The organism is Pseudomonas farsensis, assembly GCF_014268805.2.
Classification (GTDB): domain Bacteria; phylum Pseudomonadota; class Gammaproteobacteria; order Pseudomonadales; family Pseudomonadaceae; genus Aquipseudomonas; species Aquipseudomonas farsensis.
This window is the reverse complement of the sequence record NZ_JABWRF020000006.1, coordinates 1-50,911: the sequence shown is the minus strand read 5'-3', so window position 1 is coordinate 50,911 and position 50,911 is coordinate 1. Positions and strand designations below refer to the sequence as shown.

Below are 50,911 nucleotides of genomic sequence, written 5' to 3'. Positions count from 1 at the left end.
GTCCGTATAGCCGCATCCTACAAAAAAGAATACCTGCTCATCAGAATCTTTTATGCCTAGGAGAGGGTCGATAAGATTTTCGTTAAGTGCGCCAGTCGGCCAAGTTCCTAGGCCCAAGGAGGTCGCTGCGATTTGTAGAGTCTGTGCCACGTGCCCAATTTCAAGTAGCGCATTTCTATATGCTCGCGAATGTTCATACTTCCACCATAGCTTATCGAGCCTAGAGGTAAGGAAAAATCCTAACGCAAGATCGTCCGCAAAATGCTGCCCTGATAAAAGATTTCCCAAGGCAGGCAGTTCTGAGGAGGTTAAGTGCAAGCAGTGCTCAGTGGGGTTGTAATAGTAGATGCCTCGCTTGATGCCTTCAATGTTGTGGACGTAGACATACGCCTCCGTCGCATTAAGTCCTCCACCGGAAGGACTGCTGCGGCGGTTGCGAAACATCTCTGCAATGCCCGCTGTGTCAGGTAGCTTTCTTTCAGCATTGAAACTAAGAGAAGACTCTAGGAGTCTCGCGAAGATGTTGCGTTGCACAGGGTGGTCGGAGAAGACTCTAGATGTCGATCGGAGTTTAAGAGTGCTTTCCACTGTGCTTAGCTTTAATGATCTTGGTAAACTTACGGTGTCCTTGATATTCTGGCCTTGGCTGATTGTAGGTATTTCTTTGTTTGAAATATCTTCACAGTGTTCTAGATAGTGCGCTGCCCATTCGGATTTGTCACCCGGTTGAAAGTCGAGTGGGATGTTTTTAGTGCCAAAATGAAAAATGTGCGAAAGTATATCCCAGCCCCACGAGTTATACGGCGTTGAGTCTAAAATTCCGCTGCTTTTAAGTTCGCTGTCTAGTGGGTTGTTTTTGTCAGTTTTGTCTGGGTTGTAGGCCAAAAAGATAAGTCGTTGTGCATGTGCTAAAGTAAGTTCGTACTGTTTGTGACTCCTATAGTTCCAACAGATCAGTTTCTTTTCAAAAATTATAAAAAAGCAGCCATCGTTCATTACTAGTGCCTCCGGAGGGATGCTAGGCGCAGGCCGGCACTACGCCTAGAATTTTCAGCTAGCGCTTACTGCGCCTTACGCACCAGATGGGCCAGATTTGCTAGTTTGGATGACTCCATTTTCACTTCTTTCATTATTGTTCTCCGTTGATATCGCTTGATTGCGACATCTTCAGCTTAGGCAATATGGGAAGATGTACAAGCTTTGATTGTGCGGGAAAAGTCGATCAGTCATGTAGGAAAAGTCCTTGCGCGCAGCAGAAAACAGCTTCTGTCCTACACTCACTCGATTTTGACCCCGTAGGTCAGTTCCTAGCGGCGATGCTCAGGGTAATAGATCGACAATTTGTCGGTGGGGCTATTTTAATGATAGGAAGGCGTTATTTAGAATACAGCGGACTTTGTAAGGCACAGCTAGCAGGGGCTGTGTAATTAAAATACATACAGCCTCCCGTTTACCGTCTAGATACCGGGCAGCGATGCCCTGTTGGGGCGCCCGCACGTTGGTTATGTGCAACCCTGTACCGGCCTCATCGCAGTCTGACCTCTCGCACACGTGATCGCTGCAAACCTTTTCCTCGCAAATCACCCAGAAACACTGCGCTCCACAACATCCCCACCCCCGGCCGTGACCACCTGCACCGACAAGCGCGGTGTGGCAAGGTCCAGCCCGGCTTCGTCAAGCTGGCGCTTGAGCGCCAGGTTGAACGCCCGCGACACTTCCCACTGCTTGATCGGCGCGGTCTTGAAGCGGGCGCGCAGTACTGCCGAGCCTGACTCGAAACTCTCCACACCCTGCAACTCCAGCGGTGACCAGATGTTGCGGCGCATCAGCGGGTCGCTGCGCAGCTTCTGGCCCACCTCGCGCACCAGCGTGATGGCTTGGTCGATGTGCATGTTGTGCGGAATGGCGACGCGGAAGATCGCGTAGCCGAACTCGCGGGAGTAGTTCTTGATGCTCTTGATTTCGCTGAACGGGATGGTATGCACGATACCGTCGATATCACGCAGGCGCACGGTGCGGATGGTCAGGCCCTCGACCGTGCCTAGGTGGCCGCCGACATCGACATAATCGTCGATGGCCAGGCTGTCTTCGATGATGATGAACAGCCCGGTGATCAGGTCGGCAACCAACGATTGCGCGCCAAAACCGATCGCCAGGCCGATTACACCGGCACCGGCCAGCAGTGGCGTGACGTTCATGCCCATGTTGGCCAAGGCCACGATGACCGCAATGAGGAAGATCGCCACGAACAGCACGTTGCGGATCAGCGGCATCATGGTTTGTGCGCGGGCATTGGCCTGCCCGCGGCGTGAGCGCACCAACGCGTGGTGCACGGCGGTGTCGGCAAGAATCCACACCAGCCACGCCACAATCAAGGTGCCGGCCAGGCCCAGCAGGCGCAGGCTGATTTCGTGGCCGTCGCCCTCGGCGAAGCGGATCATCGACAGGCCCCAGACGCGCAGCCCGAGTTCGATGAAGAACAGCCACACCAGCAAGTGCGCCAGCGCGTAACCGAAGTTGCGCAGCCGCTCGGTGTACACCTCCTGGCGCCGGTTGACGCGCTTGGGGTTGGCGGCGTGGCGGCGCACCAGGCCGTTGAGCACCATGCACAGCACCACCAGCACCGTGCACATCAGCGACTGGCGCAGGGCGGTGCTGGTGTCGCCGGCCGAGACGAAGGTGGCGAACAGCGAAATGGCCACCAAAATCAGCGCCGGGATGTACCAGAAGCTGCCAAGGATCTCGATGGTGTCGCTCAGCGTGCGCCGGGTCAGGCGCCGGGACAGCGGCTGGTTACGGATCAGGTGGGCGATGGGGCGGCGAAAACGCAGGATGAACAGCCCGGTGCACAGTGCGGCGATGACGTTTGCCAGGGTGGCCAGGGCATGGGCCAGGTGGATACCCAAGGCTGCCGTCAGGCGCGGGTCGCTCAGCGCCTCGCCGAAGGCTGCAAAGCTGCCGATCAGCCACAGTGGCCGGAACGCCCGGTGCCGCAGGATGTAGAGCGCGCGGTGGCGGTGCGGGCCGTCGAGCAGCGAGAAGGCAATCACGCAGATCGCCGAGAACAGCGTACCGACCACCAAGGCGTAGGCCAGCACCATGGCCATGGATTTGCCCAGTGACGAAGGCAGGGCAAAGCTCAGGTAGACGGTAATGACCAGCGCCACCAGCCACGGCCCGAGCTTGCGCAGGGCAAAGCGCACCAGGTCCCAGGGCCGTGGATGCTGCGGCAGTTCCTCGGTCAGCCCAAAGCGCACCCGCACCCGGTGGCCGACCCAGTTGAAGGTGTAGGCCAGCACGCTCCACAGCGCAATCACGGCGGCAAAGCCGAACAGAATTGCCGGCCACTGATGCACCGGCACCACCAGGGCTGCCAGTTCATCCTGGGCCAGGTCGATTTCTTCGGACCAGCGCACGAACGGGCTGGCGTCACCGCTGAACTGCTGTTCGAAGTCATGCAGCGCACCGCCGATCAGCCCAAGCACGCCTTGCTCGACGCTGGGCTGCGATTGGCGGGTGGCATCGCGCAGCTTCTTGAGGTCGGCCAGCAGTTTTGCCCGTTGCTGGTCGTTCTCAAGGTTCTTGATCACCTCATCCAGCGATTTGCCCAACGGCTCGCTGGCTTGTGGCTGCGCGGGCGCGCTGCTACCCAGCAGCCCCGGCAAGCCGGCGGCGTGGGTGGGGGTGACGAACAGCAGTAGCAGAAGGGCAAGGCAACGCAGAAATGCAGGCACCGGGAAATCTACCTCAGGCAAAACGTTTGCCCGAGTGTAGAGGTTTATGTGGGCAGTTTCTCCAGGATCTTCCAGCAGGTCAGGCCAAAGATGCCCAAGGTACCCAGCCACATCATCAGCACCCCGACATTGCGCTCACGCAGGCCGAAGCCGATGGTCAGCAGCATGAGGAACAGGAAAACCGGGACGAACAGTGACAGGAACGGGGACATGGCAGGGGTCCTTCTGCGGTATCGGAGTGTTTCTACAAGCTTAGCCCGCATGGGGTGGCAAAGGGGGATGCGTCACAAATTATTTACTGTTTTGGGCTATGCGGGGAAATTTCCCACAACTTTCTCAGAATAATTTCCTACATAGGAAAATCGGGCGGGGCCGATAAAGCGTTCACCACACATTGCATAGTGGTTGGCGCGAGCGAAGCAGCGTTTTAGAACACGCTATTTATTGGAGGATCTGCCATGAAAGTACTGCCTGTAACAGTTTCGCTTCCGGCACTGCCCGTCACTGTTTTACGTTCATCCCCCAGTCAGCAGCAGTTGCCGGTCGTTGACGGCGATCAGGTCAGCCTCTCAGAACAGAGCCTTGCCACAGCCAAGACCAAGAATGAGATATGGGCGTTGCATGCGCGGATCTATGGCCCCAGAGGGCTGGATCAGCAAGTTGGGAATGAGTACCGTACTCTAGGTGAGCACGCGTTCAAAAGCTTGGCGCCTCCGGAGGATTATGGCCCCGTCGATGCACAGCGTTTCACCAAAACTCTGCGGTATCTCGACGGCATATATAAACTTTCGGGGGTGGAGACCAAGTTTGATGAGAACCCATTCTGGGGAATGGGGCGGGGTGAACTAGCGGCCATTGAAATGGATGAGGCAGGCTACACTAAGGAAGAGCGTTATGCCGCTTTTAGGGCGAAAGGAGCGTTGGATAATATGTTCTTCACCCGTCTTGCTGAATATACGACTAGCACCCATGATCATAGGCCGATGGAAAAAGGCTATCTCGAATATCTGGATAACCTGACCCCCGTAGAGCGCCTCAATTATCCAGACAATGAACGGGCGGCCGTTGCCGCCAGGCTTGCCCATGCAGAGGAAGAGCAAGGCAGCCTCCCCTCAGGCTTCTCTCTGTGGAAATATATTAATTGGGACCCAAAGGGCCGCTGTAACCGCGAGGTCTTAGCAGACGCGACGGTAGTTGAACCCACTTCTTCAGCCCAGTCACGCACGGACGTATAAGCAACCATTTGTATGCAGAAGTGTGGGCGAGGTAGAGGGGTGCTAAATCTGACGCTTGCAGGTGAAACGTCCTACGCATTTATCAGACTCACGTCCTACACAGAAATACACACTCGAGTCGATACAGCGGTGAGTGCCGGCGGAATAACCCGCTCGGCTCGACTTAGGATGATTTATCATGCACAGAATGAAAGCTCTTACTTTGCTTGTACTATGGATTATCAGTGGCTACGCATTTGCTCAAAACACTACTACAAGGGTGTCGATCGATAATCAGACTACAGGCACTGCGAAATTTACCCATGAATACCTACTTGGTGTGTCTGAACCGGGTATGGCTGAAGTGTTCTCGGGCGATACGCGCACTTTCGTGGTTACCAGTCTTGCTGATTCTGTATCTGGTATGCGGTTTGTTTATACATCAGGACAAAAACAATGCCGGTTTTCAGCCTCGCACTCTGCTCAGTTTCCGAATCCTGGGGCAGTATGGAAGAAAGAAGCCGCTTCAATAGGGAAAGTGCGCGCGACATGTTTGGCTCAGCTTGAGCAGGCAGATTTCAACATGCCGCACAACTACTCGGTTCGTTTCACTATCAAGTGACCCAACGCGGGGCATTTGTGCCCCGCCCTCTAATGACAGGTGAACCATGAAGATCAATCCATCTCCTCAAGGTGCAGTAACTTGGAAAGCCCCCGCGCAACCTCAATCACCTCCCGTCCAAGCCGATAGTCCCCACACTGCATCGGCTCAAAATGACGCAGTGATCATCTCCGAGCAGGGGCGGGCTCTGGCGGTTGGGCAGCAAAGTGCTGCCGACTCACGCGCCCTTTATGAAAACGTCTATGGGGCGGCTGGCTTGGGCCAACGAGTAACTGGGCGTTTCCATGAGGCGGGGCAGGGGGCATTCACTCAAACCGATGCTCCTGAGCACTACACGCCCGATGAGGCCGAGCGTTTTCGGGCCTCCCTGGCATTTCTTGCGGGCCGCTTCAGCAACGATCGCCAAGTGCAAAATCCGTTTGCCGGGCTGGACCGTGCTGGCCTCACCGACATAATCGAAAACGGCCAAGGGTTTTCTGATGAAGAGCGCTATACGGCGCTGTATGCCAGGGAGGATCTTGATGAGCAGTACTTTTCGGGCGTTATGGGCTATGCACTGGAAACATCGGATGTCCGCCCGCTACGCCGTGCCTATCTTGAATTACTCGACCAGATGTCCCCTGCCGAACGGCTGAAGTATCCGAGCAATGAGCGTGAGCAGGTTGCTGTGCGGCTAGCAGAATCGGAGCAGGCGCAGGGCACGTTACCGAGTGACTTCTCGGTCCTCGATTACATGCAATGGGCCCCCAAGGGCCGCCTGAACCTGGAAGCCTTGCTCGCCCCCACAAACCCCGAGCCTGCCCCGTCACCCGAGGCAGGCCCTGCGGGCGATCAGGGCAGTTCGCGGCTGCGGTAGAACGCGTCCAGCACTTTGACCAGGTGCGCCAGGTCATGGCTGCCGCACAGCTCGCGGATGGAGTGCATGGCAAAGGTCGGCAAGCCGATATCCACCGTGCGCACACCTAGGTGGCTGGCGGTGATTGGGCCGATGGTCGAGCCGCAGCCCATGTCGCTGCGCACCACGAAGCTTTGTACCGGGACTTCTTCGGCCATGCACAGATGGCGGAAGAAGCCGGCGGTTTCGCTGTTGGTGGCGTAGCGCTGGTTATTGTTGACCTTGATGACCGGGCCGGCGTTGAGCTTGGGGCCGTGGTTGCCGTCGTGCTTGTCGGCGTAGTTGGGGTGCACGCCGTGGGCGTTGTCAGCCGACACCAGCAGCGAGCGCTGGATGGTGCGCACGTAGTCGTCGTTGTCCGGCAGCAGGCGTTGCAGGGTCTGCTCGAGCATCGGGCCGTCGGCGCCACAGGCCGAGCAACTGCCGACCTCTTCATGGTCGGTGCACACCAGTACGCAGGTTTCGTCGGTGTCGGCCGCCAGCAGTGCCTGCAACCCGGCATAGCACGACAGCAGGTTGTCCAGGCGCGCGCCGGCGATGAAATCGCCGTTCAAGCCGATCAGTGCAGCGCCCTGGGTATCGTAGAAGCTCAGCTCGTAGTCGAGCACTACATCGGCGTTCAGGCCATGCTCGCGGGCCAGTTGCTCGGTCAGCAGCGCGCGGAAATCGACCCGTTCATCGCCTGCAACCTGGGCCAGAATAGGCGGTAGCTCGGTCTGCGGGTTGATCTGCCAGCCTTCGTTGGCGGTGCGGTTGAGGTGGATGGCCAGGTTGGGAATGATCGCGATCGGCAGCTTGAAGTCGACCAGCTGGCTTTCGACCTTGCCGTCGCGGCGAAAGGTCACGCGGCCGGCCAGCGACAGGTCGCGGTCGAACCAGGGCGCCAGCAGCGCGCCGCCATACACCTCGACACCCAGTTGCAAAAAGCCTTGGCGCTGCAGCTCCGGTTGCGGCTTGACCCGCAGGCACGGGCTGTCGGTGTGGGCGCCGACCAGGCGAATGCCGCTGATCAGCGGGGAGTGCTTGCCCAGCCGAATGGCAATGATCGAGGAGTCGTTACGGGTTACGAAATAGCGCCCACCAGGCACGGTGGCCCAGCTGTCACGCTCGTCCAGGCGCTGGTAGCCTGCGGCTTCCAGGCGGTGCACGAGGCTTTGGGTGGCGTGGAAGGGCGTCGGGGAGGCCTTGAGGAATTCGATCAGGCCGGCGTTCAGGGCATCGCGCATAACTCACTCCAGATTGAGCTTCAAGCTGCAAGCCGCAAGCTTCAAGCAAAGGCAGCCCGCAGGGCAAGTGCTGCCGCGAACTACACGAGGTTTTGGGCGCTGCAAGCTTGGGCGAAGGCAGTCGGCGATGGGCCGGGCGTGGTTTGCCTGCGCTTTTTCTGGCCGCTTGCAGCTCGACACTTACCGCTCAGAACGGCGCAGGGCACTCGAACTTCACCCGCTGCCCGGACACCGGGTGGGTGAAACTCAGCATCGAGGCGTGCAGGCACAGCCTCTCATGGGCTGCCAGTGCTTGCGGGTTGGCGTACAGGCGGTCACCCAGCAGCGGGTGGCCGATAGACAGCATATGCACGCGCAACTGGTGCGAGCGGCCGGTGATGGGTGTCAGTTCCACGCGGCAGTAGTCGCCGCAGCGCTCGACGATACGCCAGAAGGTCAGTGCGTGTTTGCCCTGCTCGTGGTCGACCACGTGGCGGGGTTTGGTCGGCGGGTCGTAGCGCAGTGGCAGGTCGATGCTGCCGCTGTCCAGCGCCGGCTGGCCCCAGCACAGTGCGGTGTAGGCTTTTTCTGTTTCGCGGTCATGAAACTGGCGCGACAGCTCGCGGTGGCTGTCAGCATCACGGGCCAGCAGGATGATCCCGGAGGTTTCCCAGTCCAGGCGGTGCACGATCAGCGCATCGGGGTAGCCGTTTTCTTGCAGGCGGGTGATCAGGCAGTCCTTGTTGTCGTCGGCGCGGCCCGGCACCGACAGCAACAGGGTCGGCTTGTTGATCACCAGGATCGCGGCGTCTTCGTGAAGGATCTGGATGTTCGACAGCGGCATGTTCAGGTGTTCTCTGCAAAGCACTGTGGGAGCGGCCCTGGCCCGCGACAGCGTGGATACGCCATCGCGGGGCAAGCCCGCTCCCACAGGGTCAGCCTTGTAGCGCTGGAATATCAGCGATCAGGCAGGGTGATGTTCAGTTCGAGGATCGAGCAGCTGCCCTGGTTTTCCAGTGCGACCTGCACGTCATCGTTGCCGATGTTGACGTATTTGCGGATCACCTCGACCAGTTCCTTCTGCAAGGCAGGCAGGTAGTCCGGCGTGCTGCGCTGACCGCGTTCGTGCGCCACGATGATCTGTAGACGCTCTTTCGCTACCGACGCGCTGGTCTGTTTCTGTCTGCCGCGAAAGAAGTCAAAAAGGTTCATGGTTTACTTGCCTCCAAACAGACGCGCGAAGAATCCTTGCTTCGGCACTTCGACGAAACGAAGTTTTACTTCCTTGCCCAACAAGCGGTCGATCGTGTCGTTGTACGCCTGGCCGGCATCGCTTTCGGTGTCGAGGATAACCGGCACACCTTGGTTGGAGGCCTTGAGCACGGCCTGCGACTCGGGGATCACGCCCTTGAGCTTGATGGCCAGGATGTCGGTGACGTCGTCGATGCTCAGCATTTCGCCGCCGGCCACACGCTCAGGGTTGTAGCGGGTGATCAGCAGGTGCTCGACGATCGGGTCTTCGTTGTTTTCGGAACGGCGCGATTTGCTCGACAGGATGCCCAGCATGCGGTCCGAGTCACGTACCGACGATACTTCGGGGTTGGTCACGACAATGGCTTCGTCGGCGAAATACATCGCCAGGTGCGCGCCTTTTTCGATACCGGCCGGGGAGTCGCAGATCACGTATTCGAACTGCTCTTTGAGTTCCATCAGGACTTTTTCGACGCCTTCGAGCGTCAGGGCGTCCTTGTCACGGGTCTGGCTTGCGGCCAGCACGTAGAGGTTCTCGAGACGCTTGTCCTTGATCAGGGCCTGCTGCAGGTTGGCTTCGCCATTGACCACGTTGACGAAGTCGTACACCACGCGGCGCTCGCAGCCCATGATCAGGTCGAGGTTACGCAGGCCGACGTCGAAGTCGACGATGACCGTCTTGTGGCCGCGCAGGGCGAAACCGGTACCGATGGCGGCGCTGGTGGTGGTCTTGCCCACACCCCCTTTGCCGGAAGTAACCACGATGATCTTGGACAAGGTGTTTCACCCCTAAAATAGTCGGGACAGACGTCCCTGCAAATACATGAAACGGCAACGATAAAGAAGTTGCGCTAAAAATGCCGGCAAGTATCCGTTAAAGACGGGTGATGTTCAACACGTCGCCGGACAGGCTGAACTGCACGGCCGTACCCCACAGTGGTTCGCGGCGCAGGTCTTCGCAGACCCGGTACTGGCCGGCGATGGAGACCATTTCCGCGGTCATCTGCAGGCAGAAGACGCGGGCTTTGGTGTCGCCTTTGATGCCAGCCAGGGCTCGCCCGCGCATGGCGCCGTACACATGGATGTTGCCATCGGCCAGAAGTTCCGCACCGGGGCTTACCGAGCCGGTCACCACCAGGTCGCCACCGGGGGCATAGACCTGCTGGCCGCCGCGCACGGGCGCTGTGATGATGCGCGTCGGGCGCACTTGCGGCTCGGCCGGCGCTGGCGCAGGTTCGGGCTTGCGCACCTCAGGCTCCGGCTCCAGCGGGCGCTCGCGCGCGCCGGAAGGCGGCAGCACCGGCAGGTCGATGGCGATCGCGGCGGCGATGTCCTCGATGCGGCTGGCACGGATCGCCAGGGTGCGCAGGCCGTGGTGGCGGCAGACGCGCATCAACCCGGGCAGGTCGATGGCGCCTTCACCACTTGGCAGCTTGTCCAGCGCCAGTACCAACGGCGTGTTACTGAAAAAATTCGGCGCCTGAGCGACCTTGGCCGCCAGTTGGCGGTCGAGGGACTCGAGGTCGTTGCGCGCCAGTTCCAGCACGGTGATGGCAAGCATGCTGCCCTTGAGCTGGAACACGGGGGCGTTGTCGGGTGTCTGGTTGAGGCTCATGGTCTGCATAGACGGCTTGTTGCGAGAAAAGTGCCCTGACTTATAGCGATAAGACTGATTGGCCGCAACCGATGTAGAATGCCCGGCCCTCGTCTTGCCGGAAGCTTCAATGGAACGCCCGCGTTTTCGTACCTTCTATCTTCACCCGCAATTCTGGGCCCTGTGGCTTGGCCTTGGGCTGCTGTGGCTGATTGCCCAACTGCCTTACCGCGTGCTGCTGGGGCTGGGGCGTGGCCTGGGCGCAGTGATGTTCCGCCTGGCCGGTGAGCGCCGGCGCATTGCTGCGCGCAACCTGGAGCTGTGCTTCCCGCAGCTTTCGGACGACGAACGGTTGCATTTGCTCAAAGAAAATTTTGCGTCCACCGGCATCGCCTTCTTCGAAATGGCCATGAGCTGGTGGTGGCCAAAGGCCCGGTTGGCTCGCCTGGCCCACATCGAAGGCATCGAGCACCTGCAGGCTGCCCAGCGCGAAGGCGAGGGCGCGATCTTGATGGCGGTGCATTTCACCACGCTTGAAATCGGCGCGGCGTTGCTTGGCCAGGTGCACACCATCGACGGCATGTACCGCGAGCATGGCAACGCGGTGTTCGACTTCATACAGCGCCGTGGCCGCGAGCGCCACAACCCCGATTCGCTGGCCGTCGAGCGCGAAGACGTGCGCGGCATGCTCAAGTTGCTGCGCAAGGGCCGGGCGATCTGGTACGCACCAGACCAGGACTACGGCAGCAAGCAGAGCATCTTCGTGCCGCTGTTCGGCATCCCGGCAGCAACGGTCACCGCGACCACCAAGTTCGCCCGCCTGGGCAAGGCGCGGGTCATCCCGTTCACCCAGAAGCGCCTTGAAGACGGCAGCGGTTACCGGCTGGTTGTTCACCCGGCGCTGGAAGGCTTCCCCGGCGAAAGCGAAGAGGCCGATTGCCTGCGTATCAACCAGTGGATCGAAGGTGTGTTGCGCGAGTGCCCCGAGCAGTATCTATGGGCACATCGGCGCTTCAAATCACGCCCTGATGGCGAGCCGCGGCTTTACGACAACAAGAAATAACCCCTATTGCGGCCGGCTTGCGAGCCCTGCGCCCGCGTGATCCAGGAAGGACCCATGACCCCAACTACTGGCCTGATCCTCTCTGGCGGCGGCGCCCGTGCCGCCTACCAGGTCGGCGTACTTGCCGGCATCGCCGACCTGCTTCCGGCCGGCGCGGCCAACCCGTTCCCGGTTATCGTCGGCACCTCGGCAGGCGCCATCAATGCCGTGAAGCTTGCCAGTGGCGCCACCCGCTTCGCCGAGTCGGTGCAGCAACTGACGCATTTCTGGCAGAACTTTCGCAGCCACCTGGTGCTGCGCAGCGACTGGCCCGGCGTCATTCGCCAGGCCAGCCGATTCTTCGGCCACAGCCTGCTTGGGCTCGGCAGCCAGGTGCCGGTGGCGCTGTTGGACAGCCGGCCATTGCGCGGGCTGCTGCACGAGCACCTGAACCTTGACGGTATCGCCGAATCACTGGCCTCCAAGCAACTACGGGCTATCGCCGTGACGGCCTTTGGTTACGAGTCCGGCCAGGCCGTGACCTTCTACCAGGGGCAAGGCACCATCGAACCCTGGCTGCGCCACCGGCGTATCGGCATGCCGACGCCACTTAGCGTCGATCACTTGTTGGCAAGTTCCGCTATCCCGTTGCTGTTCGCCCCGGTGCGCCTGGGCGAGGAGTACTTTGGTGATGGTGCGGTGCGCCAGTCGGCGCCGATCAGCCCGGCGTTGCACCTGGGGGCGAGCCGGGTGCTGGTGGTGGGGGTCAGCGGCAACCCGCAGCGCCCGGCCGTGCCGCAGCCGGCGACGCGCATATTCAGTGGCAGGCAGCCGAGCCTGGCGCAGATAGGCGGGCACATGCTCAACAGCACGTTCATCGACAGCCTCGAAGACGACATCGAGCTGTTGCAGCGCTTGAACCACCTGAGCCATCTGCTGCCCCCACACCTGGACACCCGGCGCCTGGGGCTGGCGCCTATCGAGGTGCTGGTGGTCGCGCCTAGCCAGCCTCTGGACGAGATCGCCGCCCGCCACCGCCGCGACCTGCCGGCGGCGCTGCGCATGTTCCTGCGCGGGCCTGGAGCGACCAAGACCAGTGGTGCGGGGGTGTTGAGTTACCTGCTGTTCGAGGCCAGCTACTGCAGCGAGCTGATCGAACTGGGGCGCAGGGACGCCTTGGCCAAGAAGCGCGAGCTGTGCCAGTTCCTGGGGCTTTGAGGCCGCTGCAAGCGCGAGGCTTGCAGCTGCCCCCAGCAATCACTCAGAGATTTGCAACTTGCGCGCCTGGGTATACACGTACCGCACTTTCTCGTACTCGAACGGCGAGTTGGTCTGGCCGTACCTGAAGTTGGTGGTATAGCGCTTGTCCACTGCGCGCAACAAGGTGATCTCGGGGTGGTCGCTGGCTGTGTCCGGCACATCCAGGTAATTCACCGCCTGCTCACCGGCGTAATCCACCACAAGCCCTGTGGTATCGCGCAGGTTCGAAGGCCCGAAGATTGGCAGCACCAAATAGGGCCCTTCATGCACCCCGTAATAGCCCAGGGTCTGCCCAAAGTCCTCGCTCTGGCGCGCCAGCCCCATCTTGGTCGCCGGGTCCCACAGGCCGCCAACGCCAATGATGGTATTGAACATCAGCCGCGCGGTGATCTGCGCCGAGCGCTCTCCTTTAAGCTGCAGCACACTGTTGAACAGGTTCGGCACATCACCCAGGTTGTTGAAGAAGTTGCTCACCCCGGTACGCACGAAGCCCGGCGTCACGTAGCGGTAGCCGTCGACCACCGGCAGGAACACCCATTGGTCGAAGCGGTAGTTGAAGTGATAGATACGCCGGTTCATCGACTCCAGCGGGTCGTAGATATTCAGCGCCGCCAGCGTCGAGCGTTCGAACTCGCGCTGGTCCAGGCCTGGGTTGAATTTGAGCTCACGCAGTGGGTCGAGGAAGCCATCGGACTCTGCGGTCAGGCTGGCGGTGTTGTCAGCCTCGACCACGCTGGTGCGCGGCGCGACTTCCTCGGCCAGGGCATGGCCACTGGCGAGCAGGGCGGTGACGAGCAGCAGGCGGTTAACCACGGAAGAACTCCAGCATGGCGTCGCTGTTGACGCGGTAATTGAGGTTGCCGCAGTGGCCACCGTGAGGGTAAAGGGTCAGGCGATCCCCGAACACCCGGCGCAGGAAACCAATATCGCCAGGGCCCAGGATCAGGTCGTCGGCGTTATGCATCACGGCGATCTTCGGGCTGTTGTGCAGGTAGTCTTCAAGGCCGTACAGGCTCACCTGGTCGATGAGTTGCAGCAGGCTGTTGCCGTCGGTGCGCGCGCGCCACATCGGGATCACCTGCTCGGTCAGGTAGCAGTCGAAGTCGCACTGCAAGGCGCGCTTGAAGAACGGCGTCAGGCTGCTGCCTTCGGTGATCGGGTATTTCGGCGGAATGATCAGGCCGCGGCGGTTGATCAGGTCGGAGGTAAACGCGATATCGGCGGCCGAGAAGCGGAACGAGGTGCCGATCAGCATGGCCATCTGTTCGTTGGACAAATGCTGGCGCGACTTCTGGAAGTCATACAGCAGCGCCTCGTTGAGGTCGATGTAGCCCTTGTCCTGGAAATAACGGGTGAGTTTTTCCAGCATCAGCTCGTAGAAGGTGGTGCCGCGGTCGATGCCTTTGACCCGGGTCTGCACCAGCTTGTCCAGGTTGCTGATGGAGGTATACAGGTTGACCGGCGGGTTGAGCAGCAGCACGCGCTTGAAGTTGAAGCTGCGGCGGGTTTCGTCCAGGTGGCTGACGAACGCTGCGTCCAGGGCGCCGAGGCTGTAGCCGCTGAGGTAGTACTCGCTGACCGGCAGGCGCGGGTGCTGGGCACGCACCGCTTGCATGACCCGATACAGGTCTTCGGCGTCTTCGCGTGATACGCCAGGGGTGGCGAAGCGCGAGGCGGCGCTCATGAAGTCGTAGCTGGTGGGGGAGGACAGCTGCACGACATGGTAGCCAGCCTGGTAGAACAGCTTTTTCAGGTATTCGTTGATCGAGCTCGAATACGGCGCGCCGGTGCCGGCAATCAGGAAGATCAACGGCGCCTCGTGGTCCTGCTTGGCCAGACGGTAGCGCAGTTTTTTCACCGCCCAGAAATTGTCCGGCAGGGTGAACTCGCGCTCCGGGCGCAGGGTGAGGCTGTAGTCGGACTGGTCGATTTCATCGTCCTCGGGCAGCGTCGGGCGTTGCTCCGGAGGCGTAGTGGCGATGGTCGCCTCGAACGGGTTGGTCAATGGGTAGCCGTAGCTGGCGGCGTCGATATCCCGCGCCGAGGCGGCCGCAGCCATAAGCAGGCCCCCTAGCAGGGCGACAAGGCGCAAAGATCGAAACATTCATTTCCCCAGAAATAGTAAGCAGGTGCGGTACCGGATTTAGGACCACAGCGCCCTTGCCAAAGTTGCCAGGTGCGCGGGTGTTTGTCGCCCCAGATGTTGTCGTGCGGGTGTTGCTGGTATTGAGCAACATAGCTGCATGGCCATGATTTTGCCTTAAGTCGGGCGCTGGGCGATCATGCATCGTTTCGATGACCGCTATTGGAGAACCGGATGTCTCGTCTGCTGCAGGGCTGTGTGCTGCTGGGTTTGCTGGTTGCGTGGCTGGCGGCCAGCTATGGCGTGCGCTACGGGCTGATGGAAGATGCCAGTTGGGTCGGGCTGTGCGCCGCCCCCGGGCAGTACTGGCAATGCCAGGTGCGTTCGCAGCTGGGGCTGTTGATTCACTTCCAGGTTATTGCCTGGGCGGGGTTGGGTCTGGCACTGATCGCCCAGTGCGTCCCCCGGCGGGCCGGTTGGTGGTTGGCGCTGGTGGCATTGCTCCTCGGTGTGCCGGCGCTGGTGCTGTATACCGCCAGCATTGCCGTGTTTACCGTGGTGTTGGCCGGGTTGCGTCTGGTCAGGGCGCGGCGCTGAACCTTGCCGGCCTAATCGCAGGCTGGCGCCGGCTCCCATAGAAAAAACGCTAATTGACTGATTTACATCGAAACGTGGGAGCGGGCTTGCCCCGCGATAGCGATAGCACTGCCAACATCGCATCGCGGGGCAAGCCCGCTCCCACGTTGCCCAGTTCTCTGCGCGGCAGCGCAGCCCGGAAGGGCTGGGTGATCTCCCACGATAGCGTGTGGGGGCTGGTTCAACTGGCTGTGCGCATGCGCAAACTGCGCCATAGCGCGGCCACCATCAGCACGCTGACCAGCGCCCAGCCCCACGCTTGCTGGTTGCTCAACCCTTCCTGATACAGCTGTGGCGCCACCCCGGCGCCAATGATCAACGCCAGCAAGGCCACCTCGGCACGCCGCGCCCGCACTGGCCGTACCGCATACACCAGCGCCGGCAACAGCAGTGCAGCACTGGGGAAACTGCGGTAGCGCGGGTCGAAGACCATCGCCAGCATGCTCACCGCCGCCGCGAACCCCGCTGCCAACAGCCACTTGCCGGCATGCCCCTGCAACCAGGCGAATGCCCGCTGCCGCCAACCCTCGCGCTGGGCCAGGGCTAGCGCGCCGTGGGCCAGCACCAGCAGGTTGAGCCCGGCCAGCAGCGCGGCCCATAGCCACTCGCCGGCAAAACGTGCGTTCAGGCGCACCAACTCGCCCCACAGGCCCAGGCTGGCTGCGCCCAGCGCCGCCAGCAGCGGCAACAGCAGCGCCGCGCTGCTATCGGCCGGGCGCCCGGCGAAAATCAGGGTCGCCAGCCACAGCAGCCCCGAGGCCAGCAACCACTGCGGCCACAACGCCAGGTTGCTCACTGGGCCTTCGAGCACGCCCTTGTCATGCCGATCCGCGTCGTACAGCCCCCAATAACCACCCACCGCACCTTCGCTGGCGCGTTTCCATGGCTGGTCGAAGGCTTCGATCAGGTTGTAGCGCCAGCCGTTGGTCTCGGCCATGGCAACGAAGCCGCGGATGAACCGCGCTTCGTTGACCCGGCTGGGCACCGCGGTTTCACGTTGGCGGCCTTCACTCGGCCAGCCCGTCTCGCCAATCAGGATGTCCTTGGGGGCAAAGCGCTTGCCGAATACCTCGCGCACCTCGGCAACATGCGCCAAGGCCGCGTCTATGCCACGTGGGTCATCTTCCCAGTACGGCAGCAAGTGGATGGTCAGAAAGTCCACTTCAGGTGCTACCTGCGGGTGCTGCAGCCAGAATTCCCAGACATCGGCGTAGGTCACCGGCACCTTTACCTGGCCTTTGACCCGCTTGATCAACTGCGCCAGGCGCTCGCCGGTGACCTCTTTGCGCAGCAGCGACTCGTTACCGACGATCACCGCGCTGACCACATCCGGGTTGGCGTTGGCGGCGTCGATCAACAGCGCGATTTCCTTGTTGGTGTCGACCGGGTTGGCATTGACCCACGCCCCCAGCATCACTTTCAGGCCATGCTTGCGCGCCAGCGCCGGGATGGCTTCAAGGCCGGTCTGCGAGTAGGTGCGGATACACTCGAAACGCTCGGCCAGCAATGCGAGGTCGGCGTCCATGCGTGCAGGGCGCAGGCGAAACGGCTGGTCGAACGGCGACTGGTCCTTGTCGAATGGGGTATAGGAGGCGCATTGCAGCTTGTGCGTGGGGCTGGCGGCATCGGGCAGGTGCACTGGTTTGCCGAGGCCATACCAGAGGGCCGCGAGGCCGGTGAGCGCGAGCAGGCAGCAGAGCAGGTAAAGAGGGCGAGGCATCGGGCGGTCCATCGTCTGATTCGGTGAAAGGCTTGGCCGTGGCCAACCAAAGCCTGTGATAGTAGCCCGGCGCCAAGCCTTTGGCATGCAAGGATCGCGCAGGCATCGGCGGCCAGATGGCGCTAATGGCACAGTGCTGTCGTTGATCGTACGCTGGAGGTCGCTGACAGAGCAGGTCGTGCGCCTTGGCAGGTCGATGATGCAATCTCCAAGACCTGACGAGGGGATGCTTTGATGAATAAGCGACGTTTCCTGGGCGTAAGTACTGCCCTGGTATTGGCCATGAGCACTGCGCAAGCAATGGCCAAAGAAGTTAGCATCGGTTATGTGGATGGTTGGTCGGACAGTGTCGCCACCACCAACGTAGCCGCCGTAGTGATCAAGCAGAAACTCGGCTACGACGTCAAGTTGCAGGCGGTGGCCACCGGCATCATGTGGCAAGGCGTTGCCACGGGCAAACTCGATGCCATGCTCTCCGCCTGGCTGCCGGTTACCCACGGCGAGTACTGGGCCAAGAACAAAGACAACGTGGTCGACTACGGCCCCAACTTCAAAGACGCCAAGATCGGCCTGATCGTCCCCGAATACGTCAAGGCCAACAGCATTGCAGACTTGAAAACCGATACCAGCTTCAAACAGAAGCTGGTCGGCATCGATGCCGGCTCCGGTGTAATGATCAAGACTGAACAAGCCATCAAGGACTACGACCTCACCGGTTACAAACTCCAGGCCAGCTCCGGCGCTGCAATGACTGCCGAACTGGGCCGCGCCTATGCCAAGCAGCAGTCCATTGCCGTTACCGGCTGGGTGCCGCACTGGATGTTCGCCAAGTGGAAGCTCAAGTTCCTCGAAGACCCTAAAGGCGTCTATGGCGCTGCTGAAACCGTAAACAGCATCGGCAGCAAGGAACTGGCGACCAAAGCCCCGGAAGTTGCCGAGTTCCTGAAGAAGTTCAGCTGGCAGTCCAAGGATGAGATCGGCGAAGTGATGCTGGCCATCCAGGAAGGCGCCAAGCCTGAAAAAGCCGCTGAAGACTGGGTTGCCAAGCACCCGGAGCGGGTCAAGGAGTGGACGGGTAAGTAACCGGTAGCATTCAAAGACTCATCGCGGGGCAAGCCCGCTCCCACGAGGCCTGTGTGGCTTTTGGGGGCGCTGCTTGCCCCTTGTGCTTTTAGGGTTTTTCCGAGGCAATTGGCCTCATGGGAGTTTCTATGGTTTTGTACAAACCTGTTCCCGCCAGATATATCTGCTTGTGGGGAGCTCCTTTGTGGCGAGCGGGCTTGTCCGCGTTGGGCTGCGCAGCAGCCCTGGGTTTTCAGGGCTGCTGCGCAGCCCAACGCGGGACAAGCCCGCTCGCCACGACTCTCTATCATTTCCCACAGGATTGGGTCCAACCAGCAATATTGCGGTTGAGCACGGCCCCGCGATGTCTTCGAACTTTTGTTACGCAATCTGCAAAACACCGTTGCATCTAAGACTAAGGTCGTCTGGTTGGCGTTGTACGGCAGCATAAAGTGGAGTCGGGTTCTCCCTAATCTGTGCTGCTAGGACAAAAACAATGAACGACAGCATTTACCTCTCGATACAGAACAGTCCGCGCTTCAAGGAACTGGTCAGCAAGCGCGAGCGTTTTGCCTGGATTCTCTCGGCAATCATGCTCGGCCTCTACAGTGGTTTCATCCTCCTCATCGCCTATGGTCCGCACCTGCTTGGCACCAAGCTCAGCCCTGATTCGTCGATCACCTGGGGCATTCCCCTGGGCGTTGGCCTGATCATCTCGGCCTTTGTGCTCACCGCCATCTACGTGCGTCGCGCCAACGGCGAGTTCGACGAGCTGAACAAGGCCATTCTCGAGGAGGCCAAACAATGATCCGACACGCCAAAACCCTGGCCGTCCTGGCCTGCGGGGCCTTTGCCCCCGCTGTGTGGGCCGCTGATGCGCTCACCGGCGAAGTGCACAAGCAGCCGCTGAACGTTGCCGCCATCGCCATGTTCGTCGCCTTTGTGGCTTTTACCCTGGGGATTACCTACTGGGCCTCGAAGCGCAACAAATCGGCCTCTGACTACTATGCAGCAGGCGGCCGTATTACCGGTTTCCAGAACGGCCTGGCGATTGCCGGCGACTACATGTCGGCGGCCTCGTTCCTGGGTATTTCCGCGCTGGTGTTCACCTCGGGCTATGACGGCCTGATCTACTCCATCGGTTTCTTGGTCGGCTGGCCGATCATTCTGTTCCTGATCGCCGAACGCCTGCGTAACCTCGGCAAGTACACCTTCGCCGACGTTGCCTCCTACCGCCTTGGGCAGAAAGAAATCCGCACCCTGTCGGCCTCCGGCTCGCTGGTGGTGGTGGCGTTCTACCTGATCGCGCAGATGGTCGGTGCCGGCAAGCTGATCCAGCTGCTGTTCGGCCTGGACTACCACGTTGCGGTGATCCTGGTGGGCATCCTGATGTGCATGTACGTGCTGTTCGGCGGCATGCTGGCCACCACTTGGGTGCAGATCATCAAAGCCGTGCTGTTGCTGTCTGGTGCCAGCTTCATGGCACTGATGGTGATGAAACACGTAGGCTTCGACTTCAACACCCTGTTCTCCGAAGCCATCAAGGTGCACAGCAAAGGCGAGGCCATCATGAGCCCGGGCGGTCTGGTCAAAGACCCGATCTCGGCGTTCTCCCTGGGCCTGGCGCTGATGTTCGGTACCGCTGGCCTGCCACACATCCTGATGCGCTTCTTCACCGTCAGTGATGCCAAGGAAGCGCGCAAGAGCGTGCTGTACGCCACTGGCTTCATCGGCTACTTCTACATCCTGACCTTCATCATCGGCTTCGGCGCGATCCTGCTGGTCAGCACCAACCCAGACTTCAAGGACGCTGCCGGCGCCCTGCTGGGCGGCAACAACATGGCGGCGGTGCACCTGGCCGATGCCGTGGGCGGCAGTATCTTCCTTGGCTTCATCTCGGCAGTGGCCTTTGCCACCATCCTGGCAGTGGTTGCCGGCCTGACCCTGGCAGGTGCCTCGGCGGTGTCCCACGACCTTTATGCCAGCGTATGGCGCAAGGGCAAGGCCAACGACAAGGATGAGATCCGCGTATCGAAGATCACCACCATCGCCCTGGGCGTACTGGCGATCGGCCTGGGCATCCTCTTCGAGAAGCAGAACATCGCGTTCATGGTGGGCCTGGCGTTCTCCATCGCGGCGAGCTGCAACTTCCCGGTACTGCTGCTCTCGATGTACTGGAAGAAACTCACCACCCGTGGCGCCATGATCGGCGGCTGGCTGGGGCTGGTCAGCGCGGTGGGCCTGATGGTCCTCGGCCCGACCATCTGGGTGCAGATCCTCGGCCACGAGAAAGCCATCTACCCGTACGAGTACCCGGCGCTGTTCTCCATGCTGATCGCCTTCGTCGGTATCTGGTTCTTCTCGGTCACCGACAAGTCCAAGGCAGCCGAAAACGAGCGCGCACTGTTCTACCCGCAGTTCGTCCGTTCGCAGACCGGTCTTGGCGCCAGCGGCGCGGTTTCCCACTGATCGCTTGAGGTTGAGCTGAACTGAAAACGCCCCGCAGATGCGGGGCGTTTTCGTTAGCGCGATGACTGCAGGCCTATATGCGGCCCAGCAACACCAGGATCAGCAGCACCACCAGCACCACACCGATGATACCCGACGGGCCATAGCCCCATGAACGGGAGTGAGGGAAGACCGGTAAGCCACCGACCAGCAGCAGGATGAGGATGATGATGAGGATCGTGGTCATGGCGGAATCCTTGCGTGATTGAGGGTCAAGCGCTGGGCGTTGCCAGCCGCTTACAGATTCCGACCGGTGCGGGTGAGCAAAGATTCCATCGATATTCGCCTGTTGTTGCCGTTTCGCTGTGCACGGCTGCGATACCCCCATATTCACCCTCCTGATGCCGCACCTGGCGCCCCTGAAGTCTGGCTAGACTCCAGCGATTCCCACAACAACCGGGCTGCACCCATGCATAACCGAATGATGATCACCGGGGCCGGGTCGGGCCTGGGCCGCGAAATTGCCGTGCGCTGGGCTGGTGACGGCTGGCAACTGGCGCTGGCCGACGTCAACGAGGCCGGCCTTCGAGAAACCCTGGACCTGGTGCGTACAGCCGGTGGCGACGGCTTCGTGCAGCGCTGCGATGTACGCGACTACAGCCAGCTGACCGCGCTGGCCCAGGCCTGCGAGGAACGCTTTGGCGGCTGCGATGTGATCGTCAACAATGCTGGCGTGGCCTCTGGCGGTTTTTTCGCCGAGCTGTCGCTGGAGGACTGGGACTGGCAGATCGCGGTCAACCTGATGGGCGTGGTCAAAGGCTGCAAGGCGTTCTTGCCGCTGCTTGAGCGCAGCCGCGGGCGGATTATCAACATTGCCTCCATGGCCGCGCTGATGCAGGGGCCGGGCATGAGCAACTACAACGTGGCCAAGGCCGGGGTACTGGCGCTGTCGGAAAGCCTTTTGGTGGAACTGCGCCAGGTCGAGGTGGCGGTGCACGTGGTGTGCCCGTCGTTCTTCCAGACCAACCTGCTGGATTCGTTCAGGGGGCCGAACCCTGCCATGAAGGCGCAGGTTGGCAAGTTGCTGGAAGGCTCGCCCATTAGCGCTGCGGACATTGCCGAGCACATTCACCGCCAGGTCGAGGCGGGTGAATTTTTGATTCTGCCCCACGAAGCGGGGCGCCAGGCCTGGCAACTGAAGTGCCAGGCGCCTGAGAAGCTGTATGACGAGATGGCCGATATGGCGCAGAAGATGCGCGCCAAGGCACGCAAACCGACAAATTGAGCTGACTGTTGCGGTGTGTAGGAATATTTACCCTTAGTTGTAGGCTTGGTCTATTTCGCCCGCAGAGGATTGTAGAGGCGAAGTGCCATGTAGCAGGCTCCGATTTTTCCTGTTGTGGAGGTACGGAGCATGCTGGTAATCGGACGTGAAGTCGGCGAGGTCATCCTCATCAGCGAGCACATCAGGATTCAGGTCGTGGCACTGGACAACGGCCAGGTGCGCCTGGGTATCACCGCCCCGCGTGATGTGCAGGTGCATCGCTCTGAGGTGTATCGGCGCATCAAGGAGCAGCAACGGCGCGAGGGCGAAAGCTAGGCGGTCAGCCCAGCAGTTCCCGAGGCACATCGTGCTTGGCCAGCAATTGGCACTGCTGGCTTTCCATATCGAACAGGATGAATGCCTGGCCCTTGGCTAGCGCCTGGCGCACGCGCAGCACGCGGGTTTCAAGCGGCGTGTCATCACCGTTGTCGGTGCCATCGCGGGTGACGAAGTCCTCGATCAGGCGGGTGAGGGTTTCGGCTTCGAGTTGGTCGTAGGGGATCAGCATGGTGGTGGTGAGGGTCTCGGCAAAGGTTGCTCGATGCTACGCGAAGCGCGGCGTACGTGCAGCACGCACGCCGCTCACTTCAGTCTTTGTTGCCCACCAGGCTGTCGACGGGCGGTACCCGTGTATCGCTTTCCATTTGCGCGTCGTGCTCCAACTGGTGGCTGAAGCGCTCAAGCGAGGCATTGCCCGGGTGCGAGTCGCTGGCAAACACCGGCGGGCTCAGCAGGTAGCCGCACAGCAGCCGGCTCAAAGCCGCCAGGCTGTCGATATGGGTGCGTTCGTAGCCATGGGTGGCATCGCAACCGAACGCCACCAGCGCGGTGCGGATGTCGTGGCCTGCAGTGACTGCCGAGTGGGCGTCGCTGAAGTAGTAGCGGAACAGGTCGCGGCGTACCGGTAGTTCCTGGTCGGCAGCAAGTTTGAGCAGGTGCCGGGACAGGTGGTAGTCATAGGGGCCGGAGGAGTCCTGCATGGCCACGCTCACTGCATGTTCACTGGACGACTGGCCGGGGGCCACCGGGGCGATGTCGATGCCGACGAATTCACTGACGTCCCAGGGCAGGGCGCCTGCGGCACCAGAGCCGGTTTCTTCGGTGATGGTGAACAGCGGGTGGCAGTCGATCAGCGGTTGGTGGCCACTTTCGACCACGGCCTTGAGGGCCGCCAGCAGCGCAGCCACGCCGGCTTTGTCATCCAGGTGGCGGGCGCTGATATGGCCGCTGTCGGTGAACTCCGGCAGTGGGTCGAAGGCCACGAAGTCACCAATACCAATGCCCAGCGCCTCACAATCGGCGCGGTTGGTGCAGTAGGCATCCAGGCGCACCTCGACGTGGTCCCAGCTCACGGGCATCTGGTCGATTGCGGTGTTGAACGCATGCCCGCTGGCCATCAGTGGCAGCACGCTGCCGCGCAGTACGCCGGTGTCGGTGAAGACGCTGACCCGGCTGCCCTCGGCGAAGCGGCTCGACCAGCAGCCTACCGGCGCCAGTGCCAGCCGGCCGTTGTCCTGCAACTGCCGCACGCTGGCGCCGATGGTGTCCAAGTGCGCCGAGACGGCGCGGTCCGGGGAGCTGCGTTGGCCCTTGAGGGTGGCGCGGATGGTGCCGCGCCGGGTCAGCTCGAAGGGGATGCCCAGCTCGTCTAGGCGTTCGGCGACGTAGCGCACGATGGTGTCGGTGAAGCCGGTGGGGCTGGGGATGGCGAGCATCTCCAGCAGGACTTTTTTCATGTAGTCCAGATCGGGTTCGGGGTGTCGTTCAGGCATAGGGACTCCTCGATTGAGCACATGGTGGGGTGAATGGGGGCCGCGGTGCGGCCCATCGCAGGCTGGCGCCAGCTCCCACAGAAACCGCACACAGCCCCAGTATTGAGGTGTGGCGCAGATCCCTGTGGGAGCTGGCGGCAGCCTGCGATGAGGCCCGGTCAGGCAAATCAGGCCCCCGGTGCTCGGCTATGGGGGAACAGCAGGTCGATGAAGCGCTCGGCTGTCGGTTGCGGCTCGTGGTTGGCCAGGCCTGCACGTTCGTTGGCTTCGATGATCACGTAGTCCGGGCTCTGCGCATCGCTGACCATGAAGTCCAGCCCGACCACCGGTATTTCCAGCGCCCGTGCCGCACGCACGGCGGCGTCGGCCAGCACCGGGTGCAGGCGCCCGGTGACGTCCTCAAGGGTGCCACCGGTGTGCAGGTTGGCGGTGCGGCGAACGGCCAGGCGCTCACCGGCAGGCAGGATGTCGGCGTAACCAAAGCCTGCGCCCTTGAGCGTGCGCTCGGTTTCATCGTCCAGCGGAATGCGGCTTTCGCCACCGGTGGCCGCCATGCGCCGCCGGCTCTGCGCCTCGATCAGCTCGCGAATGCTGTGCTTGCCATCCCCGATCACCTGGGCCGGGTGGCGCACCGCAGCGGCCACCACTTCAAAACCGATCACCACGATGCGCAGGTCAAGGCCCGGGTGGAAGCTTTCCAGCAGCACCCGGCTATCGAACTGCCGGGCGTGCTCCACGGCACGGCCAAGTTCGTCGATGCAGGTGAGATTCACCGCCACCCCCTGGCCCTGTTCACCGTCCACCGGCTTGACCACCACCGCGCCGTGCTCGTCGAGAAACGCCAGGTTGTCATCGGCATTGCTCGCCAGTTGTTGCGCCGGCACTTGCAAACCAGCCTGGTCCAGCACCTTGCGGGTCAGGCGCTTGTCCTGGCACAGGGTCATGGTCACGGCGGTGGTGAGGTCGCTGAGCGACTCGCGGCAGCGGATTCGCCGCCCACCCAGGCTCAGGGTGAACAGCCCGGCAGTGGCGTCGTCGACCTGCACGTCGATGCCCCGGCGCAAGGCTTCGTCAACGATGATGCGCGCGTACGGGTTGAGCTCCGCTTCAGGCCCCGGGCCGAGGAACAGCGGCTGGTTGATGCCATTCTTGCGCTTGACCGCAAAGGTCGGCAGGTTGCGAAAACCCAGCTTGTGGTACAGGCGCTTGGCCTGGCGGTTGTCGTGCAGTACCGACAGATCCAGGTAGGCCAGCTCGCGGCTCATGAAGTGCTCGATCAGATGACGCACCAGCACTTCACCCACGCCTGGGCGGGTGCAGTGCGGGTCTACCGCCAGGCACCACAGGCTGCAACCGTGCTCGGGGTCGTCGAAGGCCTTGCTGTGGTTCAACCCCATGACGCTGCCGATCACTGCATGGGTGTCTTCGTCCTCGGCCAGCCAGTACACCGGGCCACCGAGGTGGCGCGGGGTCAGCAGGTCGGCGTCGACCGGCAGCATGCCGCGGGCCTGGTACAAGGTGTTGATGGCTTGCCAGTCGGCGGCCGTCTGCGCACGGCGGATACGAAACCCGCGAAACACCCGCTGCGCCGGGCGGTAGTCGGTAAACCACAGGCGCAGGGTGTCGGAGGGGTCCAGAAACAACTGTTGCGGTGCCTGGGCCAGCACCTGTTGCGGCGCCGCCACGTAGAGCGCGATATCACGTTCGCCGGGGCGTTCCTCAAGCAGCGCTTCGGCCAGGCATACCGGGTCTGGGTAGGTGTGCCCGATCAGCAGCCGGCCCCAGCCGCAGTGCACGGCACGCGGCTGGTCGTGCGGCTCGCTGCCGTCACCGGCCAGGCGCGCCTGCAGACGCTCGTAGGAGGGCGCCTGGCCGCGCAGAAGGCGCTGGCCGTAGGCGATTTCGTGGGCTTTCATCGATCAGATTCCTTGTTCGCTGAGCCACAGGTTCAGGGCCGCCAACTGCCACAGCTTGGAGCCGCGCAGTGGGGTGAGCTGGCCGTGGGGGTTGCTCAGCAGTCGGTCGAGCATGGCCGGGTTGAACAGGCCACGGTCCTGGCTCGGGTCAGTCAGCAGATCGCGTACCCACCCAAGGGTGGCACCTTCGAGGTGCTTGAGCCCGGGCACCGGGAAATAGCCCTTCTTGCGGTCGATCACCTCATGCGGGATGACCCGGCGCGCGGCCTGCTTGAGCACCTGCTTGCCGCCATCGGGCAGCTTGAAGCGCGCCGGAATGCGCGCCGACAGCTCAACCAGGCGGTAGTCGAGGAACGGCGTGCGCGCTTCAAGGCCCCAAGCCATGGTCATGTTGTCGACACGTTTGACCGGGTCGTCGACCAGCATCACTGTGCTGTCCAGGCGCAGCGCCTTGTCCACAGCATCCGGCGCACCTGGGCGGGCGAAGTGCTCGCGCACGAAGTCGCCAGCGGCGTCGTTGTCCAGTAGCCACGGTGCCTGCACGGTTTCGCGGTATTCGGCATGGCTGCGGTCGAAGAATGCCTCGCGGTAGGCGCCAAAGGCATCGTCGGCGCCGTCGACTTTGGGGTACCAGTGGTAACCGGCAAACAGCTCGTCGGCACCCTGGCCGCTCTGCACGCCCTTGCAATGCTTGGCGACTTCGCGCGACAGCAGGTAGAAGGCGATGCAGTCATGGCTGACCATCGGCTCGCTCATCGCGCGGAAGGCGGCCGGCAGCTGGTCGATGATCTCGTGTTCGGCGATGCGCAACTGGTGGTGGCGAGTGCCGTAGTGGCGGGCGATCAGGTCGGAGTACTGGAACTCGTCGCCGCGTTCGCCGCCGGCATCTTCAAAGCCGATGGAGAAGGTCGACAGGTCCTCCACGCCAACTTCGCGCAACAACCCGACCAGCAGGCTCGAGTCGACGCCGCCAGACAGCAGCACGCCAACATCTACCGCCGCACGTTGGCGGATGGCCACTGCGTCACGGGTGGCGTCGAGCACACGAGTGGTCCAGCCTTCGAGGTCCAGATCCTTTTCATCGGCGCGAGGGCCGTATTGCAACTGCCACCAGGTCTGCTGCTCGACTTCGCCGTGGCGGTCGACGCGCATCCAGGTGCCGGGTTCGAGCTTTTGCACGTTGGCCAGCAGCGTACGCGGCGCGGGCACCACGGCGTGGAAGTTGAGGTAGTGGTTGAGTGCCACCGGGTCGATGACCGGGTCGATATCGCCGCCTTTGAGCAGCGCCGGCAGCGTCGAGGCGAAGCGCAGGCGTTCGCCGCTGCGCGACAGGTACAGCGGCTTGACGCCGAGGCGGTCGCGGGCCAGGAACAGGCGCTGGTTGTCGCGCTCCCAGATGGCCAGGGCGAACATGCCGTTGAGCTTGGGCAACAGCGCGGCGCCCCAGGCGTGATAACCCTTGAGCAGCACTTCGGTGTCGCCGTCGGACCAGAACGAGTAGCCCAGGTCGAGCAGCTCCTGGCGCAGTTCGGGGAAGTTGTAGATGGCCCCATTGAACGCCAGCGACAGGCCCAAGGTGTTGTCGACCATCGGCTGCGCCGAGCCGTCGGACAGATCCATGATCTTCAGCCGACGGTGGCCGAGGGCTATCGGCCCTTGGCTATGGAAGCCCCAGGCATCCGGGCCACGTGGCGCCAGATGGTGGGTGATGCGCTCCACGGCGGCGAGGTCCGCCGGGCGAGGCGCTTGGCCGAGGGGGGTGAAACGAAACTCTCCTGCTAATCCGCACATAAGTCCTTACCGGTTTTGCCGTTGGGGAAAGGGCGCCCTGAAATAGGCGCACTTAGGTAAGGACCGGGGTGGGTTGTGAGAGTTTTAGATCATTCTGTTATATACGACGGGCGGGCGTGGGAGCGTTCATGGTTTTGCAAAAGCCTGTACTGGCCTCATCGCAGGCTATCGCCAGCTCCCACAGAGACCGCGTGCAGCCGCAATATCAGGGCCGGGCCGAGATTCCTGTGGGAGCTGGCGCCAGCCTGCGATGAGGCCAGCAAGGCCCCTATTTCCCGCGAATCAACCTGCGCAGCCCAAACCGGTTCGGATGACAGCCCTCAGCCACGCCCCTCGGCACCGGCAGCGGCTCCCCGGTCACCCAGGCGGCAATCAGTTCCCCTGCCAACGGCGCTGTCACCAACCCCCGCGACCCATGCCCGGTGTTCACATACAGCCCCTCCAGCCACGGGCAGTCGACCTGCGGCACCTGCCGCGCATCTTTACGCAGCGCAGCAAAGGCCGCCTCGAACGCCTGGGCATCGGCCAGGGGCCCGACAATCGGCAGGTAATCCGGGCTGGTGCAGCGGAACGCCGCGCGCCCCTCAAGCACAGCGGGGTCCAGCTCACCTGCGCCAAGGCGCCCGGCAAGGTCTGCCGATATTTCCTCCAGCAAGCGCAAGTTGCCCTGATGCTCGGCAACGGTCGGTTCGGTGTGCTGGCTGCTGAAATCAAAACTTGCACCGAGCGTGTGCTCATCGCCCCGTGGCGGCGCCACATAGCCCTCGGCACACACCACCGTGCTCAACGCCCGGCTGGCAGGGGTGGCTGGCAAGCGGGTGATCTGCCCGCGAATGCGCTTGAGCGGCAACTGCGCGCAGGCTGCAAAACTGCGCACATCGGCGGCACCGGCCAGCACCACCAGTGGCGCGCTGGCCAGCAATTGCCCGGCGTCCCAGGCCTGCCAGAGCCCCCCGGCTTTGCGCAGCTCCAGCACATTGGCGTGGCTCAGCAGCCTGATACGCGGGTGCTCAAGCTGCGCCCGGCAAAGTGCCGGCGGGTGCGCCCAGCCGCCCTCGGGGTAGAACAACCCACCCGATGGCAGGCCGATACCGGCAAGGGTCTGCGCCTCTTCCTGGGTCAGCACATGCAGCAAGCTGGGGTCGAACGCCGCTGCGAGTTTGCCCTGGCGTGCCGCTTCCTGCTCATCGAAGGCCAGTTGCAGCACGCCGCAACCGTCCCAGTCGATGCCACGTTGCAGCCGGTGCAGCCAGCGGCGGGTGTAGCCAAAGCCTGCGAGGATCAACTGCGACAGCGCCGTGCCATGGGCAGACAGCTTCAGGTAGAGCACCCCTTGCGGGTTGCCGGACGCCTCTTGCGCAGGGCCTGCGTGGCGTTCCAGCACACTGACCTGCCAGCCACGGGCGGCAAGGCTGGCCGCAGTTGCGCTGCCGGCAAGGCCGGCGCCGATCACCAGCGCCTCACGCGGGCCGGGCAGGGCGGCGGGGCGTGCGTACCAGGGGGCTGGTGCCGGGCTGGGCTCAGCCCTGAACACCCCATGCATGACTTCCCATTTTTTCCCAAGCCCCGGCACTTTCTTCATGCTGAAGCCTGCCTCCACCAGCGAGCGGCGCACCCAGCCGGTGGTGGTAAAGGTGCCCAGCGTGGTGCCTGGGTGCGACAGCCGCGCCAGTTGCGCGAACAGCTCAGGGGTCCACATGTCCGGGTTCTTGGCCGGGGCAAAGCCGTCGAGAAACCAGGCATCGATGCGTGCGTCGAGCTGCGGCAGTTGCTCAAGCGCATCGCCGATCATCAACGTCAGCGTGACGCGCCCGCCATCGAGGCTGAACTGCTGAAAACCGGGGTGCACCGCCACGTACTGCGCCAGCAGCGGCTCGGTGAAGGCGGCCAGGTGCGGCCACAGTTGGGTGGCGCGGGTGAGGTCTTCGCGGGTCAGCGGGTATTTCTCGACGCTGACGAAGTGCAGGCGCGCCTCGGGCTGGGCAAGCTCGGCGAACAGCTGCCAGGCGCAGAAAAAATTCATGCCGGTACCAAACCCGGTTTCGCCGATCACCAGGCATTGATGGGCGGCCAGGGCGGCGAAGCGCTGGCGCAACTGGTTCTGCTCGATGAACACATAGAGGGTTTCGTCCAGGCCTTGTTCCCTGGAGAAGTACACGTCGTCGTACTGGCGGGAATAAGGGCGGCCGTGGTCGTCCCAGTCGATCTGGGCGTATTCGTGTGGGGCGGACATGGCAGGCTCGGTAGCGGCGGATGGGCGATTTTACGCCATTGCCAGGATTACCGGGCAAGCGGGCCGCCACGCCGTTACAGGCAGGCAGGATTTCCGCTAGTCTTGGTTATCCAGTGAAGGAGCCATCCATGTTCGAATCCGCCGAAATCGGTCACAGCATCGACAAGGAAACCTTTGAAACCGAGGTGCCAGCCCTGCGCGAGGCACTGCTCGAAGCCCAGTACGAGCTCAAGCAGCAGTCGCGTTTCCCGGTGATCGTGCTGATCAACGGCATCGAAGGCGCCGGCAAGGGCGAGACGGTCAAGCTGCTCAACGAGTGGATGGACCCGCGCCTGATCGAGGTGCGCACTTTCGACCAGCAGACCGACGAAGAACTCGCCCGCCCGCCGGCCTGGCGCTACTGGCGCGCGCTGCCGCCGAAGGGGCGCATGGGCGTGTTCTTTGGCAACTGGTACAGCCAGATGCTCGAAGGCCGCGTGCATGGCCGCTTCAAGGACGCCGTGCTGGACCAGGCGATTGCCGGTGCCGAGCGCCTGGAGCAAATGCTCTGCGATGAAGGCGCGTTGATCATCAAGTTCTGGTTCCACCTGTCGAAAAAACAGATGAAGGCGCGGCTCAAGGCCCTCAAGCAGGACCCGCTGCACAACTGGCGCATCAGCCCGCTGGACTGGCAGCAGTCCGAAACCTACGACCGTTTCGTGCGCTTTGGCGAGCGCGTGCTGCGCCGCACCAGCCGCGACTATGCGCCCTGGCATGTGGTTGAGGGCGTCGACCCGCATTACCGCAGCCTGGCGGTGGGGCGCATCCTGCTCGAAAGCCTGCAGGCGGCGCTTGCCAACAAACCGCGCAAACATGAAGGCAATGTGGCGCCGCTGGGGCGCAGTATCGACGACAAGAGCCTGCTCGGTGCGCTGGACATGACCCTGCGCCTGGACAAACGCGATTACGAAGAACAACTGGTCACCGAGCAGGCGCGCCTGGCCGGCCTGTTGCGCAACAAGCACATGCGCAAGCACGCCCTGGTGGCCGTGTTCGAAGGCAACGATGCCGCCGGCAAGGGCGGCGCGATCCGCCGCGTGGCGGCGGCGCTGGACCCGCGCCAATACCGCATCGTGCCGATTGCCGCGCCCACAGAAGAGGAGCGCGCGCAGCCTTACCTGTGGCGGTTCTGGCGGCATATCCCGGCGCGCGGCAAGTTCACCATCTTTGACCGCTCCTGGTATGGCCGGGTGCTGGTGGAGCGGGTCGAGGGGTTTTGCACGCCGGCGGACTGGATGCGTGCCTATGGCGAAATCAATGATTTCGAAGAGCAGTTACGCAATGCCGGCATTGTGGTGGTGAAGTTCTGGTTGTCGATCGACCAGCAGACCCAGCTTGAGCGCTTTGAGGAACGTGAGCAGATTCCGTTCAAACGCTACAAAATCACCGAGGAAGACTGGCGCAACCGCGAAAAGTGGGATGTGTATAGCGAGGCGGTAGGCGATATGGTCGACCGCACCAGCACCGAGATTGCACCCTGGACGCTGGTTGAGGCCAACGACAAGCGCTGGGCGCGGGTAAAAGTGCTGCGTACCATCAACCAGGCGCTGGAAGACGCATTCGCCAAGGACAAGAAGTAGGCCGCGATTTTCTGCCGTGAGCGGGCTTGTGGGGGCCGTCTTTGTGGGAGCGGGCTTGCCCCGCGATCAATGGTCCTGCCATCGCGGGGCAAGCCCGCTCCCACGTTTTGTTGCGGCCATGCCTTCAAGGAATGACCCAATGAATTCTTTTCCCGCATCCAGTCCCCAGCAACTTGCATCAAGCCCCTAGAATCAAGTCACCCCCACCCCGGGCCTGATCGAGGACACCATGCACACCACTTCTGGCCGTTGGGTCTTCGGCCTGCTGCTTGCCCTGCTGACTGCGCTGCTCTGGGGCATCTTGCCCATCAAGCTCAAACAGGTGCTGCAAGTGATGGACCCGGTGACCGTCACCTGGTACCGCCTGACGGTGTCTGGCACATTGCTGTTCGTATGGCTTGCGGCCAATCGGCGGCTGCCCTCGTTCAGCGCACTGGGCCACAAGCGCAAGGGTTTGGTGGTGGTGGCGATATTCGGGCTTTTGGGCAACTACGTGTTGTACCTGGTCGGCCTCAAGCTGCTCAGCCCCGGCACTGCACAACTGGTGGTGCAACTGGGGCCGGTGCTGTTGCTGGTGGCCAGCGTGTTTGTGTTCAAGGAGCGTTTCAGCGTCGGCCAAGGCATTGGTCTGGTGGTGTTGCTGGCGGGCTTCGGGCTGTTCTTCAATCAGCGCCTGGCAGAGTTGCTGGGCTCGCTCGGTACCTACACCACCGGGGTGCTGACGGTGGTGTTGGCCACCAGCATCTGGGTGTTCTATGCGCTGAGCCAGAAGCAGCTGCTGACGGTCTGGAACTCGCAGCAGGTGATGATGGTGATCTATATCGGCTGTGCGGCCCTGCTGACGCCGTGGGTACACCCGTTGGAGGCGTTGCAACTGAGCCCGTTGCAGGGTTGGCTGCTGCTGGCGTGCTGCCTGAATACCCTGGTGGCCTATGGCGCATTCGCCGAAGCCTTGGCGCACTGGGAAGCTTCGCGGGTCAGCGCGACCCTTGCCTTGACGCCGCTGGTGACCTTTGTGGCCGTGGCCATTGCGGCCTGGCTGTGGCCTGACTATGTGCATGCCGAGGACATCAACGCGCTGGGTTATTTCGGCGCGTTGACGGTGGTGCTCGGCTCGGCCTTGGTTGCCCTTGGGCCGTCGATTGTGGCCGGCTGGCGGGCGAGGGCGGCGCGGGCTGGGTGAAATATGGCGCCACTGTAGGAGCGGCCTTGTGTCGCGAAAGGGGGCGAAGCGCCCCTGAAATCTGTGCTTCACATTGATATCGCCGGGGCCGCTATACGGCCCTGTTCGCGACACAAGGCCGCTCCTACACCAACCGCGTAGAGCAGCCCCGGCACCGCAGGTCAGCCCTTGCCACCCGGCGCGAGCATATTCTCCGGCCTTACCCATTCATCGAACTGCTCATTGCTCAGGTAGCCGAGCGCAAGTGCGGCCTCGCGCAGGGTCTTGCCTTCGTTGTAAGCCTTCTTGGCGATTTCTGCTGCCTTGTCATAACCAATGTGCGGGTTCAGCGCCGTTACCAGCATCAACCCGCGCTCCAGGTGGGCGGCCATTTGCGCGGGGTCGGGCTCGATGCCGGCCACGCAATGCTCCTGGAAATTACGGCAGCCATCGGCGAGCAAGGTGATCGACTGCAACAGGTTGTGGATGATCACCGGCTTGAACACGTTCAACTGCAGGTGCCCCTGGCTTGCCGCAAAGGCAATCGCCGCATCGTTGCCAAGCACCTGGCAGGCCAGCATCGACAACGCCTCACACTGGGTCGGGTTGACCTTGCCAGGCATGATCGAGCTGCCCGGCTCGTTGGCCGGCAGGCGCACTTCGGCAAGCCCGGCGCGCGGGCCGGAGCCGAGCAGACGCAGGTCGTTGGCAATTTTCATCAGCGCCACGGCCAAGGTTTTGAGCGCACCGGCCAGGCTGGTGAGTGGCTCGTGCCCGGCGAGGGCGGCGAACTTGTTCGGCGCGGTGACGAAAGGCAGGCCCGACAGCGCCGCCAGCTCTGCGGCGATGGCTTCGGCAAACCCGTGCGGGGCATTCAGCCCGGTGCCCACCGCCGTACCGCCCTGGGCCAACTCGCACACCGCCGGCAAGGTGGCGCGGATAGCGCGCTGGGCGTAGTCGAGCTGGGCGACGAACGCCGAGACTTCCTGGCCGAAGGTGATGGGCGTGGCATCCATCATGTGTGTGCGGCCGGTTTTGACCAACTGGTGATGGCGGGCTGACAGCTCGGCCAGCCCGGAAGACAGCTCGGCGACCGCGGGCAGCAGTTGGTTGTGCACCGCTTGCACGGCTGCGATGTGCATGGCGGTAGGGAAGCAGTCGTTGGAACTTTGCGAGCGGTTGACGTGGTCGTTGGGGTGCACCGGCGCCTTACCGCCGCGGCCTTGGCCTGCCAGCTCGTTGGCACGCCCGGCAATCACCTCGTTGACGTTCATGTTGCTTTGCGTGCCGCTGCCGGTCTGCCATACCACCAGCGGGAATTGATCGTCGTGGGTGCCAGCGAGCACTTCATCGGCAGCCTGTTCGATCAGCCGGGCGATGTCGGCGGGCAGGTCGCCATTACGGTCGTTGACCCGGGCGGCGGCTTTCTTGATCAGCGCCAGGGCGTGCAGCACCGCCAGCGGCATGCGTTCGCTGCCGATGGCGAAGTTGATCAGCGAGCGCTGTGTCTGCGCGCCCCAGTAGGCCTGCTCAGGAACTTCGACCGGGCCCAGGCTGTCTGTCTCGATACGGCTCATGCTGCGCGCTCTCCTTGAATTAACCAGAACTCGCAGTTTAGGCCCTGAATCGACCGAGCGGTTCAGTCGCTCGTCGTGCCACTTGAGCACATCGCCACCACGGCGCAGAATGCTCTACTCTGAGGTACCCGCCTCCCTTTCTTGAAGGAAATGCAATGACCCGTCTCCGTGTCCTCTGTGCCGCCGTTGCCCTGGTTTGCGCCAGCGGCCAGGTACTCGCCGCAACTGCCAGCCACAACGCTGCCGCCGAGAAATTCCTGACCCTGGCCAATGCCGACAAGCTGGGTACCCCGGTGTACATGCAGGTCCAGCAGATGTTTGCCCAGCGCTTCGAGCAAACCAAGGCACCGGCCACCAAGAAGAACGTCCTCGACAGCTACACCGCCAAGGCCAATGCTGCCCTGGACAACGCCATTGGCTGGAAAAAGCTCAAGCCGCAAATGGTCAACCTGTACACCGCGACCTTCACCGAGGCCGAGCTCAACGACCTGGTCAAGTTCTACGAGTCGCCGCTGGGCAAGAAAGTCCTGCGTGAAATGCCCAAGGTTACCCAGCAGTCGGCCCAGCTGACCCAGCAGAGCCTGGAACCTGCGGTACCTGTGGTCAACAAGCTGCTTGACGACATGACCAAGGAACTCGACCCGAACGCCGGCAAAGCCGTAGCGCCTGCCAAGAAGTGAGCCTGACGCGATGAGCATGCAGCAACGTATCGAGCAGCAACTGGCCGCGCTGGGTGACCAGCACCTTGAAGTGCACAACGAAAGCCACATGCATAGCCGTGGCCAGGAGTCGCACTACAAAGCCGTGCTGGTCAGCGCGCAGTTTGCCGGGCTCAACAGCGTCAAGCGCCACCAGAAGGTCTACGCCACCATGGGCGAGCTGATGGGGCAGATCCATGCCCTGGCCATCCACACCTACACCCCTGAAGAGTGGGCAGTGGTTGGGGTGGCGCCGGCTTCGCCGGTGTGCGCAGGCGGCGGGCACTGATTCCCGCCAGGGATTCTGCTAGACTTCGCCATCCTTCGGGGCCGCTGCGCGGCCCATCGCGGCACCAGGCCGCTCCTGCACAGGCAGCAATGTCTTTGTGGGAGCGGCCTTTTGTCGCGAAAGCGGGGCAGCCCCCCAACCCTGTTCATGTAAACGCCCGGTTCGCCCCTTACGAGGGCAGCCACCTGGAGATTCAACGCAAATGACCCAACCGATCGTCGTGGCGGCGCTGTACAAATTCGTCACCCTCACAGACTACGTCGAACTGCGCGAGCCCCTGCTCAAGGCAATGCTCGACAACAACGTCAAAGGCACGCTGCTGCTGGCTGAAGAGGGTATCAACGGTACCGTGTCCGCCACCCGCGAAGGCATCGACGGCCTGCTGGCCTGGCTGCGCAACGACCCGCGCATGGTCGACATCGACCATAAAGAGTCGTACTGCGACGAACAACCGTTCTACCGCACCAAGGTCAAGCTGAAAAAAGAGATCGTCACCCTGGGCGTGCCGGGCGTCGACCCGAACAAAGCCGTCGGCACCTACGTCGAGCCCAAGGATTGGAACGCGCTGATCAGCGACCCCGAAGTACTGCTGATCGACACCCGCAACGACTACGAAGTGGCCATCGGCACCTTCAAGGGCGCGGTCGACCCCAAGACCGAGACCTTCCGCGAGTTCCCCGAGTACATCAAGGCCAACTTCGACCCCGCCAAACACAAGAAGGTGGCGATGTTCTGCACCGGCGGTATCCGCTGCGAAAAAGCCTCCAGCTACATGCTCGGTGAGGGCTTCGAAGCCGTCTATCATCTCAAGGGTGGGGTGCTGAAGTACTTCGAAGAGGTGCCTCAGGAAGAAAGCCTGTGGGACGGCGACTGCTTCGTGTTCGACAACCGCGTCACCGTGCGCCACGACCTCAGCGAGGGCGAGTACGACCAGTGCCACGCCTGCCGCCACCCGGTCGATGCCAAGGACCGCGAGTCCGAGCATTACTCGCCTGGCGTGAGCTGCCCGCATTGCTGGGACACCCTCAGTGAGAAGACCCGCCGCAGTGCCATCGACCGGCAAAAGCAGATCGAACTGGCCAAGGCGCGCAACCTGCCACACCCGATCGGTTTCAACTACAAAGCCGAGGCCTGACCGATGTCCGCACGCCTGCTCTATGTGATGGACCCGATGTGCTCCTGGTGCTGGGGTTTTGCCCCAGTGGCCGAGGCCCTGTTCGCCCAGGCGCGCGAGGCCGGGGTGGCCACCCACCTGGTGCCAGGCGGGCTGCGCAGCGGCAGCAGTGCGCTGGATACCTCGACGCGCAAGTACATCCTTGAGCACTGGCAGGCGGTGCAGGATGCCACCGGGCAGCCGTTCAGCTTCGAAGGCGCGATGCCCGACGGTTTTGTCTACGACACCGAGCCTGCCTGCCGCGCCCTGGTAGCTGCCCGCGAGCTTGACGAGCCGCGCATGTGGGCGTTGCTCAAGCTGATCCAGCACGGGTTCTACGAGCAGGGCATCGACGTCACCCGCGCCCCGCAACTGGTCGACCTGGCCGAGCAGGCAGGCTTTGCCCGCGAGCCGTTTGCCCAGCAGTTCGCCTGCCCGCAGGTGCGTAAGGCCACGGTCGACGATATCGCCTGGGCCCGAGACCTGGGTATTGCCGGCTTCCCGACGCTGCTGGCCGAGCGCAACGGCCAGTTGGCGTTGGTGACCAATGGCTACCAACCCCTGGAGAGCCTGCAACCTTTGCTTGCTCGCTGGCTGCAGCAGGCCGCCTGTGCTTGATGCGCCAGGCTCGCCCGGCCCGACACCAGGGCAGCCGCCGGCGGCGCCAGATCGCCTGAGCTGGGCCGAAATCCGCCGCCTGGCGCTGCAGCATAAAAAGGCCCTGTGGAGCGCCAACCTGGTAGCGGTGTTCGCCGCACTGTGCAGCGTGCCGATTCCGCTGTTGCTGCCGCTGCTGGTCGATGAAGTGCTGCTGGGCAATGGTGACGCGGCGCTGAAGTGGATGAACAACCTGCTGCCCGCTGGCTGGCAGGTGCCGGCCGGCTATATTGGCCTGATGCTCTGCGCCACCTTGTGCCTGCGCGTCTCGGCGCTGGCCTGCAACGTGGTGCAAGCCAGGTTGTTCGCGGGCCTGGCCAAGGACATCGTCTACCGCTTGCGCATCCGCCTGATCGAACGGCTCAAGCGCATCTCGCTCAAGGAATACGAAAGCCTGGGCAGCGGTACCGTGACCACCCATCTGGTCACCGACCTGGACACCCTCGACAAATTTGTCGGCGAAACCTTGAGCCGCTTCCTGGTGGCGATGCTGACCCTCACCGGCACCGCGGCCATCCTGATGTGGATGCACTGGAAGCTGGCGTTGCTGATTTTGCTGTTCAACCCGCTGGTGATCTTTTTCACCGTGCAGTTGGGCAAGCGCGTCAAGCACCTGAAAAAGCTCGAAAACGACAGCACCGGGCGCTTTACCCAGGCGTTGACCGAAACCCTCGATGCCATCCAGGAAATCCGCGCGAGCAACCGCCAGGGTTACTTCCTTGGCCGGCTTGGCCTGCGCGCCCGTGAAGTGCGCGACTATGCGGTGGCCTCGCAGTGGAAGAGCGACGCCAGCGGCCGCGCCAGCGGGCTATTGTTCCAGTTCGGCATCGACATTTTCCGCGCGGCGGCCATGCTCACCGTGCTGTTTTCCGACCTGTCCATCGGCCAGATGCTGGCGGTGTTCAGCTACCTGTGGTTCATGATTGGCCCGGTGGAGCAACTGCTCAACCTGCAATACGCCTATTACGCCGCAGGTGGCGCCCTGAGCCGCCTCAACGAGCTGCTGTCGCGGGCTGACGAGCCGCAGTACGCCGCGGCCTGCGACCCGTTCAGCGCCCGCGAAACGGTCGGCATCGAAGTGCGTGACCTGCGCTTTGCCTATGCCGATGAACCGGTGCTGGACCAACTGAACCTGGCCATCGCCCCTGGCGAAAAGGTGGCAATCGTCGGCGCCAGTGGCGGCGGCAAGAGCACCTTGGTGCAGTTGCTGCTGGGGCTGTACAGCGCACAGGCCGGGACCATCCGCTTTGGCGGCGCCAGCCTTCAGGAAATCGGCCTGGAAACCCTGCGTGAAAACGTCGCAGTGGTGCTGCAGCACCCGTCGTTGTTCAACGACAGCGTGCGCGCCAACCTGACCATGGGCCGCGAGTGCAGCGACGAGGCCTGCTGGCAGGCGCTGCGTATCGCCCAGCTCGATGCGACCATCGCCGCACTGCCTCAGGGCCTGGACAGCATCGTCGGGCGCTCCGGCGTGCGCCTGTCGGGCGGGCAGCGCCAACGCCTGGCCATCGCCCGCATGGTACTGGCCGAGCCGAAGGTGGTGATCCTCGACGAAGCCACCTCGGCGCTGGATGCCGCCACCGAGTACAACCTGCACCAGGCGCTGGCGCGCTTTCTGAGCGGGCGCACCACCCTGATCATCGCCCACCGTCTGTCGGCCGTTAAACAGGCCGACCGTGTGCTGGTATTCGACGGCGGCCGCGTGGCGGAGGACGGCGACCATCAGCAGTTGATCGCCGACGGCGGGCTTTACGCCAAGCTCTACGGCCATCTGCAGCAGACCTGAGCGAATCGGCGGCAAACCTCCAACTGCAGCGGCACTGCTTTTTCTTGTCGCTTGCCGCTCGCCACTTGTCGCTGCTTCAGAGCAAATGGCCTACGCTGAGCGATGTCTAGGTCGATTCGTGCCTTATCTGCCGCAGTGACAGGGATTACATGAAGGGAAATCGGACTCTCGAAGCGCCACGGCTGCTGGGCATTATCTGGCCGTTTGTCGCCGTTGTAGCGTTCCAGGTGCTGCTGGGCAGCCTGAGCCTTTATGCCTTGTCTGCGATGCGCGCCTATGTTGCCGGCGAGAGCCTGTGGTCCAAGGCGCAGAAAGACGCCATCTACTACCTGAGCCTGTACGCCGACGACCGCCACCCGCTCACCTACCAGCGTTATCGCCAGGCCATTCTGGTGCCCCAGGGCGACCGCGAGCTGCGCGTTGCCCTCGATCAGCCGGTGCCCGACCTTGAGGCTGCACGCCAAGGCATCCTGCAAGGCGGCAACCACCCTGAGGATGTGGCCCGGATCATCTGGTTCTACCGCAACTTTCGCAATGTCAGCTACCTGCAGACGGCCATCGACTACTGGGACATCGGCGACGATTACCTGAGCCAGCTCGATGTGCTGGCCGGGCAGATGCGCCAGGGCTTTGCCACCGGCGCGGTCGATGCCCGCCAGGTGACCGACTGGAAGGCGCGCATCGTCGCCATCAACGACGGCGTAACGCCGGCGGCGAAAGCCTTCAGTGACGCCCTCGGTGAAGGCTCGCGGGTGCTGCTCAAGGTGCTGATGCTGACCAACCTGATCACCGCGTTGTTCTTGATTACCATGGCCTGGCGCCGCTCGAGCAAGCTGCTGGCCCAGCGCCAGGCATTTGCCAGTGCCCTGCAAGAGGAACAGGAGCGGGCGCAGATCACGCTCGGCTCGATTGGCGATGCGGTGATCACCACCGACGTCGACGGCTGCATCGCCTACATGAACCCAGCCGCCGAGCACCTCACCCACTGGCAGGCAGGCCAGGCCCAGGGCTTGCCGCTGTCGGCACTGTTCAGCCTGCTGGAGGAAGGCGCCGAGCGCGACAGCCCCACCTTGGTCGAGCAGGTGCTCAATGGCAGCCTCAAGGGTGGCGCCGAGCATGCCCGCTTGATCCAGCGTCTGGACGGCAGCACGGTGTCGGTCAACCTGGTCGGCTCGTCGATTCTGACCGATGGCCAGATCAGTGGCATGGTCATCGTGCTGCATGACATGACCCAGGAACGCCAGTACATCGCCAACCTGTCATGGCAGGCGACCCATGACGCCCTGACGGGCCTGGCCAACCGCCGCGAGTTCGAATACCGCCTGGAGCAGGCGCTCAATGTGCTGTCGCGCCAGGCAGGTCGGCATTCGCTGATGTTCCTGGACCTGGACCAGTTCAAGTTGGTAAACGACACCTGTGGCCATGCAGCAGGTGATGAACTGCTGCGTCATATTTGCGCGGTGTTGCAGTCAGGCTTGCGTGAGGGCGACACCCTGGCCCGGCTGGGCGGCGATGAGTTTGGCATCCTGCTCGAAAGCTGCGCGCCCGAGCAGGCCGAGCGCATCGCCGAGCAACTGCGCCAGGCGGTGCAGAGCCTGCACTTCGTGTGGAAGGGCAGGCCGTTCGTGACCACCGTCAGCATTGGCCTGGTGCATATTGCCCAGGCGCCGAACACGCTTGAAGCCTCGCTACGCGCCGCCGACATGGCCTGCTACATGGCCAAGGAAAAGGGCCGCAACCGGGTACAGGTGTACCACGCCGACGATAGCGAATTGTCCATGCGCTTTGGCGAAATGGCCTGGATACAACGCCTGCACGTGGCGCTGGAAGAAAACCGCTTTTGCCTCTATGCCCAGGAAATCGCGCCGTTGCGCGGGCAGGATGAAACCGGCCATATCGAGATTCTGCTACGCCTGCACGATGAAAGCGGCCGCACCATCCTGCCGGACAGTTTCATCCCCGCTGCCGAGCGCTACGGCCTGATGACCGCGCTCGACCGTTGGGTGGTGCGCGGCGTGTTCCAGGTCATCCGGCAGTGCCTGGATGAAGGCCGTGAAGGGCCGTTGGCGGTCTGCGCGATCAACCTTTCGGGTACCAGTATTGGCGATGACAAGTTCCTTGAGTACCTGCACCGGCTGTTTGCCGAGTACGACATTCCGCCTCGCTTAATCTGTTTTGAAATAACCGAAACCAGCGCTATCGCCAATTTGGGAAGTGCGATTCGCTTTATTAATGAATTGAAAGGTTTGGGCTGCAAATTCTCGTTGGATGACTTCTGCGCCGGGATGTCGTCATTCGCCTATTTGAAACATTTGCCTGTAGACTTCCTGAAGATCGACGGAAGTTTCGTCAAAGACATGCTCGACGACCCGATCAACCGGGCGATGGTCGAAGTGATCAATCACATTGGCCACGTCATGGGCAAACGGACCATTGCCGAGTTTGTCGAGACGCCGCTCATCGAGCAGGCGTTGCAGGAAATCGGCGTTGACTACGCCCAGGGCTATCTCATCGAACGCCCGCAAGTGCTTACCTGCGACAGCTTGCAGCGCCAACGGATTGCGGCGAGGCCCCTGTTACACCGGGCGCCAGGGACCTTTCGCTAAGCTGCGCCCGGACTTCACAGGGAACCAAGGAGTCGACAGTGATTGATGCGTTCATAAGGATTGGACCATTGATGGATCCGGCCAGTTATCCAGACTGGGCCCAACAACTGATTAATGATTGTCGCGAAAGCAAGCGCCGGGTGGTGGAACATGAGTTCTATCAACGCCTGCGCGACGGGCAATTGCGCCCGGCGACCATTCGCCAATACTTGATTGGTGGCTGGCCGGTGGTTGAGCAGTTCTCGCTGTATATGGCCCATAACCTGACCAAGACCCGCTATGGCCGCCATGCGGGCGAGGATATGGCGCGGCGCTGGTTGATGCGCAATATCCGTGTTGAACTCAACCATGCCGATTACTGGGTGCACTGGTGTCAGGCCCATGGCATTCATTTGCATGAGTTGCAGGCCCAGGAAGTACCGCCCGAGCTCAATGGCCTCAATGATTGGTGCTGGCGCGTGTGCAGTACCGAGTCGCTGGCGATTGCCATGGCTGCGACCAATTACGCCATCGAGGGCGCCACGGGTGAGTGGTCGGCGGTGGTGTGTGCGGGGGGCTACGCCGAGGGCTTCCCGGAGGAGGGGCGCAAGCGCGCGATGAAGTGGCTGAAGATGCACGCGCAGTATGACGATGCGCACCCTTGGGAGGCGTTGGAGATCATCTGTACCTTGGTTGGTGAAAACCCAACCCTGGGGCTGCGTACCGAGCTGCGGCGAGCCATTTGCAAGAGCTACGACTGCATGTTCCTGTTCCTGGAACGCTGCATGCAGACCGAGGGCCGCCAGCAAGGGCGCCTGCGCCCGGCGTTGGCGGCGGGGTAAGTTACCGTGGGGATCCCCCCATGGTTTTGTACACCCCTGTTTTCGCCAGACATATCTCCTTGTGGCGAGCGGGCTTGTCCCGCGTTGGGCTGCGCAGCAGCCCTGAAAACCCAAGGGGCTGCTGCGCAGCCCAACGCGGGACAAGCCCGCTCGCCACAAGGAGATATGTCTGGCGAAAACAGGGTTGTACAAAACCATAGAATCTCCCACAGGGTCTCAGTCGGGCACATCTATCACGGCCCGGCACAGCTTTTGTGGGAGCTGGCGCCAGCCTGCGATGAGGCCGGCACCGGCAGACCCGCCGCTCAAACCCAGCTCAGCACCGGCCAGCCATGGGTCCGTGCATGTTCGTGCAACACCGGGTCAGGGTTAACCGCAACCGGGTGATCGACCTTTAGCAACAGCGGCAAGTCATTGCGCGAATCGGAGTAAAAACTCGCCCCCTCAAGGTTTTCCTGCTCCTGGTCCAGCCATTCCAGCAAACGGGTGATCTTGCCCTCGCGGTAGGTCAGCACGCCGTGGGTCCTGCCGGTATACACCCCGTTTATCGCCTCAAGCTCGATGGCCAGGTACTCCTCCACCCCAAGGCGCGCCGCAATCGGGCCCACCAGGTGCGTGCCGCTGGCCGAAATGATCAGGATGCGGTCACCGCGCTTGCGGTGTTCGGCAATGCAGCGGCAGGCATCGCCGAAGATGATCGGCTCGATCACCTCCTCGACCCACGGCTCGACCAGGTGCTCGACTTCCTCCAGGGTGCGGCCTGCAATCGGCTCCAGGCTGAACGCCATGTAGTCCTCCATTTGCAGGTGGCCCTTGCCATAGGCTTTCATCAGTTCATGGTCGCGCTTGAGGAATGCCTTGCCATCGACCCAGCCAAGCCGGGCCATCTGTTCGCTCCACAGCGACGCGCAGTCGCCGTGGATCAAGGTTTCATCCAGATCGAAAATTGCCAGTGCCATGTGCTGCGTCTCCTTAGGCCACTTCCCGTAGCGCCGTTGGGTCGATCGACAAGGATACGCGCTTGCCATCGGCGTGCAGGTCGGCTGCCGAGCGGTTGAGCACGTCCACCACCAGCTCGACCTCGCGCACCTGCACCCGGTAGCGGATCACGTTGCCGAGCAGGCTGTGGCTGCGCACCTCGGCGTCCAGCTCACCGTTCAGGCCCAGGGTGATCGACTCCGGGCGGATCGCCAGGCGCCCGCTGACCGGGCGTTGCAGCAAGCGGCTGGCGCGGTCGGCGTCGAGCAGGTTGTAGTTGCCGATAAAGCCTGCGGCAAACAGGTCGACCGGGGCGGTGTAGAGGGTTTCGGCATCGCCGCTCTGCACGATGCGCCCTTGGTTCATCAGCACGATGCGGTCCGACATGGTGAGCGCTTCTTCCTGATCGTGGGTGACGAAGATAGTCGTCAACCCCAGCTCGCGCTGGATGGCGCGGATCTGCTCGCGCAGGTGCTTGCGAATGCGTGCATCCAGCGCCGACAGCGGCTCGTCGAGCAGCAGCAGGCGCGGGCGGGTGACCAGCGAGCGGGCCAGCGCCACCCGCTGGCACTGCCCGCCAGAAAGCTGATGCGGGTAGCGCCCGGCAAAGCTGTTCAGCTCGACCAGCTCCAGCACTTCGCGCACCCGCACCTGGCTCTCGTCGGCCTTGACCTTCTGCATGCGCAGGCCAAAGGCGACGTTTTGTTCAACGGTCATGTTGGGGAACAGCGCGTAGCTCTGGAACACCATGCCGATGCCGCGTTTTTGCGGGGTCAGCGGCACGATGTCCTGGCCGTCGAGCAGGATCTGCCCGCTGTCTACCGGCGTCAGCCCGGCGATGCAGCGCAGCAAGGTCGACTTGCCGCAACCGGACGGGCCAAGCAGGGTGACGAACTCGCCGCGCTCGACCTGGCAGTCGATGTTTTCGAACACGGGGCTACCGGCGTAGCTTTTTTGCAGTTTCTGTACGCTGACAAAGCTCATCTCAGGTCTTGTCCTTGTTCAAACGGTTGGCCACCCAGGTGAGTACCAGCACGAAGGCGAAATAGGAGATCACCAGCGCGCTGTTGAAGTGGCCGCTGCTGTTGCGCATGTTGTTCAGGTAAACCTGCAGGGTTTCGTAGCGGGTGCCGACCAGCAGGTTGGCGAACACGAACTCGCCGAACAGGAACGAGAACGACAGCAGCAAGGCCACCATCAGCCCCTTGCGCAGGTTGGGCAGCACCACCAGCATCGCGGCCTGCCAGGTGCTGGCACCGAGCAGTTGGGCGGCGTCCATCAGGTCGCGCAGGTTGATGGCCTGCAGGTTGTTGGTGATGGCCCGGTACATGAACGGCAGGGCGATGGTGAAGTAGCAGCCGATGAGAATCCACGGCGTGCCGACCATCGCCATCGGCCCGCTGCCGTAAAGTTGCAGCAGCCCCACCGAGGACACCACCGGCGGTACCGCGAACGGCAGCAGGATCAGCACGTTCATGAACGCATCGAGCCTGGGGAAGTGGTAATGCACCACGAACAACAGCGGCAGAATCAACAGTACCGACAGCAGCAAGGCCCCCACGCACACCAGCAGGGACTGGCCAAAGGCTGCCAGAAAGCGCGGTTCGCTCCACAGCGCCACATACCATTTGAAGGTCAGCCCGCTGGGCAGCATGGTCGCCGACCAACTGGTGGCCAGCGAGTAGAGCAGGGTGCCGGCCAGCGGCAGCAGCAGAATCAGAAACAACAGGTACACCACCAGCTTGTGGTAGAGCCCGCCCTTGCCAGTTTCAGCGCGCATGGTAGCTCCTTCGCAACAGCCATTGATGAACCACGGTGACCAGCGTCATCAGCCCCACCAACACCATGGCCAAGGCGCTGGCCAGGTTCGGGTCAAGGCTGATATCACCTGCCACAAGCCCGGCGATGCGGATGGGCAGTACGTTGAAGTTGCCGGTGGTGAGGGCATAGACGGTGGCATAGGCGCCCAAGGCGTTGGCCAGCAGAATCACGAAGGTGCCCAGCAACGCCGGGGCCAGCACCGGCAGGCCGATATGCCGCCAGAACTGCCATTGGCTGGCGCCCAGCAGCGCAGCGGATTCGCGCCAGTCTTCGCGCACCGCATCGAACGCGGGGAACAGCAGCAGCACCCCCAGCGGGATCTGGAAGTAGGTGTACACCAGGATCAACCCGGTCTTGGAATAGATGCTGAAGTCGCCGAGCAGGCCCATCTGCTTGAGCAGCAAGGTCAGCGCACCGTTGAAGCCCAGCAGAATGATGAAGGCGAACGCCAGCGGCACGCCGGCAAAGTTGCTGGTCATGTTGGCGAAGGCGGTAACGAAGTCGCGCAGGCGCGAGTCGACCTTGTGCAGCGAGTAGGCGCCCAGGGTGGCGATCACGATGCCGAACAGGCTCGACCAGAAGCTGATCTCAAGGCTGCGTTGCAGCGCTTGCAGATAGAACTTCGAGGCGAACACCTTGCTGAAGTTGGCCAAGCCCCAACCGCTGTCGCTTTGCAGGCTGTTGATCGCCACCCAGGCCAGCGGCGCAATCTGGAAAATGATGAAAAACACCGCGAACGGCAATAAACAGAGCAGGGCCAGGTAGCGGCCTCGGCGGCTGGAATTCACGTGAGCAGCTCCCGGCAGACGGTCTTGTCGTGGGCGGCGCCCAGCAGTTGGCAGATGGTGCCGCACAGCTCGGTCTGCAGTGGCTTGGCCGCAGGATCCAGGCTGAACGCCTTGCCGAACACGAACAGTGGCACCTCGCGCTCCTCGGCCAGCAGGCCGTTGTGCGAGCGGTCGTTGTTCATGCCGTGGTCGGCGGTTACCAGCACCTGATAGCCCTCTTCGAGCCAGCGCGGCAGGTAGTCGGCCAGCAGAATGTCAGCGCTGCGCGCAGCGTTGCGGTACTGGCTGCTGTCCAGGCCGTGGCGGTGGCCGGCGTCGTCTATGTTCATCGGGTGCACCAGCAGAAAGTTCGGTGCATGGCGCCGCCGCAGGTACTCGGCGTCGGCCAGCAGGTGCGAGTCGGGGTAGTGATCGGCGTAATAGAACAGCCCGTGCTGGATCGGCAACTTCGGCGCGTGGGTGTGGCGGTCGCGCAGCGGGTCGAACGGGGAGCGGTTGTACAGCTCGCTCATCCAGTGGTAGGCCGCCGCTGCCGTGCCTAGGCCAGCCTCGCGGGCGTAGTGGAACACGCTGCGTTGGTTGGACAGGCGGTTGACGTTGTTGTGCACGATACCGCTGTCGATGGGCGGCACCCCGGTCAAGATGCATTCGTAGAGCGGCCGCGACAGCGACGGCAACTCGCATTCGACCCGGTAAAGCGCGGCGCGGTCGGCCTCGACGTAGGCGTGCAGGTGGCCCATGGCGTGGTGAGCGACCTGGTAGTTGAGGCCGTCGAGCAGGACCAGAATGACGTTGTGTTGCATGTTCGCTCCAAGGGCATAGGGCGGGCAGGAGCGAGCAAGCCCGCTCCTGCCCGCAGACGGCGCTTATTCCATCTCGATGATCACCTGCTCCTGCCACTTCTGCGGCAGGGCCTTGGAGGTGGTTTCCCACACCTCGGCGTTCTTGATCGGCTGGGCCGCTTGGTACTGCTCGTTAGGCAGCAGCTTGGCCTGCACGTCGGCTGGCAGTTTCAGGTGCTCGGCGCGGATCGGGCGGGCGTGGCCGATAGCCAGGTTGGTCTGCCCGGCGTCGCTGAAGATGTACTCGCGGGCCAGCTTGGCGGCGTTCGGGTGCTTGGCGTACTTGTTGATGATGGTGGTGTAGCCCGAAGTGATCGAGCCGTCCGAGGGGATCAGCACCTCAAAGCGCTTGGGGTCGATCTGGTCGCGGTAGCTCAGGCCGTTGAAGTCCCACACCACGCCGACTTCCACTTCGCCCTTTTCGAGGGTCTGGATGGTCGGGTTGGCCAGCGACAGGCGCTTTTGCTGGGCCAGCTTGGTGAACAGCTGCAAGCCCGGCTCGATGTTGCTTTCGTCGCCCTTGTAGGCGATGGCCGCCGCCAGCACGCCGTTGGCCGCCTGGGCCGCAGTGCCGACGTCACCGATGGCAACCTTGTATTTGCCCTTTTCCAGGTCGTGCCAGGTTTTTGGCCGCTCGCCTTCCTTGACCAGGTCCTTGTTGATGATGAACGCGATGGTGCCGGTATAGGCCAGCGCCCAGTGGCCATCGGCGTCCTTGGCCCAGGTCGGGACCTGGTCCCAGGTGCTCGGCTTGTAAGGCTGCGTAACGCCCTTGGCGACGGCAATCGGCCCGAACGCTGCGCCAACGTCACCGATGTCGGCGCTGGCGTTGTCTTTCTCTGCGTCGAACTTGGCGATTTCCTGGGCCGAACTCATGTCGGTGTCGCTGTGCTTGAGGCCGTATTTTTTCGCAAGGACGTCCCAGGTGCCTTTCCAGTTGGCCCAGGCATCGGGCATGCCGACGCTGTTGACCGCGCCTTCTTTGCGCGCAGCGTCTTCGAGGGCCTTGAGGTCCTGGGCCATGGCCGAGGTGCCGAAAGCGATGGCGGAACCGAGCAGTGACGCCATGAACAACTTTTTCATCCGAAGCTCCTTGGGTGGGGTGCCTTGCATTCGTTGTGATGAGGAGAAGCCGTGCCTGCTTGACGTTGGTCTAGGTCAGCAAACCTTGAGCCAAGTTAGGCCGCTTGCATGACAATTTGATGTAAGGGGCGGGCGTGCACGGGTGCCACACGGCCCTGGCATTACAGCGTAGACCACAGGTGCTGCGTGGGCTGGCGCGGTTCTGGCAAGGGCTGGCGGGCAGCCGTTGTCACAGGATGTTCATCAGCCCTGCCTAGGCTTGCACTATTCTCCACCTGCCCTGTTATGGGGCTGGACTAGTCCAGATAGGTAACCTTTGATGCAAGCGACGCCACCGCGTGCGGTAACAGCCATCTGCCACGCCTTGCAGGAGCAGATAGAACACGGCCTGCTGGCGCCGGGCGGCAAGCTGCCGGCCGAGCGCAAGCTCAGCGAGGTGTTCGATACCACGCGTATCACCCTGCGTGAGGCACTGGTGCAGCTGGAAGCCCAAGGGTTGATCTACCGCGAGGAGCGGCGCGGCTGGTTCGTGGCCCCCGACCGGCTGACCTATGACCTGATCGAGCGCAGCCACTTCCACGCGATGGTCCGCAACCAGGGCCGCCAGCCTGCCACCGAGTTGCTGTCGGCGCGGCTGCAACCCGCCTCCGCCGCCATCTGCGCACGCCTGCGCCTGGCGCCGCTGTCGAGCGTGGTACGCATCTGCCGGCTACGGCGTATTGACGGCCGTGCGGTGCTGTATGCCGAGCACTACCTCAACCCGCAGTATTTTCCCGGCATTTTGCAGCTGGACCTTGCCCAGTCGCTGACCGAGATCTACGCCCGGCACTACCAGCTTGAATATGGGCAGGTGTGCTTCGAGATACTGCCGACGGCCTTGCCGGTGGAGGCGGCCAGCGCCCTGAAAGTCTCGGCCGGCAGCCCTGGGCTGCATATCACCCGGGTCAATAGCGATCAGCACGGGCATCTGATTGATTGTGATCTGGAGTATTGGCGGCATGATGCGATTCGCATACGGGCCGAGGCGGGGTGAGGGGTGTGGCTGGGCTGATTGCCTCCTGAGAATCCAAGTCAGGCAGTTGAACAAGCAGCACCAAGCCGATTACTCCCGTGATGAAGAATGTCGTAGCGAGACTCGCCATGACCTGGACGCCGGTGGTCGCAAGCACGGCGCCGAACAGTGCTCCGGTGCCGAATACTAAGGTACTACTTAGGGAGGCTGCAGCGCCCGCGCGTTCGGGGTGCCGGGCCAGAGCCAGGGACGTTGCCGCGGGCCTGATAATGGTGATGCCGGTGGCGCAGATGATCACAGGCAGCAAAACACTGGTAACCGACGCTTGTGCTGCAAGCCCCCATATAAATGAGGTAATACCCGAACAACCGACGAGCATGAAACCAATCCCGATTTGCGAGCCTGCACGCGCATGACGGCTCAGCCAGCGAGCGACCACACCGCCCAAGACATAGGCCGAGCCATAAGCGGTAAATACGACGCCGAAACCTGTCACCGAAAAATCCATATGGTCCATCAAGATCAAGGGCGCATTGATGATAAATGAAAAATGGCAGGCAAATGCCAGGCAGGAAAATAAAGTGAGGATTAAAAAAAGCCCGTCCTTTGTGAGGGCCCTGTAGCTTGCAATGATGCCCTCCACCTTCGCAGGCGCCGGCTGCTCCTGTAGCACCGTAAAGGCCATTATCGCGCTGCAAGCTGCTAGCGCTGCATACACCCAAAAACTACCCTGCCAATCAAAGTGAACTTGGAGCATGCTTCCAACAAACGGGGATAAGGAAATAAACAGCCCGCTGGCACTTGTTAACAAGATTCGCATGTTATTTCGATCTTGCCCCCCGTACAGATCTTGTACCAATGCGTGGGTGAGCACGAAGCAGCCACAGCCTAATGCTTGCAGCAAACGGAATAAAAGAAAAACTTCGAAACTGTCGGACAGCAGACAACCCGCCGCCCCGCTTGCTGATGCTAAAAGCCCGATGACGAGCAGGCGTTTGCGGCCTAGGGCATCCGACAACGGGCCTATGATGATTTGGGATGCCGACACTGCTAAGATGAACAGCGTTACGGAGTAGGCAATGCTTTGGGTTGAAGTATTGAACTCTACGGCGAGGGCGGGAAACGACGGGAGAATGACATCCAGTGGGAAAACACCAAGAAAGGTAACTAATAGGGTCAGGGAGGTTAGGGGGGTGGGGTGATGTTTGTTAATGTGGTTTGTCATGTTGGCAATCCGTTTTCACGGAACGCGTTAATGTAGGTATGATTTTTAAATAGGTCGGTACGTTTTATTGCTCTCATCGTTAGTGCCGTTGAGTCTGATATTCTATCCAGCCAATTGTTTTGCAGGGTTTTGATGGCATTTTCTATGACGGTCAGATGGGTGTCAGCGATTAATCGTATGAAGTGGATGTTCGGCCTTGAAAAAATAAGGATGGTTTTTATCAGGCAGGTTACCATGAAGTCTTTTTGAGAGTTGGACAGTCCTCCCCATAATGTTACGAACAGGTCTGAAAAGAAAATTGAGTGCCGTGACTCATCGATTAAGTGATCTTGAAACATGTGGAGTATCGGTGGTAGTAAGTCGCCGTGTGATAGCCATGAAAGTTCTCGGGTGATGATGGTTTCTGATACAAAGGCAATTATAAATGCTGCGAGCTCTTGGTGTTTATGACGTTGCGTCGCGCGACTTCTGTCCAGATGGTGAAGCCTTGCAGATCGCATTCGAGGAAGAGAGAATCGATTTGTGACTTGATCTGATAGCTCTCTGGAAAATAGCGCGTGATATCCTTCGTCGGCGTAAAGTTTAAGGGCGCAGAAACGTTCTTGTGAGCTAAAATGTTGAGAGAGTGCCCCCTGGGTTATACAGCATATAGCACGGTTTACATAGGATATCTCTAGCTCGGTCGTGTAGTCCAGGAAATGAACTAAGTGGCCGATATGTATTCTCAGAAGAGCCGCCTCTGGCAGGATTTCCATTCCAGCTTGGTTGGCAAGCGGGATTAGAGCTTTGGGGAACCAGCGCTCAGGAGTGGTCTCGCTGAATTCGGTATCTGTAAACAAGTAACGGTTAGGGCGGGAACGAACGGTACTGGTTGTATCCCAGGTGGCAAAGTAGCGGCAGCTATCGGTTTTTTTCATGGTGCCTGCCCGTTGTCCGAATGAAGATATTTAAATTTTAATCATTGCTTGAAGTTCTGTAGGTGTGGGGGCTCC

47 protein-coding genes are annotated in these 50,911 nt (G+C 62.0%); 21 read left to right on the top strand and 26 right to left on the bottom strand.

Annotated features, from left to right (window positions below; all coding sequences use genetic code 11):
* The 3 genes from HU719_RS23500 to HU719_RS23490 form a co-directional block, all read right to left on the bottom strand.
* Window positions 1–996 (bottom strand): SagB/ThcOx family dehydrogenase (locus tag HU719_RS23500; protein WP_217843727.1); only part of this gene is annotated, 996 nt, incomplete at its 3' end.
* 584 nt (window positions 997–1,580) lie between these two features.
* A complete protein-coding gene (locus HU719_RS23495; RefSeq protein ID WP_186537040.1) occupies window positions 1,581–3,734 on the bottom strand; it encodes a mechanosensitive ion channel family protein in 2,154 nt (717 codons plus the stop codon).
* A 44-nt stretch (window positions 3,735–3,778) separates the two neighbouring features.
* The gene (locus tag HU719_RS23490; protein ID WP_186520607.1) at window positions 3,779–3,946 is read right to left on the bottom strand and encodes a hypothetical protein; all 168 of its coding nucleotides are present in this window, start codon (window positions 3,944–3,946) and stop codon (window positions 3,779–3,781) included.
* A 246-nt stretch (window positions 3,947–4,192) separates the two neighbouring features.
* On the opposite strand from HU719_RS23490, the gene HU719_RS23485 reads away from it, so the two are divergent.
* The 3 genes from HU719_RS23485 (at window position 4,193) to HU719_RS23475 (ending at window position 6,426) form a co-directional block, all read left to right on the top strand.
* Window positions 4,193–4,969, top strand: a complete 777-nt coding sequence (locus HU719_RS23485) for a hypothetical protein (RefSeq protein WP_186537041.1) — start codon at window positions 4,193–4,195, stop codon at window positions 4,967–4,969.
* Window positions 4,970–5,147: 178 nt separating this feature from the next.
* Window positions 5,148–5,570: a hypothetical protein gene (locus tag HU719_RS23480; protein ID WP_186537042.1), complete on the top strand. Its 423-nt coding sequence runs from the start codon at window positions 5,148–5,150 to the stop codon at window positions 5,568–5,570.
* A gap of 46 nt (window positions 5,571–5,616) precedes the next feature.
* On the top strand, window positions 5,617–6,426 hold the full coding sequence (locus tag HU719_RS23475) for a hypothetical protein (protein WP_186537043.1): 810 nt from the start codon (window positions 5,617–5,619) through the stop codon (window positions 6,424–6,426).
* Here the strand turns inward: HU719_RS23475 and HU719_RS23470 are convergent.
* The 5 genes from HU719_RS23470 to minC all read right to left on the bottom strand — a co-directional run bounded on the left by HU719_RS23470 (window position 6,402) and on the right by minC (window position 10,545).
* Complete coding sequence (locus HU719_RS23470) at window positions 6,402–7,691, bottom strand: M18 family aminopeptidase (RefSeq protein ID WP_186520610.1); 1,290 nt, start codon at window positions 7,689–7,691, stop codon at window positions 6,402–6,404. The genes HU719_RS23475 and HU719_RS23470 overlap by 25 nt on opposite strands.
* A 187-nt stretch (window positions 7,692–7,878) precedes the next feature.
* Window positions 7,879–8,514, bottom strand: coding sequence for an RluA family pseudouridine synthase (locus HU719_RS23465; protein WP_186520611.1), 636 nt, complete (start codon window positions 8,512–8,514; stop codon window positions 7,879–7,881).
* Between the two features lie 113 nt (window positions 8,515–8,627).
* The gene (gene minE / locus HU719_RS23460; protein WP_186520612.1) at window positions 8,628–8,882 is read right to left on the bottom strand and encodes a cell division topological specificity factor MinE; all 255 of its coding nucleotides are present in this window, start codon (window positions 8,880–8,882) and stop codon (window positions 8,628–8,630) included.
* Window positions 8,883–8,885: 3 nt separating this feature from the next.
* Window positions 8,886–9,698 (bottom strand): septum site-determining protein MinD, encoded by an 813-nt coding sequence (gene minD / locus HU719_RS23455; protein ID WP_186520613.1) that lies wholly within the window; start codon window positions 9,696–9,698, stop codon window positions 8,886–8,888.
* A gap of 97 nt (window positions 9,699–9,795) precedes the next feature.
* Entirely contained in the window at window positions 9,796–10,545 is a 750-nt protein-coding gene (gene minC, locus HU719_RS23450) for a septum site-determining protein MinC (protein ID WP_186520614.1), read from the bottom strand.
* Window positions 10,546–10,645: 100 nt separating this feature from the next.
* On the opposite strand from minC, the gene HU719_RS23445 reads away from it, so the two are divergent.
* Both HU719_RS23445 and HU719_RS23440 read left to right on the top strand, forming a co-directional pair.
* The gene (locus HU719_RS23445; RefSeq protein ID WP_186537044.1) at window positions 10,646–11,578 is read left to right on the top strand and encodes a lipid A biosynthesis lauroyl acyltransferase; all 933 of its coding nucleotides are present in this window, start codon (window positions 10,646–10,648) and stop codon (window positions 11,576–11,578) included.
* Window positions 11,579–11,632: 54 nt separating this feature from the next.
* Window positions 11,633–12,775 (top strand): patatin-like phospholipase family protein, encoded by a 1,143-nt coding sequence (locus HU719_RS23440; protein WP_186520616.1) that lies wholly within the window; start codon window positions 11,633–11,635, stop codon window positions 12,773–12,775.
* A 39-nt stretch (window positions 12,776–12,814) separates the two neighbouring features.
* Here HU719_RS23440 and HU719_RS23435 read toward each other — a convergent pair whose 3' ends face one another.
* Both HU719_RS23435 and HU719_RS23430 read right to left on the bottom strand, forming a co-directional pair.
* The gene (locus HU719_RS23435) at window positions 12,815–13,549 is read right to left on the bottom strand and encodes an MlaA family lipoprotein (protein ID WP_346656580.1); all 735 of its coding nucleotides are present in this window, start codon (window positions 13,547–13,549) and stop codon (window positions 12,815–12,817) included.
* Between the two features lie 73 nt (window positions 13,550–13,622).
* Window positions 13,623–14,921, bottom strand: coding sequence for a serine/threonine protein kinase (locus tag HU719_RS23430; RefSeq protein ID WP_186520618.1), 1,299 nt, complete (start codon window positions 14,919–14,921; stop codon window positions 13,623–13,625).
* Window positions 14,922–15,134: 213 nt separating this feature from the next.
* On the opposite strand from HU719_RS23430, the gene HU719_RS23425 reads away from it, so the two are divergent.
* Entirely contained in the window at window positions 15,135–15,497 is a 363-nt protein-coding gene (locus HU719_RS23425) for a hypothetical protein (RefSeq protein WP_186537045.1), read from the top strand.
* 220 nt (window positions 15,498–15,717) lie between these two features.
* Here HU719_RS23425 and HU719_RS23420 read toward each other — a convergent pair whose 3' ends face one another.
* The gene (locus HU719_RS23420; protein ID WP_186536993.1) at window positions 15,718–17,268 is read right to left on the bottom strand and encodes a glycoside hydrolase family 17 protein; all 1,551 of its coding nucleotides are present in this window, start codon (window positions 17,266–17,268) and stop codon (window positions 15,718–15,720) included.
* A 222-nt stretch (window positions 17,269–17,490) separates the two neighbouring features.
* Between HU719_RS23420 and HU719_RS23415 the strand changes: the two genes are divergently transcribed.
* The 3 genes from HU719_RS23415 (at window position 17,491) to HU719_RS23405 (ending at window position 20,787) form a co-directional block, all read left to right on the top strand.
* Window positions 17,491–18,339 (top strand): glycine betaine ABC transporter substrate-binding protein, encoded by an 849-nt coding sequence (locus tag HU719_RS23415; RefSeq protein WP_186521401.1) that lies wholly within the window; start codon window positions 17,491–17,493, stop codon window positions 18,337–18,339.
* 475 nt (window positions 18,340–18,814) lie between these two features.
* On the top strand, window positions 18,815–19,126 hold the full coding sequence (locus tag HU719_RS23410) for a DUF485 domain-containing protein (RefSeq protein WP_186521400.1): 312 nt from the start codon (window positions 18,815–18,817) through the stop codon (window positions 19,124–19,126).
* Window positions 19,123–20,787: a cation acetate symporter gene (locus tag HU719_RS23405; RefSeq protein WP_186521399.1), complete on the top strand. Its 1,665-nt coding sequence runs from the start codon at window positions 19,123–19,125 to the stop codon at window positions 20,785–20,787. Before HU719_RS23410 ends, HU719_RS23405 begins: the two co-directional genes overlap by 4 nt.
* A gap of 73 nt (window positions 20,788–20,860) precedes the next feature.
* On the opposite strand, the gene HU719_RS23400 is transcribed toward HU719_RS23405, so the two are convergent.
* Entirely contained in the window at window positions 20,861–21,013 is a 153-nt protein-coding gene (locus HU719_RS23400) for a DUF3309 family protein (protein WP_186521398.1), read from the bottom strand.
* Window positions 21,014–21,235: 222 nt separating this feature from the next.
* Between HU719_RS23400 and HU719_RS23395 the strand changes: the two genes are divergently transcribed.
* On the top strand, window positions 21,236–22,051 hold the full coding sequence (locus tag HU719_RS23395; RefSeq protein WP_186536992.1) for an SDR family oxidoreductase: 816 nt from the start codon (window positions 21,236–21,238) through the stop codon (window positions 22,049–22,051).
* A gap of 129 nt (window positions 22,052–22,180) precedes the next feature.
* Complete coding sequence (gene csrA, locus HU719_RS23390) at window positions 22,181–22,366, top strand: carbon storage regulator CsrA (protein WP_186521395.1); 186 nt, start codon at window positions 22,181–22,183, stop codon at window positions 22,364–22,366.
* A 4-nt stretch (window positions 22,367–22,370) separates the two neighbouring features.
* On the opposite strand, the gene HU719_RS23385 is transcribed toward csrA, so the two are convergent.
* The 5 genes from HU719_RS23385 to mnmC all read right to left on the bottom strand — a co-directional run bounded on the left by HU719_RS23385 (window position 22,371) and on the right by mnmC (window position 29,802).
* Window positions 22,371–22,598, bottom strand: a complete 228-nt coding sequence (locus HU719_RS23385; RefSeq protein ID WP_186521393.1) for a YheU family protein — start codon at window positions 22,596–22,598, stop codon at window positions 22,371–22,373.
* A gap of 79 nt (window positions 22,599–22,677) precedes the next feature.
* Window positions 22,678–23,862 carry an osmoprotectant NAGGN system M42 family peptidase gene (locus HU719_RS23380; RefSeq protein ID WP_186536991.1) on the bottom strand — a complete coding sequence of 395 codons (1,185 nt, stop codon included), beginning with the start codon at window positions 23,860–23,862 and terminating at the stop codon, window positions 22,678–22,680.
* Between the two features lie 167 nt (window positions 23,863–24,029).
* The gene (gene ngg / locus HU719_RS23375; protein ID WP_186536990.1) at window positions 24,030–25,778 is read right to left on the bottom strand and encodes an N-acetylglutaminylglutamine synthetase; all 1,749 of its coding nucleotides are present in this window, start codon (window positions 25,776–25,778) and stop codon (window positions 24,030–24,032) included.
* Window positions 25,779–25,781: 3 nt separating this feature from the next.
* On the bottom strand, window positions 25,782–27,569 hold the full coding sequence (locus HU719_RS23370; RefSeq protein WP_186521388.1) for an N-acetylglutaminylglutamine amidotransferase: 1,788 nt from the start codon (window positions 27,567–27,569) through the stop codon (window positions 25,782–25,784).
* A 268-nt stretch (window positions 27,570–27,837) separates the two neighbouring features.
* Window positions 27,838–29,802, bottom strand: coding sequence for a bifunctional tRNA (5-methylaminomethyl-2-thiouridine)(34)-methyltransferase MnmC2/FAD-dependent 5-carboxymethylaminomethyl-2-thiouridine(34) oxidoreductase MnmC1 (gene mnmC / locus HU719_RS23365; RefSeq protein ID WP_186521386.1), 1,965 nt, complete (start codon window positions 29,800–29,802; stop codon window positions 27,838–27,840).
* Between the two features lie 128 nt (window positions 29,803–29,930).
* On the opposite strand from mnmC, the gene pap reads away from it, so the two are divergent.
* Window positions 29,931–31,421 carry a polyphosphate:AMP phosphotransferase gene (gene pap / locus HU719_RS23360; protein ID WP_186536989.1) on the top strand — a complete coding sequence of 497 codons (1,491 nt, stop codon included), beginning with the start codon at window positions 29,931–29,933 and terminating at the stop codon, window positions 31,419–31,421.
* 229 nt (window positions 31,422–31,650) lie between these two features.
* On the top strand, window positions 31,651–32,604 hold the full coding sequence (locus HU719_RS23355) for a DMT family transporter (protein WP_186536988.1): 954 nt from the start codon (window positions 31,651–31,653) through the stop codon (window positions 32,602–32,604).
* 161 nt (window positions 32,605–32,765) lie between these two features.
* On the opposite strand, the gene HU719_RS23350 is transcribed toward HU719_RS23355, so the two are convergent.
* Window positions 32,766–34,160, bottom strand: a complete 1,395-nt coding sequence (locus HU719_RS23350; RefSeq protein ID WP_186521380.1) for a class II fumarate hydratase — start codon at window positions 34,158–34,160, stop codon at window positions 32,766–32,768.
* Between the two features lie 155 nt (window positions 34,161–34,315).
* Here HU719_RS23350 and HU719_RS23345 point away from each other — a divergent pair, with 155 nt between their 5' ends.
* The 7 genes from HU719_RS23345 (at window position 34,316) to HU719_RS23315 (ending at window position 42,170) form a co-directional block, all read left to right on the top strand.
* Entirely contained in the window at window positions 34,316–34,840 is a 525-nt protein-coding gene (locus tag HU719_RS23345; protein ID WP_186521378.1) for a DUF2059 domain-containing protein, read from the top strand.
* Window positions 34,841–34,850: 10 nt separating this feature from the next.
* A complete protein-coding gene (locus tag HU719_RS23340) occupies window positions 34,851–35,147 on the top strand; it encodes a BolA family protein (RefSeq protein WP_186521376.1) in 297 nt (98 codons plus the stop codon).
* A gap of 202 nt (window positions 35,148–35,349) precedes the next feature.
* The gene (trhO, locus tag HU719_RS23335; RefSeq protein ID WP_186536987.1) at window positions 35,350–36,282 is read left to right on the top strand and encodes an oxygen-dependent tRNA uridine(34) hydroxylase TrhO; all 933 of its coding nucleotides are present in this window, start codon (window positions 35,350–35,352) and stop codon (window positions 36,280–36,282) included.
* 3 nt (window positions 36,283–36,285) lie between these two features.
* The gene (locus tag HU719_RS23330; RefSeq protein WP_186521373.1) at window positions 36,286–36,918 is read left to right on the top strand and encodes a DsbA family protein; all 633 of its coding nucleotides are present in this window, start codon (window positions 36,286–36,288) and stop codon (window positions 36,916–36,918) included.
* Entirely contained in the window at window positions 36,911–38,743 is a 1,833-nt protein-coding gene (locus HU719_RS23325) for an ABC transporter ATP-binding protein (protein ID WP_186536986.1), read from the top strand. Before HU719_RS23330 ends, HU719_RS23325 begins: the two co-directional genes overlap by 8 nt.
* 149 nt (window positions 38,744–38,892) lie before the next feature.
* On the top strand, window positions 38,893–41,349 hold the full coding sequence (locus HU719_RS23320) for an EAL domain-containing protein (RefSeq protein ID WP_186536985.1): 2,457 nt from the start codon (window positions 38,893–38,895) through the stop codon (window positions 41,347–41,349).
* A gap of 38 nt (window positions 41,350–41,387) precedes the next feature.
* Window positions 41,388–42,170, top strand: coding sequence for an iron-containing redox enzyme family protein (locus HU719_RS23315; RefSeq protein WP_186536984.1), 783 nt, complete (start codon window positions 41,388–41,390; stop codon window positions 42,168–42,170).
* 305 nt (window positions 42,171–42,475) lie between these two features.
* Here the strand turns inward: HU719_RS23315 and HU719_RS23310 are convergent, their stop codons facing one another.
* The 6 genes from HU719_RS23310 to HU719_RS23285 all read right to left on the bottom strand — a co-directional run bounded on the left by HU719_RS23310 (window position 42,476) and on the right by HU719_RS23285 (window position 47,682).
* Entirely contained in the window at window positions 42,476–43,129 is a 654-nt protein-coding gene (locus HU719_RS23310; RefSeq protein ID WP_186537032.1) for an HAD family hydrolase, read from the bottom strand.
* 13 nt (window positions 43,130–43,142) lie between these two features.
* Window positions 43,143–44,132, bottom strand: a complete 990-nt coding sequence (locus HU719_RS23305) for an ABC transporter ATP-binding protein (protein ID WP_186537033.1) — start codon at window positions 44,130–44,132, stop codon at window positions 43,143–43,145.
* Window position 44,133: 1 nt separating this feature from the next.
* A complete protein-coding gene (locus HU719_RS23300) occupies window positions 44,134–44,928 on the bottom strand; it encodes an ABC transporter permease (protein ID WP_186520601.1) in 795 nt (264 codons plus the stop codon).
* Window positions 44,918–45,757, bottom strand: a complete 840-nt coding sequence (locus HU719_RS23295; RefSeq protein WP_186537034.1) for an ABC transporter permease — start codon at window positions 45,755–45,757, stop codon at window positions 44,918–44,920. The genes HU719_RS23300 and HU719_RS23295 overlap by 11 nt, the downstream gene beginning before the upstream one ends.
* Window positions 45,754–46,560, bottom strand: a complete 807-nt coding sequence (locus HU719_RS23290) for an alkaline phosphatase family protein (RefSeq protein WP_186520603.1) — start codon at window positions 46,558–46,560, stop codon at window positions 45,754–45,756. The genes HU719_RS23295 and HU719_RS23290 overlap by 4 nt, the downstream gene beginning before the upstream one ends.
* Before the next feature lie 63 nt (window positions 46,561–46,623).
* Window positions 46,624–47,682 (bottom strand): ABC transporter substrate-binding protein, encoded by a 1,059-nt coding sequence (locus tag HU719_RS23285; RefSeq protein WP_186537035.1) that lies wholly within the window; start codon window positions 47,680–47,682, stop codon window positions 46,624–46,626.
* 319 nt (window positions 47,683–48,001) lie between these two features.
* Here HU719_RS23285 and phnR point away from each other — a divergent pair, with 319 nt between their 5' ends.
* Window positions 48,002–48,715, top strand: coding sequence for a phosphonate utilization transcriptional regulator PhnR (gene phnR / locus HU719_RS23280; RefSeq protein WP_186537036.1), 714 nt, complete (start codon window positions 48,002–48,004; stop codon window positions 48,713–48,715).
* On the opposite strand, the gene HU719_RS23275 is transcribed toward phnR, so the two are convergent.
* Both HU719_RS23275 and HU719_RS23270 read right to left on the bottom strand, forming a co-directional pair.
* The gene (locus HU719_RS23275; protein WP_186537037.1) at window positions 48,627–49,919 is read right to left on the bottom strand and encodes an MFS transporter; all 1,293 of its coding nucleotides are present in this window, start codon (window positions 49,917–49,919) and stop codon (window positions 48,627–48,629) included. The genes phnR and HU719_RS23275 overlap by 89 nt on opposite strands.
* Complete coding sequence (locus HU719_RS23270; protein WP_186537038.1) at window positions 49,916–50,836, bottom strand: diiron oxygenase; 921 nt, start codon at window positions 50,834–50,836, stop codon at window positions 49,916–49,918. Before HU719_RS23270 ends, HU719_RS23275 begins: the two co-directional genes overlap by 4 nt.
* Window positions 50,837–50,911 lie beyond the last annotated feature (75 nt).

What these genes read in the sequence shown, in the direction of transcription:
- HU719_RS23480 (WP_186537042.1), top strand. Translation starts at nt 5,148, where the DNA reads ATGCACAGAATGAAAGCTCTTACTTTGCTTGTACTATGGATTATCAGT.
- HU719_RS23410 (WP_186521400.1), top strand. Translation starts at nt 18,815, where the DNA reads ATGAACGACAGCATTTACCTCTCGATACAGAACAGTCCGCGCTTCAAG.
- HU719_RS23305 (WP_186537033.1), bottom strand. Translation starts at nt 44,132, where the DNA reads ATGAGCTTTGTCAGCGTACAGAAACTGCAAAAAAGCTACGCCGGTAGC.
- mnmC (WP_186521386.1), bottom strand. Translation starts at nt 29,802, where the DNA reads ATGTCCGCCCCACACGAATACGCCCAGATCGACTGGGACGACCACGGC.
- HU719_RS23270 (WP_186537038.1), bottom strand. Translation starts at nt 50,836, where the DNA reads ATGAAAAAAACCGATAGCTGCCGCTACTTTGCCACCTGGGATACAACC.
- HU719_RS23415 (WP_186521401.1), top strand. Translation starts at nt 17,491, where the DNA reads ATGAATAAGCGACGTTTCCTGGGCGTAAGTACTGCCCTGGTATTGGCC.
- csrA (WP_186521395.1), top strand. Translation starts at nt 22,181, where the DNA reads ATGCTGGTAATCGGACGTGAAGTCGGCGAGGTCATCCTCATCAGCGAG.
- HU719_RS23405 (WP_186521399.1), top strand. Translation starts at nt 19,123, where the DNA reads ATGATCCGACACGCCAAAACCCTGGCCGTCCTGGCCTGCGGGGCCTTT.
- HU719_RS23440 (WP_186520616.1), top strand. Translation starts at nt 11,633, where the DNA reads ATGACCCCAACTACTGGCCTGATCCTCTCTGGCGGCGGCGCCCGTGCC.
- HU719_RS23380 (WP_186536991.1), bottom strand. Translation starts at nt 23,862, where the DNA reads ATGCCTGAACGACACCCCGAACCCGATCTGGACTACATGAAAAAAGTC.
- HU719_RS23470 (WP_186520610.1), bottom strand. Translation starts at nt 7,691, where the DNA reads ATGCGCGATGCCCTGAACGCCGGCCTGATCGAATTCCTCAAGGCCTCC.
- minC (WP_186520614.1), bottom strand. Translation starts at nt 10,545, where the DNA reads ATGCAGACCATGAGCCTCAACCAGACACCCGACAACGCCCCCGTGTTC.
- HU719_RS23490 (WP_186520607.1), bottom strand. Translation starts at nt 3,946, where the DNA reads ATGTCCCCGTTCCTGTCACTGTTCGTCCCGGTTTTCCTGTTCCTCATG.
- trhO (WP_186536987.1), top strand. Translation starts at nt 35,350, where the DNA reads ATGACCCAACCGATCGTCGTGGCGGCGCTGTACAAATTCGTCACCCTC.
- HU719_RS23425 (WP_186537045.1), top strand. Translation starts at nt 15,135, where the DNA reads ATGTCTCGTCTGCTGCAGGGCTGTGTGCTGCTGGGTTTGCTGGTTGCG.
- HU719_RS23290 (WP_186520603.1), bottom strand. Translation starts at nt 46,560, where the DNA reads ATGCAACACAACGTCATTCTGGTCCTGCTCGACGGCCTCAACTACCAG.
- HU719_RS23385 (WP_186521393.1), bottom strand. Translation starts at nt 22,598, where the DNA reads ATGCTGATCCCCTACGACCAACTCGAAGCCGAAACCCTCACCCGCCTG.
- ngg (WP_186536990.1), bottom strand. Translation starts at nt 25,778, where the DNA reads ATGAAAGCCCACGAAATCGCCTACGGCCAGCGCCTTCTGCGCGGCCAG.
- HU719_RS23395 (WP_186536992.1), top strand. Translation starts at nt 21,236, where the DNA reads ATGCATAACCGAATGATGATCACCGGGGCCGGGTCGGGCCTGGGCCGC.
- HU719_RS23445 (WP_186537044.1), top strand. Translation starts at nt 10,646, where the DNA reads ATGGAACGCCCGCGTTTTCGTACCTTCTATCTTCACCCGCAATTCTGG.
- HU719_RS23310 (WP_186537032.1), bottom strand. Translation starts at nt 43,129, where the DNA reads ATGGCACTGGCAATTTTCGATCTGGATGAAACCTTGATCCACGGCGAC.
- HU719_RS23475 (WP_186537043.1), top strand. Translation starts at nt 5,617, where the DNA reads ATGAAGATCAATCCATCTCCTCAAGGTGCAGTAACTTGGAAAGCCCCC.
- HU719_RS23340 (WP_186521376.1), top strand. Translation starts at nt 34,851, where the DNA reads ATGAGCATGCAGCAACGTATCGAGCAGCAACTGGCCGCGCTGGGTGAC.
- HU719_RS23485 (WP_186537041.1), top strand. Translation starts at nt 4,193, where the DNA reads ATGAAAGTACTGCCTGTAACAGTTTCGCTTCCGGCACTGCCCGTCACT.
- HU719_RS23285 (WP_186537035.1), bottom strand. Translation starts at nt 47,682, where the DNA reads ATGAAAAAGTTGTTCATGGCGTCACTGCTCGGTTCCGCCATCGCTTTC.
- HU719_RS23300 (WP_186520601.1), bottom strand. Translation starts at nt 44,928, where the DNA reads ATGCGCGCTGAAACTGGCAAGGGCGGGCTCTACCACAAGCTGGTGGTG.
- HU719_RS23370 (WP_186521388.1), bottom strand. Translation starts at nt 27,569, where the DNA reads ATGTGCGGATTAGCAGGAGAGTTTCGTTTCACCCCCCTCGGCCAAGCG.
- HU719_RS23275 (WP_186537037.1), bottom strand. Translation starts at nt 49,919, where the DNA reads ATGACAAACCACATTAACAAACATCACCCCACCCCCCTAACCTCCCTG.
- HU719_RS23320 (WP_186536985.1), top strand. Translation starts at nt 38,893, where the DNA reads ATGAAGGGAAATCGGACTCTCGAAGCGCCACGGCTGCTGGGCATTATC.
- HU719_RS23465 (WP_186520611.1), bottom strand. Translation starts at nt 8,514, where the DNA reads ATGCCGCTGTCGAACATCCAGATCCTTCACGAAGACGCCGCGATCCTG.
- HU719_RS23400 (WP_186521398.1), bottom strand. Translation starts at nt 21,013, where the DNA reads ATGACCACGATCCTCATCATCATCCTCATCCTGCTGCTGGTCGGTGGC.
- HU719_RS23420 (WP_186536993.1), bottom strand. Translation starts at nt 17,268, where the DNA reads ATGGACCGCCCGATGCCTCGCCCTCTTTACCTGCTCTGCTGCCTGCTC.
- pap (WP_186536989.1), top strand. Translation starts at nt 29,931, where the DNA reads ATGTTCGAATCCGCCGAAATCGGTCACAGCATCGACAAGGAAACCTTT.
- HU719_RS23350 (WP_186521380.1), bottom strand. Translation starts at nt 34,160, where the DNA reads ATGAGCCGTATCGAGACAGACAGCCTGGGCCCGGTCGAAGTTCCTGAG.
- minE (WP_186520612.1), bottom strand. Translation starts at nt 8,882, where the DNA reads ATGAACCTTTTTGACTTCTTTCGCGGCAGACAGAAACAGACCAGCGCG.
- HU719_RS23430 (WP_186520618.1), bottom strand. Translation starts at nt 14,921, where the DNA reads ATGTTTCGATCTTTGCGCCTTGTCGCCCTGCTAGGGGGCCTGCTTATG.
- phnR (WP_186537036.1), top strand. Translation starts at nt 48,002, where the DNA reads ATGCAAGCGACGCCACCGCGTGCGGTAACAGCCATCTGCCACGCCTTG.
- HU719_RS23345 (WP_186521378.1), top strand. Translation starts at nt 34,316, where the DNA reads ATGACCCGTCTCCGTGTCCTCTGTGCCGCCGTTGCCCTGGTTTGCGCC.
- HU719_RS23355 (WP_186536988.1), top strand. Translation starts at nt 31,651, where the DNA reads ATGCACACCACTTCTGGCCGTTGGGTCTTCGGCCTGCTGCTTGCCCTG.
- HU719_RS23330 (WP_186521373.1), top strand. Translation starts at nt 36,286, where the DNA reads ATGTCCGCACGCCTGCTCTATGTGATGGACCCGATGTGCTCCTGGTGC.